Annotated in this window: 51 protein-coding genes; 20 read left to right on the top strand and 31 right to left on the bottom strand. The window is 62.4% G+C overall.

What is annotated here, in order from left to right; translation table 11 throughout:
- Window positions 1–63: 63 nt before the first annotated feature.
- The 3 genes from G4923_RS00120 to G4923_RS00130 form a co-directional block, all read right to left on the bottom strand.
- Window positions 64–1,179 carry an LPS O-antigen chain length determinant protein WzzB gene (locus G4923_RS00120; protein ID WP_163134828.1) on the bottom strand — a complete coding sequence of 372 codons (1,116 nt, stop codon included), beginning with the start codon at window positions 1,177–1,179 and terminating at the stop codon, window positions 64–66.
- Window positions 1,180–1,674: 495 nt separating this feature from the next.
- Window positions 1,675–3,786 carry a putative bifunctional diguanylate cyclase/phosphodiesterase gene (locus tag G4923_RS00125; protein WP_338120422.1) on the bottom strand — a complete coding sequence of 704 codons (2,112 nt, stop codon included), beginning with the start codon at window positions 3,784–3,786 and terminating at the stop codon, window positions 1,675–1,677.
- A gap of 384 nt (window positions 3,787–4,170) precedes the next feature.
- Complete coding sequence (locus G4923_RS00130; protein WP_240455229.1) at window positions 4,171–4,848, bottom strand: HNH endonuclease; 678 nt, start codon at window positions 4,846–4,848, stop codon at window positions 4,171–4,173.
- A 266-nt stretch (window positions 4,849–5,114) separates the two neighbouring features.
- On the opposite strand from G4923_RS00130, the gene G4923_RS00135 reads away from it, so the two are divergent.
- Window positions 5,115–5,582, top strand: a complete 468-nt coding sequence (locus G4923_RS00135; protein WP_163135003.1) for a hypothetical protein — start codon at window positions 5,115–5,117, stop codon at window positions 5,580–5,582.
- Between the two features lie 115 nt (window positions 5,583–5,697).
- Window positions 5,698–6,066, top strand: a complete 369-nt coding sequence (locus tag G4923_RS00140; protein ID WP_163134830.1) for a VOC family protein — start codon at window positions 5,698–5,700, stop codon at window positions 6,064–6,066.
- 13 nt (window positions 6,067–6,079) lie between these two features.
- On the opposite strand, the gene G4923_RS00145 is transcribed toward G4923_RS00140, so the two are convergent.
- Complete coding sequence (locus tag G4923_RS00145; RefSeq protein WP_163134832.1) at window positions 6,080–6,295, bottom strand: DUF3955 domain-containing protein; 216 nt, start codon at window positions 6,293–6,295, stop codon at window positions 6,080–6,082.
- 185 nt (window positions 6,296–6,480) lie between these two features.
- Window positions 6,481–7,824, bottom strand: a complete 1,344-nt coding sequence (gene gdhA, locus G4923_RS00150) for an NADP-specific glutamate dehydrogenase (RefSeq protein WP_163134834.1) — start codon at window positions 7,822–7,824, stop codon at window positions 6,481–6,483.
- A 649-nt stretch (window positions 7,825–8,473) separates the two neighbouring features.
- Between gdhA and rluF the strand changes: the two genes are divergently transcribed.
- Window positions 8,474–9,484: a 23S rRNA pseudouridine(2604) synthase RluF gene (gene rluF, locus G4923_RS00155; RefSeq protein ID WP_163134836.1), complete on the top strand. Its 1,011-nt coding sequence runs from the start codon at window positions 8,474–8,476 to the stop codon at window positions 9,482–9,484.
- 43 nt (window positions 9,485–9,527) lie between these two features.
- Here the strand turns inward: rluF and G4923_RS00160 are convergent, their stop codons facing one another.
- A complete protein-coding gene (locus G4923_RS00160) occupies window positions 9,528–10,793 on the bottom strand; it encodes a cyanate transporter (RefSeq protein WP_163134838.1) in 1,266 nt (421 codons plus the stop codon).
- Entirely contained in the window at window positions 10,786–11,289 is a 504-nt protein-coding gene (locus G4923_RS00165) for a nucleoside deaminase (protein ID WP_163134840.1), read from the bottom strand. Before G4923_RS00165 ends, G4923_RS00160 begins: the two co-directional genes overlap by 8 nt.
- 123 nt (window positions 11,290–11,412) lie before the next feature.
- On the opposite strand from G4923_RS00165, the gene G4923_RS00170 reads away from it, so the two are divergent.
- The gene (locus G4923_RS00170) at window positions 11,413–12,255 is read left to right on the top strand and encodes a LysR family transcriptional regulator (protein WP_163135005.1); all 843 of its coding nucleotides are present in this window, start codon (window positions 11,413–11,415) and stop codon (window positions 12,253–12,255) included.
- A 21-nt stretch (window positions 12,256–12,276) separates the two neighbouring features.
- Here the strand turns inward: G4923_RS00170 and G4923_RS00175 are convergent, their stop codons facing one another.
- The 4 genes from G4923_RS00175 to G4923_RS00190 form a co-directional block, all read right to left on the bottom strand.
- Window positions 12,277–12,744: a GyrI-like domain-containing protein gene (locus G4923_RS00175; protein WP_163134842.1), complete on the bottom strand. Its 468-nt coding sequence runs from the start codon at window positions 12,742–12,744 to the stop codon at window positions 12,277–12,279.
- Between the two features lie 49 nt (window positions 12,745–12,793).
- Complete coding sequence (rsmS, locus tag G4923_RS00180) at window positions 12,794–12,949, bottom strand: pleiotropic regulatory protein RsmS (protein WP_163134850.1); 156 nt, start codon at window positions 12,947–12,949, stop codon at window positions 12,794–12,796.
- An 86-nt stretch (window positions 12,950–13,035) separates the two neighbouring features.
- Window positions 13,036–13,506, bottom strand: a complete 471-nt coding sequence (locus G4923_RS00185) for an acyl-CoA thioesterase (RefSeq protein ID WP_163134852.1) — start codon at window positions 13,504–13,506, stop codon at window positions 13,036–13,038.
- A gap of 14 nt (window positions 13,507–13,520) precedes the next feature.
- Complete coding sequence (locus G4923_RS00190) at window positions 13,521–13,823, bottom strand: hypothetical protein (RefSeq protein WP_240455230.1); 303 nt, start codon at window positions 13,821–13,823, stop codon at window positions 13,521–13,523.
- A gap of 217 nt (window positions 13,824–14,040) precedes the next feature.
- Here G4923_RS00190 and G4923_RS00195 point away from each other — a divergent pair, with 217 nt between their 5' ends.
- Window positions 14,041–14,694 carry a tellurite resistance TerB family protein gene (locus G4923_RS00195; protein WP_163134854.1) on the top strand — a complete coding sequence of 218 codons (654 nt, stop codon included), beginning with the start codon at window positions 14,041–14,043 and terminating at the stop codon, window positions 14,692–14,694.
- Window positions 14,695–14,753: 59 nt separating this feature from the next.
- Here G4923_RS00195 and G4923_RS00200 read toward each other — a convergent pair whose 3' ends face one another.
- The gene (locus tag G4923_RS00200) at window positions 14,754–16,172 is read right to left on the bottom strand and encodes an aminotransferase-like domain-containing protein (RefSeq protein ID WP_163134855.1); all 1,419 of its coding nucleotides are present in this window, start codon (window positions 16,170–16,172) and stop codon (window positions 14,754–14,756) included.
- A gap of 120 nt (window positions 16,173–16,292) precedes the next feature.
- On the opposite strand from G4923_RS00200, the gene G4923_RS00205 reads away from it, so the two are divergent.
- The 3 genes from G4923_RS00205 to cydX are packed head-to-tail and all read left to right on the top strand — an operon-like array spanning window position 16,293 to window position 19,129.
- Window positions 16,293–17,864 (top strand): cytochrome ubiquinol oxidase subunit I, encoded by a 1,572-nt coding sequence (locus tag G4923_RS00205; RefSeq protein ID WP_163134856.1) that lies wholly within the window; start codon window positions 16,293–16,295, stop codon window positions 17,862–17,864.
- Complete coding sequence (cydB, locus tag G4923_RS00210; protein ID WP_163134857.1) at window positions 17,864–18,991, top strand: cytochrome d ubiquinol oxidase subunit II; 1,128 nt, start codon at window positions 17,864–17,866, stop codon at window positions 18,989–18,991. Before G4923_RS00205 ends, cydB begins: the two co-directional genes overlap by 1 nt.
- Before the next feature lie 24 nt (window positions 18,992–19,015).
- Complete coding sequence (gene cydX / locus G4923_RS00215) at window positions 19,016–19,129, top strand: cytochrome bd-I oxidase subunit CydX (protein ID WP_025326454.1); 114 nt, start codon at window positions 19,016–19,018, stop codon at window positions 19,127–19,129.
- A gap of 66 nt (window positions 19,130–19,195) precedes the next feature.
- Here cydX and G4923_RS00220 read toward each other — a convergent pair whose 3' ends face one another.
- The 6 genes from G4923_RS00220 to G4923_RS00245 all read right to left on the bottom strand — a co-directional run bounded on the left by G4923_RS00220 (window position 19,196) and on the right by G4923_RS00245 (window position 23,201).
- The gene (locus G4923_RS00220; protein WP_163134858.1) at window positions 19,196–20,368 is read right to left on the bottom strand and encodes an MFS transporter; all 1,173 of its coding nucleotides are present in this window, start codon (window positions 20,366–20,368) and stop codon (window positions 19,196–19,198) included.
- A gap of 491 nt (window positions 20,369–20,859) precedes the next feature.
- Entirely contained in the window at window positions 20,860–21,663 is an 804-nt protein-coding gene (gene dkgB / locus G4923_RS00225) for a 2,5-didehydrogluconate reductase DkgB (RefSeq protein ID WP_163134859.1), read from the bottom strand.
- Between the two features lie 89 nt (window positions 21,664–21,752).
- The gene (locus G4923_RS00230; protein WP_163134864.1) at window positions 21,753–22,043 is read right to left on the bottom strand and encodes a putative quinol monooxygenase; all 291 of its coding nucleotides are present in this window, start codon (window positions 22,041–22,043) and stop codon (window positions 21,753–21,755) included.
- A gap of 117 nt (window positions 22,044–22,160) precedes the next feature.
- Entirely contained in the window at window positions 22,161–22,361 is a 201-nt protein-coding gene (locus tag G4923_RS00235) for a DUF1737 domain-containing protein (RefSeq protein WP_111912600.1), read from the bottom strand.
- A gap of 70 nt (window positions 22,362–22,431) precedes the next feature.
- On the bottom strand, window positions 22,432–22,788 hold the full coding sequence (locus tag G4923_RS00240; protein WP_163134866.1) for a VOC family protein: 357 nt from the start codon (window positions 22,786–22,788) through the stop codon (window positions 22,432–22,434).
- 38 nt (window positions 22,789–22,826) lie between these two features.
- Window positions 22,827–23,201: a DUF6404 family protein gene (locus G4923_RS00245; protein ID WP_163134868.1), complete on the bottom strand. Its 375-nt coding sequence runs from the start codon at window positions 23,199–23,201 to the stop codon at window positions 22,827–22,829.
- Window positions 23,202–23,391: 190 nt separating this feature from the next.
- Between G4923_RS00245 and G4923_RS00250 the strand changes: the two genes are divergently transcribed.
- Window positions 23,392–24,294 (top strand): LysR family transcriptional regulator, encoded by a 903-nt coding sequence (locus tag G4923_RS00250; protein ID WP_163134869.1) that lies wholly within the window; start codon window positions 23,392–23,394, stop codon window positions 24,292–24,294.
- A gap of 182 nt (window positions 24,295–24,476) precedes the next feature.
- Here G4923_RS00250 and glpK read toward each other — a convergent pair whose 3' ends face one another.
- Together glpK and G4923_RS00260 are read right to left on the bottom strand one after the other, a co-directional pair.
- Entirely contained in the window at window positions 24,477–25,979 is a 1,503-nt protein-coding gene (glpK, locus tag G4923_RS00255; RefSeq protein WP_163134871.1) for a glycerol kinase GlpK, read from the bottom strand.
- 29 nt (window positions 25,980–26,008) lie between these two features.
- A complete protein-coding gene (locus G4923_RS00260; protein WP_005327692.1) occupies window positions 26,009–26,857 on the bottom strand; it encodes an MIP/aquaporin family protein in 849 nt (282 codons plus the stop codon).
- Window positions 26,858–27,345: 488 nt separating this feature from the next.
- Here G4923_RS00260 and glpT point away from each other — a divergent pair, with 488 nt between their 5' ends.
- The 6 genes from glpT (at window position 27,346) to tyrA (ending at window position 35,352) form a co-directional block, all read left to right on the top strand.
- Complete coding sequence (gene glpT / locus G4923_RS00265) at window positions 27,346–28,704, top strand: glycerol-3-phosphate transporter (RefSeq protein ID WP_111912610.1); 1,359 nt, start codon at window positions 27,346–27,348, stop codon at window positions 28,702–28,704.
- A 100-nt stretch (window positions 28,705–28,804) separates the two neighbouring features.
- A complete protein-coding gene (locus tag G4923_RS00270) occupies window positions 28,805–29,563 on the top strand; it encodes a DeoR/GlpR family transcriptional regulator (protein WP_005328190.1) in 759 nt (252 codons plus the stop codon).
- A gap of 458 nt (window positions 29,564–30,021) precedes the next feature.
- Entirely contained in the window at window positions 30,022–31,509 is a 1,488-nt protein-coding gene (gene glpD, locus G4923_RS00275) for a glycerol-3-phosphate dehydrogenase (protein ID WP_163134873.1), read from the top strand.
- 100 nt (window positions 31,510–31,609) lie between these two features.
- The gene (gene glpQ, locus G4923_RS00280; protein WP_163134875.1) at window positions 31,610–32,689 is read left to right on the top strand and encodes a glycerophosphodiester phosphodiesterase; all 1,080 of its coding nucleotides are present in this window, start codon (window positions 31,610–31,612) and stop codon (window positions 32,687–32,689) included.
- Between the two features lie 331 nt (window positions 32,690–33,020).
- Entirely contained in the window at window positions 33,021–34,094 is a 1,074-nt protein-coding gene (locus G4923_RS00285; protein WP_111912616.1) for a 3-deoxy-7-phosphoheptulonate synthase, read from the top strand.
- A gap of 118 nt (window positions 34,095–34,212) precedes the next feature.
- Window positions 34,213–35,352: a bifunctional chorismate mutase/prephenate dehydrogenase gene (gene tyrA / locus G4923_RS00290; RefSeq protein WP_163134877.1), complete on the top strand. Its 1,140-nt coding sequence runs from the start codon at window positions 34,213–34,215 to the stop codon at window positions 35,350–35,352.
- 67 nt (window positions 35,353–35,419) lie between these two features.
- Here the strand turns inward: tyrA and hdfR are convergent, their stop codons facing one another.
- The 10 genes from hdfR to G4923_RS00340 form a co-directional block, all read right to left on the bottom strand.
- Window positions 35,420–36,295 (bottom strand): HTH-type transcriptional regulator HdfR, encoded by an 876-nt coding sequence (gene hdfR / locus G4923_RS00295; protein WP_025326467.1) that lies wholly within the window; start codon window positions 36,293–36,295, stop codon window positions 35,420–35,422.
- Window positions 36,295–36,654, bottom strand: a complete 360-nt coding sequence (locus G4923_RS00300) for a MaoP family protein (RefSeq protein WP_162520133.1) — start codon at window positions 36,652–36,654, stop codon at window positions 36,295–36,297. Before G4923_RS00300 ends, hdfR begins: the two co-directional genes overlap by 1 nt.
- Before the next feature lie 291 nt (window positions 36,655–36,945).
- Window positions 36,946–37,428, bottom strand: a complete 483-nt coding sequence (gene eco / locus G4923_RS00305) for a serine protease inhibitor ecotin (RefSeq protein ID WP_005328180.1) — start codon at window positions 37,426–37,428, stop codon at window positions 36,946–36,948.
- Window positions 37,429–37,615: 187 nt separating this feature from the next.
- Complete coding sequence (locus tag G4923_RS00310; RefSeq protein WP_163134879.1) at window positions 37,616–38,173, bottom strand: Lcl C-terminal domain-containing protein; 558 nt, start codon at window positions 38,171–38,173, stop codon at window positions 37,616–37,618.
- Entirely contained in the window at window positions 38,170–39,507 is a 1,338-nt protein-coding gene (locus tag G4923_RS00315; RefSeq protein WP_163135009.1) for an Lcl domain-containing protein, read from the bottom strand. Before G4923_RS00315 ends, G4923_RS00310 begins: the two co-directional genes overlap by 4 nt.
- 62 nt (window positions 39,508–39,569) lie before the next feature.
- Entirely contained in the window at window positions 39,570–41,984 is a 2,415-nt protein-coding gene (locus G4923_RS00320; RefSeq protein ID WP_163134881.1) for a proprotein convertase P-domain-containing protein, read from the bottom strand.
- A gap of 35 nt (window positions 41,985–42,019) precedes the next feature.
- Entirely contained in the window at window positions 42,020–44,059 is a 2,040-nt protein-coding gene (locus G4923_RS00325; RefSeq protein ID WP_163134883.1) for a prolyl oligopeptidase family serine peptidase, read from the bottom strand.
- A complete protein-coding gene (locus G4923_RS00330) occupies window positions 44,059–46,209 on the bottom strand; it encodes a TonB-dependent hemoglobin/transferrin/lactoferrin family receptor (protein ID WP_163134885.1) in 2,151 nt (716 codons plus the stop codon). Before G4923_RS00330 ends, G4923_RS00325 begins: the two co-directional genes overlap by 1 nt.
- Before the next feature lie 261 nt (window positions 46,210–46,470).
- Window positions 46,471–48,318, bottom strand: a complete 1,848-nt coding sequence (locus G4923_RS00335; RefSeq protein WP_163134886.1) for a DUF3413 domain-containing protein — start codon at window positions 48,316–48,318, stop codon at window positions 46,471–46,473.
- A gap of 43 nt (window positions 48,319–48,361) precedes the next feature.
- Window positions 48,362–48,589, bottom strand: coding sequence for a YejL family protein (locus tag G4923_RS00340; RefSeq protein ID WP_011705556.1), 228 nt, complete (start codon window positions 48,587–48,589; stop codon window positions 48,362–48,364).
- A 73-nt stretch (window positions 48,590–48,662) separates the two neighbouring features.
- Between G4923_RS00340 and yejK the strand changes: the two genes are divergently transcribed.
- From yejK to G4923_RS00365, 5 genes are all read left to right on the top strand, one after another.
- The gene (gene yejK, locus G4923_RS00345; protein ID WP_162627363.1) at window positions 48,663–49,712 is read left to right on the top strand and encodes a nucleoid-associated protein YejK; all 1,050 of its coding nucleotides are present in this window, start codon (window positions 48,663–48,665) and stop codon (window positions 49,710–49,712) included.
- 396 nt (window positions 49,713–50,108) lie between these two features.
- Window positions 50,109–51,290 carry a maltose/maltodextrin ABC transporter substrate-binding protein MalE gene (malE, locus tag G4923_RS00350; RefSeq protein ID WP_106887277.1) on the top strand — a complete coding sequence of 394 codons (1,182 nt, stop codon included), beginning with the start codon at window positions 50,109–50,111 and terminating at the stop codon, window positions 51,288–51,290.
- Between the two features lie 71 nt (window positions 51,291–51,361).
- The gene (malF, locus tag G4923_RS00355) at window positions 51,362–53,014 is read left to right on the top strand and encodes a maltose ABC transporter permease MalF (protein ID WP_106887276.1); all 1,653 of its coding nucleotides are present in this window, start codon (window positions 51,362–51,364) and stop codon (window positions 53,012–53,014) included.
- A 12-nt stretch (window positions 53,015–53,026) separates the two neighbouring features.
- Window positions 53,027–53,917 carry a maltose ABC transporter permease MalG gene (gene malG, locus G4923_RS00360; protein WP_025326477.1) on the top strand — a complete coding sequence of 297 codons (891 nt, stop codon included), beginning with the start codon at window positions 53,027–53,029 and terminating at the stop codon, window positions 53,915–53,917.
- Between the two features lie 69 nt (window positions 53,918–53,986).
- Window positions 53,987–55,123 (top strand): ABC transporter ATP-binding protein, encoded by a 1,137-nt coding sequence (locus tag G4923_RS00365; protein WP_163134887.1) that lies wholly within the window; start codon window positions 53,987–53,989, stop codon window positions 55,121–55,123.
- Window positions 55,124–55,237: 114 nt separating this feature from the next.
- Here the strand turns inward: G4923_RS00365 and ppk2 are convergent, their stop codons facing one another.
- Window positions 55,238–56,047 carry a polyphosphate kinase 2 gene (gene ppk2, locus G4923_RS00370; RefSeq protein WP_139750749.1) on the bottom strand — a complete coding sequence of 270 codons (810 nt, stop codon included), beginning with the start codon at window positions 56,045–56,047 and terminating at the stop codon, window positions 55,238–55,240.
- Between the last annotated feature and the right edge of the window lie 93 nt (window positions 56,048–56,140).

Below are 56,140 nucleotides of genomic sequence, written 5' to 3' on the forward strand. Positions count from 1 at the left end.
CTATTTCAGGACTAGACACTCTCTGGCAAGGAGCACAATGACCTGTTTACAAGAGGATGAAAGTCACCCCAGATTAGCCAGGGTTGGCCGGTGAGCATCCTCGTCTTTGCTTCTGCCCTGTCTGAAGGCGTGCTGGAGCAGCACCAGGGCCATCCCCAACATCCCGCCCAGCAGGGTGGCCAAGACAAGGATCAACGGACGTTTTGGCTTGTCTCTCGTCAATGGCTGGCCAGGGGTATCCAGATAAGAGAATGGACGAAAGGCCAGGGTATCAATGCGGATGCCTTCTAATCTGGCAAGCTGCACCTTCAGCTCCATTATCTCCGGCATATATTCTTCTGGTTTGAGTGACTTGAGGATGGCCAGTTTTTTAGCCAGCCCGTCTTTTCCGAGCATGATGGGGAAGCGATCACCGTAGCTGAAATTTTCCAATGGTTTATTCACCCCGGCCGCATTGGCGATACTCATGCTGTATTCAATGTTCTCAATCTCTCTGGCCAGCTCGCGCCTTGCATCTTCCATTTTCATCTTTATTCTGAGCAGGAGAGCACTGTGCTGGCTTTTTCTATTATTTTCCAGGGCATCGCACAGATCGCTATTTTGTAATGAAATGATGTAATTCATATATCCCGTCAAAAGTGAGACTACCTCCTCTTTTTTAAAGAAAGAAAAAGAGAGGCGTATGCCTGGCTGTTCCCCCTTCTTGTCTGCAGGCTCGAGCAGCATCCACTCTGACCATGTCCTCAATAATCTCTGTTGCGCCAGAGGGTCAAGGTCCTGTTCCACTACGTATTGTTTAAATTGGGAGCTGCCGTGCAGATAGCTGCTGATATTGTCGTAAGACTTGAATTCCAGTAAGAAATCATTGTAGAGGGCGTTATTGCTCTTGGGGCCGGCCAATCCTTGAATGTCGAGGGCGGTTCTTAGGCGATCGAGCTCCAGCGTGTCTCGCTGTTTGGGTTTATATATGATGGCGTGAGCCGTCCACTGTTCGGGAGCGACCATGGCATACAATAATCCCATGCTGCCACAGATCAATGCGCTAATAAGGATGCAGATCTTTTTCTGCCACAACAATGCGAAGAGTGTATAGAGATCTATTTCATCGTCGGCCCTTGTTATCTGCAAGGGATAACCCGCTCTATGGGGGTTATTGTCGTTCGTCGCCAAATGGCTCATAGATTGTCACCGATATATGTCATGTAGCATTTGGCGCTCATTCCCACAGGCCCAATGACGGAGGCAAGGTAGCAGCACGGACGAGAACCCGGTGGCCCTTGGTTGATTTGCCATCGGCTTTTCGAACATGGCGTGTCTTGGTCGGTTATGTGGCTGTCTGCCTTGGATGCCCATGGTGGTGGCACTGGCTGAACCCGGCTGCTTAATATCAGGATGATCAAGGTGGTCATCTGTTGTGGCACAGTCCCGTTGATGGGGGAGGGGAATTGTCCTTGCCACCCTGCCTGCGCCAGATCAGGCAATCTGTTCCAGTCGTACCATGGGATATCCGTGAGCAAGAAGGGGGCTGCACTGCCGTACGCGGTGCCAAGTGATTAGAGCACCGGCTGTCTGTACGTGAACTGTACTGAGCCGCAGATCCCTCCGCGGATCGGCTGGCATGGAGAGCGGTGAGGGGATGGGAAAATATGACGCCGTGGGAGCCCTCTGCCCCCGTCAGGCCGGTTCAGGCGGGAGGCCGTACGACTCCGGCGTAGAGAGTGGCGCCTCGCAGTGGGCCAGCAGTTGCTCCCCCGGCATGGGGCGCCCCAGCAGATAGCCCTGCAGGGTGTCGCAGCCGAGCTGGGTCAGCAGGGTGCGCTGCTCCGGGGTCTCCACCCCTTCGGCCACTATGCGCATCCCCAGGGCCTGGCCCAGGGCTATGATGGCGCCGATGATGGTGGCATCGTCCCCCTCGTGCGCCAGGGTGGCGACGAAGCCCCTGTCTATCTTGAGCTCGTTGGCGGGGAAGCGCTTGAGGTAGAGCAGGCTGGAGTAGCCGGTGCCGAAGTCATCGATGGAGATACCAAGCCCGAGCTTTGCCAGGCGATTGAGGATGGCCAGGCTCTCCTCGGCGTTCTCCATGGCGGTGGATTCGGTGATCTCCAGGGTGAGGTGGCGGGCTTCCAGCCGGTGGCGGGCGAGGGCGGCCTCCACCTCTTCCAGCAAGCCGGGGCTGGCCAGTTGTATGGTGGAGAGGTTCACCGCCACGCTCCAGTCGTGATGACCCGCCTCCCGCCAGCGGCTCATCTGACGGCAGGCCTCATCCAGTACCCAGTTGCCGATGGGGATGATGAGCCGGGTCTTCTCCGCCAGGGGCAGGAAGCTCGCCGGGGAGATGGCGCCATGGTGCGGGTGCTGCCAGCGCAGCAGCGCCTCGGCGCCGACCACCTCGCCGTTGTGGGCGCCGTATTTGGGCTGATAGTGCAGGGCCAGCTGCCCCCGCTCCAGGGCATGGCGCAGCTCCTTTTGCAGCAAGAACTGCTGGTGGGCGTTGGCATTCATGGCGTTGTCGAAGTAGTAGTAGTCGTTGCGCCCCCGCTGCTTGGCGTAGTACATGGCGGCATCGGCATTGAGGGTCAGCTCGTGCAGGCTGGTGCCATCCTGGGGGTAGACGGCGATGCCGATGCTGGCGGTGATGTGCAGGCTGTGATGCTCCCAGGGATAGGGCTGGGCCAGGGTGGCCAGCAGCCGCTCGGCGAAGGCCGTGGTCTGGGTGATGTCCCCCGGCGCCAGGGCCAGCACGAACTCGTCGCCGCCAAAGCGCGAGGCAGTGTCGCTGGCGCCGAGCAGCCCGGTGATCCTGGTCGCCACCTCGGCCAGCAGCAGATCCCCGGTGTGGTGACCGTGGGCATCGTTGATGATCTTGAAGCCGTCGAGATCGAGAAACAGCAAGGAGAAGCAGCGCTGATTGTGCTGGCACTCCTGGATGCGCTGCTCCAGCCGGTCGGCAAACAGCAGCCGGTTCGGCAGCCGGGTCAGGCTGTCATGGAGCGCCAGCTTGAGCAGCTCGTCGTGGGCCAGGTGCAAGGAGGTCGAGAGGCGGGCGGCGTGGGCATCCAGCAGGGAGAGGACCAGGGCGATGGCGAACACCGCCAGGGTCACTATGATGATGACGGTCGCGAGCCACTGGGTATTGAGGCCGGTGTAGAGGGCGCCGCACAGGCTCCCTTCAGGGAACTGGGCCGCCGCCATGCCGGTGTAGTGCATGCCGATGATGGCGGCCCCCATGACCAGGGAGGCGAGCGCCTTGCGAAAGAAGGCGCGGGGTGTGCTGTTGCGCAGGCGAAACGCAATCCAGAGCGCGGCGCCGGAGGCGAGCACGGCAATCAGGATGGAGAGGACGAAGAGCCCGCTGTGGTAGTGAATACCGGGCTCTATCTTCATGGCCGCCATGCCGATGTAGTGCATGGCGGCGATGCCTGCCCCCATCAGCAGGGCGCCCCCCGCGATCTGGCGCCAGGGTAGCTCGGGGCGGCTCACCAGCCAGAGCGCAAAGGCCGAGGAGCCGATGGCCGCCACCAGGGAGAGGCCGGTGAGGGTCAGATCGTAGCCCAGCGCTATGGGCAGGTTGAAGGCGAGCATACCGATAAAATGCATGGACCAGATGCCGAATCCCATGGCGAAGGCGCCCCCCGCGAGCCAGAGGGCGGCGGCCCGTCCCCGGCTCTGGCTCACCCGGCTCGTCATATTCAGCGCAGTGTAAGAGGCGAGCACCGCCACCAGGATGGAGAAAAACACCAGATCCTGGCTGTAATAACTGTCGAGCATGGGGTGGGTCGCGGTCACTGTCACTCACTCTGGGATGGATAACGGCCTGAGCCATGGCCGGGCTGGGGAGGAAAATCGGGCTGGAGATTGTACACCAGAGGTGCCCCAAACCGGCCAGCTATACGCACCAAAATGGGCCCAGGATCAGAGTAAAAACACTGAATTTACCCCTTGATGGCAATGCCCTCCCGCCCCTTGTCCAAGGGCGGGTTCCAAATTTTCCCGCTTGAAAATGAGGGTTATAGACAGGAGGGGATCACTGCCACAGCCCTTATGCCTTGGGGAGCCGCAGCGTTTTTGTAGCCCGCCGAGGGGAGGGGGGGTAAAGGGAGCGAGCAGGTATCCAAAGCAGACAGCTCGCCATGGGCGAGCTGTCTGTGGGGATAAAGGTGTCAGACTCCCTTACTCTCTGAGGAGTCTTGGGAGCTTTTGGTAAAGTGCATCTCGGTGCGCCTCTTTGTTGGCACCATAGTGCAGCTCGCGGTGGCAGTTGGGGCAGAGGGCGACAGTGTTGCCGACGGTATCCGAGCCACCTTCTGCCAAGGTGCGCAGGTGATGAACCTCGAGAAAGGGTTCCCCGGTCGCCGTGATAAAGGGAGCTTGCTCATCACAACACTCACATTTAGCGGCTGCGGTCACTAGTACCCAGGCTTTGACCTGCGGATCCCTCACATAACTCATAGTGCTGGCATAGCGCTGGGCTGGCTCCTGCGTCCCAAGAGGAAGAGGGAGCACGGGCTTTGTCTTATATTGGATGACCTGATGCTCGAACTCGGCCTGCCCGGTATAGGGTTGGCCATCAAGCTCGCAGATCAGGCGCTCTATGATAGGCGCATGCTGCGGGCCAACATGCTTGGCGGGTTTTAATCCAGAGACCCAAGCCCTGCCCATCAAGACGCAGACGTAAGAGATATTTTGCATCCGATATTCAAATGATTTCTCGGACCGTGCGAAGCGTGTCGCCAGCTCAGCGTAATAGTGCTTTTTGACAAAGGGGATGCCATTCAACGCCTTGCTGTGCATATCCAGATAGGCGGCTACCGTTGCCCTTAACTCTTCTTCCGTCCATGTCTTGCGCAAAGCCGACTCCTCGCGTCCGATACGCCTCCCTATGCCACTTCAGGCATAAGGATGGTTTCATCCGAGTTACATTTGATGGTGCGCATCTTAATCCAATCGGCACCATCCTTCAGCCGAAAAGTCGAAAAACGAGTTTCTTATCAATGGATTTATGTAGATAAATCAGTAGGCTGGTTTTTACACCGCCTGATGGGGGTCATTGGGGCCCAATAATGAGGTGTGGGTGTTGATTGAGTTCCACCAAAGCCAACCACAGGGAGGTGGTGATGGATCCGGTTTCTTACCTTTTTTCGGCTTATCTCAACTTGGTGCAGCAGCAGGTGACGGACATCTATGGCACCGAGGTCAAGGCACTGGTGGTGCAGTATGAGGGGGAGCAAGTCCCCTTCTCTTATCAGCTCTGGCAGATCAAACAGAACAGCGTCTGCCGTCCCTATGAGCAGGATGTGCGGCGCTTTAGTCAGTGTACGGTCAAGGCAAGGGCACTGTTTGGCAAGCTGTGCGATGAGTTATCGCGCCAGGATGACAGTAGCTGGCAGCTCCCTAAGTACCGCACCATGTACTGCTCGGCCGCCATCGGCTATCGCCCCATGATTGCGGAGATCGCCGATGCCAAGCAGAGCCCGGCGAAGCTCGCGGAGCGGGCCTGCAATCAGGCCATTCTGGCGGCCATGGAGAGCGAAGACGAAGCCCTGCTTGCCCAGCGCGACAAGACCTGTGCCGCCATGCGATAAGGCGTATTCCCCTGATAAAAGAAATGCTTAGGGATAATGGATGTGCGCCAAGGCACAGTCTTTACCAAGGGGACTGGCTATGATGGGGCGGCGATCATCACCACAGGGAGAGACCATGATCAGCCATATCGACCACCTGGTATTGACGGTCAGCGACATAGAGCGGACGGTAGCGTTTTACAGCCGTGCCTTCAAGATGGAGCCCATCACCTTCGGGGCCGGGCGCCGGGCCCTGCGCTTTGGCAACCAGAAGATCAATCTGCAACTGCTGGGGGAGGAGCCGCGCAACCGGGCACAGGTAGGTTCGGGGGATCTCTGCCTCATCACCCGCTGGCCCCTGGATCAGGTGATGGCCCAGCTCGAGAGCCAGGGGGTTGAGATAGTGGAGGGGCCCGTGATGAAGAGCGGCGCCTGCGGCCCCATCGAATCTGTCTATTGCCTGGATCCGGATCAGAACCTCATCGAGATCAGCCGCTATCGCTGAGTCCCCTGACGCATCAGGGCCGGTTTTCTTCCCCTTTGGCGAGGGCCCTGCGCAGTAGCGGGAGCAAGCTGAGCACCATGCCGGTGAAGAGCAGCAGATAGCCCAGGGGCAGCAGGGCAAAGGGCTCGTGCAACAATCCCTGTGCATCCACTGTGGTGCCAAGCAGGTTGAAGGCCACAAAGCAGCCGAGCCCGGCCAGGATCAGCAGGGCGCCTATGGTCGTTGTCATCTCGTTGTCCTCGTTCGCGTATGGAAGAGGGGTGAGGGTGTCATGGCTGGGTGAAGCGAGCGTGAAGTGACGCCGGGCACACTACCTGCGATTGCCCTGATGAAAACCACCTCGATGCAGATAACACAACAGGGCAGCCATGGGCTGCCCTGTTGCTTTGGGGGACGTTTCGGGGAGCTGCGTGACTAGCAGACCCCTTGCGCCAGCATGGCGTCGGCCACCTTGACGAAGCCGGCGATATTGGCGCCGCTTTCGTAGTTCACATGGTCGTCATCCTGGCCATAACGAACACAGGTGGCGTGGATGCTGGTCATGATCCCCTTGAGGCGGGCATCCACCTCTTCCCGGGTCCAGGAGAGGCGTTGGGCATTCTGGCTCATCTCCAGGCCCGAGGTGGCGACCCCACCGGCGTTGGCGGCCTTGCCCGGGGCAAACAGCACCCGCGCCTCGTGGAATACCTTGATGGCGGCGGCGCTGGAGGGCATGTTGGCCCCCTCGGCCACCAGTTGCACCCCCTGCTTCACCAGCAGCCTGGCGTCCTCTTCCCCCAGCTCGTTCTGGGTGGCGCAGGGCAGGGCGACGTCCGCTTGCAGGTGCCAGGGGGTGCGACCGGTGAAGAACTCCAGCCCCAGCTCATGGGCGTAATCCGCCACCCGCTTGCGCTGCTCGTTTTTAAGTTCCATCAGGCGGGCCAGCTTCTCGGGGGTGAAGCCGTCCGGATCGTAGACGGTGCCACCGGAGTCGGAGGCGCTGATGACACAGGCGCCCAGCGCCATCGCCTTCTCGATGGCGTATTGGGCGACGTTGCCCGAGCCCGACACCGAGACCCGCATGCCGGCCAGGGACTGGCCACGGTGGGCCAGCATGGCCTCTACGAAGTAGAGCAGGCCGTAACCTGTGGCTTCCGGGCGGATCAGGCTGCCGCCAAAGGAGAGCCCCTTGCCGGTGAAGACGCACTCGGCGCTGTTGGTGAGCTTCTTCATCATGCCCGCCATGTAGCTCACCTCGCGCCCGCCCACGCCGATGTCACCGGCCGGCACGTCGGTATTGGCACCCAGGTGGCGATAGAGCTCCAGCATCAGCGCCTGGCAGAAGCGCATCACTTCCCCCTCGCTCTTGCCCTTGGGATCGAAATCGCTGCCCCCCTTGCCGCCCCCCATGGGCAGGGTGGTGAGGGCGTTCTTGAAGGTCTGCTCGAAGGCGAGGAACTTGAGCACCGAGAGATCCACCGAGGGGTGGAAGCGCATACCCCCCTTGAAGGGACCTATGGCGCTGTTGTGCTGGATGCGGTAGCCGCGGTTGACCCGCACCTGACCCTGGTCATCCACCCAGCTCACCCGAAACTGGATGAGGCGCTCGGGCTCCACCAGCCGTTCCAGCAGGCCGTGTTGCAGGTAGCGGGGGTGGCGTTCCACATAGGGCCAGATGGAGGCGACCACCTCGCTCACGGCCTGGATGAACTCGGGTTGGTGAGGGTTGCGGCTGGCCACCTGGGCCAGGAATGCCTCCTGAGAGAGGGAATGACTCATCTGTAACTCCTGTAATAAAGGGAAATTGGCCTCTTGCCAGAGAAGGGTCGGCGCCGCCCCCCGCTTTATATTCGACGTTGAAAGTGAATACGGATAAAAATTTGTTTCGTGGCGGAAATTGCCGACAATGATGGCGATGACGCCGCTACATGGCCGAAAAGAACGTGATAATTCGCGCTGACGAAAATCTTTTTATGCATTTTTGGTCAATAAATAGCAAGTTTTAGTTCATCCCTCTCTATGGGTATCCTTCGACGCTCTCTGCGGCCCTTGGCCTGTCGCCTCAGGCGAGGCGAGGCTGAGCGGGGCAGAGGAGAGGAGGGCGAGAGCATGGGCAAGATGAAGGGGCGAATGGGCAAGGGGAAGCTGGCCTGCGAGGCGGCATCCGCCGGGCGGCGCGCCCTCTTCGGGGCGGATTGCAGGATCCGGCGCACGGGGCAAGGCAAGGGATGGCGCAATATGCTACTGTAGCGGCGTTTTTTTGATGGGTTTTTTAATGAAAGTGCGGCGCTGCCCTTTTGAAGAGACTGATTGCAGGTGCTTTTTGTAGATTCTTTTTGTAGATGGAACCGTATGCAGACTAACCCGACCATGACCCGGCTGACTCAGCCGACACTTCTTCTGAACTCCACGATCTGGCAGGTGACCCATGCTGGCCGATGAATCCATGCGCCTGAACAAATACATCAGCGAGAGCGGCATCTGCTCCCGTCGCGAGGCCGACCGCTTCATCGAGCAGGGCCATGTCTACATCAACGGCAAGCGGGCCGGGATCGGCGATCAGGTGTTTGCCGGGGATCTGGTCAAGGTCAACGGTCAGGTGATAGAGGCGCGCGAAGCGGACAGCCTGGTCTTCATCGTGCTGAACAAGCCGGTGGGCATAGTCTCCACCACAGAGGCGGGAGAGAAGGACAACATAGTCGACTTCGTCAACCACAGCACCCGCATCTTCCCCATAGGGCGCCTCGACAAGGACTCCCAGGGGCTCATCTTCCTCACCAACCACGGGGATCTGGTGAACAAGATACTGCGGGCGGGCAACGATCACGAGAAAGAGTATCTGGTGACCGTCGACAAGCCGGTGACCGATGAGTTTATCCGGGGCATGGGGGCCGGGGTGCCCATCCTCGGCGCCGTCACCAAGAAGTGCAAGGTGAAGCGAGAGGCTCCCTTCGTGTTCCGCATCACGCTAGTGCAGGGGCTGAACCGCCAGATCCGCCGCATGTGCGAGCACTTCGGCTTCGAGGTGACCAAGCTCGAGCGTATCCGCATCATGAACGTCAGCCTCAAGGGGCTGCCGGTGGGGGAGTGGCGCGATCTCACCGACGACGAGCTGATCGAGCTGTTCAAGCTGATTGAAGACTCCTCCTCCGAGGTGAAACCGGCCAAGGGGGATAAACCCAAGAGCCCGGCGGCGCAAAGCGCCAAACCGGCCCAGGGCAAGAAGCCGCGCCGGGACGACGATCACGAGATTGGCGGCCGCCCCAATGTGCCGGGTCCGGAGGCCTTCGAGAAGAAGAGCCCCGCCGGCAAGGGGACTGTTGGCAAAGGGGGCGCAGGCAAAGCCGCCGCAGCCAAAGGTACCCCCAACAAGGGCGGCAAGCCGGCCCCGGGCAAGCCGCGATCCAGCCAGGCCGGGCGGCAGAAGAAGGGGCGCTAGTGCGCCCCTCATCGCCCTCTGATGTGCTCCCGATACACCGGCCCTAGGCCGGTGTATCGCTTTGTGCGGTCTGGGCCCTTTGGGTGAGGGGGGCGGGCTGCCCCATTGCCCTGGCTCCCATCACCCGAGCCCCCATCACGCGAGCGTAGTGGCGCGGGTTCAGGCGCAGCACCAGCAGGCTCATCAGCATCAGACCGCCGAGCTGCCACTGCCAGGCGCTGGCGAAGTCACCGCTCAAGTGGTGCAGGCGGGCCGCCACCCAGGGACCTGTGGCCGCCAGGACGAAGCCAAATCCCTGCATCAGGGCGCTCAGGCTACCGGCGCGTCTGGGGTCTGGCAGGTGATCCAGCGCAATCACCATGATGAGGGAGAAGCTGCCGCCAAGGCCGGCGCCGCACAGCAGGCACCAGAGGATGGGGGCGGCTTCTGGGGCGAGCCAGAGGCCGCCAAAGCCCGCGACCTGCATCACTATGGCCAACCCCATCCAGGGGCGCCTGTCCTCCTTGCGCGCCGCCAGCAGCGGCAGACCCAGGCCGCTGGCGGTCTGGGCCAGGGCCAGCCAGGCCACCAGCTCGCCCCCCTGCTGGGGGCTCCATCCCAGCGCCAGATAGGCGGGGGCCAGCCAGGCCACGACTATGCCGTAGCCGCTGTTGATGATGCCAAAGCAGGCGATCAGCAGCCAGGCGCGGGGCAGCGCGATCAGCCGCTGCTCCCCTGAAGGAGGGGAGTGCGGTGCGGCGGCGGGCAGGCGCACCCGCCAGCCGAGCCAGAGCAGGGCCAGCAGCACCGGCAGGCTCCAGAGGGCCAGCGCCCGGGACCAGTCGAGGTGCAGGGCGACCCTGGGGGTGAGCACGGCGCCGAGCGCCCCGCCCCCCATCATGCAGGCCGAGAAGATCCCCATCACCAGCGGCACCTTGCCCGCAAAGGCCCCCTTGATGAGGCCGGGCAATGTCCCCTGCACCAGAGCCGACCCCAGCCCGCACAGGGCGGCGCTGGCGATGAGCAGGGCGCCGCTGGACAGATCGAGGCGCAGGGCGCTGCCCAGCATCAGCAGCAACAGGGCCGCCCCGAGCAAGGGGCGCGGCCCGGCCTTGTCGAGCAGGGCCGGGGTGAGCAGGACGCCGACCCCGATCAGCAGCAGCGGCAGCAGGGTGACCCAGGCCAGCCTGTCCATGCCGAGGCCCAGCTGGGCGTCTATCTGCCCCGCCAGGGGGCCTATGGCGGTGAGGAAGGGGCGCAGGTTGATGCCAATCAGCACCACCAGCACCAGCAGGGCGCCGCTGCCGGAGGGGAGATGGCGCTTAACCATGGGACTGGGGGCCGTAGAGGGCGGCGGCCGGTATGGAGCTTGGCAACTTGATGAGGGGCAGGGGCGGCGGGCTGAGGGGCAGTCGCAGCACCGCGTAGGCCGCGCTGCTGTCAAAGCCGAAGGGGGCGGCGTCTTCGTTGTCGAAGGCGTAGTAGACGGCGCTGATGCCGTTCATCACCAGGGCGCACAGGCACATGGGGCAGGGGTGGCCGCTGGCATAGACGATGGCGCCCGCGAGCGGGCCCTTGCGGCTCCCCTCCCGCAGCGCCTCCAGCTCGGCGTGACGGCTGGGATCCCCCGCCTCCAGCATACGATTGACGGCGCTCGCCACCAGCTGGTTGTCTCGCACCAAGAGGGCTGCGAAGGGGCGGCCCCCCTGCTGGCGGTGGGTCAGGGCCAGCTGCAGGGTCTGCTCCAGCCATGCCTGATGGCTGGGGGCCGAGACGGCACTGAGGGAGTTCACCGGGCGGGCACCGGACTGGGGAGGCTGTGACATGGGATCATCCTGGCAAAAGAGGGGGTGACGGCAGCCTAACGGGCCCGCAAGTCATTTGGAAATTAAATGATAAAATGACTTTCAGTGATTTTATAAATGGAGAATCCCCCCATGGAGCGACCCTTGCTGGATCCCCACCTGCTGCAGAGCTTTGTCGCCATCGTCGAAACCGGCAGTTTCACCCGTGCCGGCGAGCGGATGCACCTGACCCAGTCCACCATCAGCCAGCAGATGCGCCGCCTCGAGCAGCAGCTCGGTTGTCCGCTGCTCGACAGATCCGGCCGCCAGGTGGTGACCACGGCCCAGGGGGAAACACTGCTGGGGCTGGCGCGCCGCATCCTGGGGCTGCTGGCCCGGGTGGGGGAGCGGGTGAGCGAGGCCAGTCACCCCCTGCGCCTCGGGGTGCCCGAGGATTTCGCCGCCGGCGCCATGACGGCGGTGCTGGCGGCTTTCGCCCGGCAATACCCCGAGGTGAGGCTGGAGGTGCAAAGCGGTCTTAGCCACGTCCTGTGGCAGGCCTTCGAAGGGGGGGAGCTGGATCTGGCGCTGATCAAGCAGGGGCGGGGGCAGGGGGAGCCCATCGCCCGCTGGCGCGAGCCGCTGGCCTGGGTCGACAGCCGCGACTGGCCTGCCTGCGAGCGGGAGCCTGTTCCCCTGGTGGTGTTTCCGAGCGAAGGCCTCTATCGGCGCCAGATCACCGAGGCCCTGGATGCCAGGGGGATCCCCTGGCGCATCGCCTACGTGAGTGCCAGCCTCGCCAGCCTGCAGGGGGCGGTGAGCGCGGGCATAGGGGTGAGCCTGCTGCCCGCCCGATTGCAGCAGCCCGATCAGGTGGCGCTGGTGGACTGGCCGGCGGTGCGCTCGGTGGAGCTGGCCCTGCACCTGGGGGCGGGGGACAGTGAGTCCCTCAGCCGGCTGTGCGAGGCCCTGATCGCGCTCTGTGACGAGGTGATGGGGCCCAGGTAGGAACAAGCCAGGCCCAGGGCCTCAGGCCAGGGATTGCCTCGGCACCACGGCGAGCCAGACTTCCACCTCGCCGCTGCCGCTATCCGGGTCAAAGGCGTCGCCGTAGCGCTCAAAATCCGGCTGGTGGGCCGACTCGTAGTCTGAGTGCGCCAGCCACGCCAGCGCCTGCTGCCAGGTTTGGGGCAGGGCATCGACATGGCCCAGATGGCGAAAGACCGCATAGGTCTGGGGAGTGATCCGCATCCGGCCCAGGGTCTTGGGCAAGACCTCCAGCGCCGCGACTTCCACCGCGCACATATATTCGCAGGTCGTGGCGTCGGCGGCGCAGATGACGCCGTAGGCGTGCTCCCCCAGCTGACCCGGCAGGGGGCCAAGGGCGCTGAAGTCGCGCCACTGGCCACCGAAGTCGCCGCGCTGGAAGCTGTGATGGCGGCGCAGGCCGCCAAGCAGCATGGCCTTGCCGGTTTCAAAGCGAACGGGGTCTGACATGGCGCCTCCTGGGTTGGAAGGGTGAAGGGACAGAGTCTAGGTGAGCGCGTCAGTGCGCCCGGCCTTCCTCGAGCTTGCGCTCATAGTCACGGCGGACGATGGCGAGCGCCGCCAGGGCGAGCTCCGGGGCAATCTGGTTGGTTTCCAGCAGTTCTATCAGATCTACCGCGAGTTTGACCTCGGGGGGGGCATTTTCCAGTGACATCTTGATTTCTCATGGGGCAAAGTGGGCGCCATTATAGCGCCCCGGGCGGTGAAGACACGCCCCGGGTGCCCGGGGCTTGAAGGGCTTCACATGTGCTGACGCATCTCCTTGTCGAGCTCTTCGCGCAGGGCCATCAGTTTCTTGGCGTACTGCTGCAAGCTCAGATCCTGCTCGCTCACCGGCTGCCATTGGGGCACAGGGCTCGGCTTGCCGTGCTCGTCCATGGCCACGAAGATGATGATGCAGTGGGTGGTCTTGTGGCGCGCAGGGTCAGTGGGGTGGCGGCTGTAGACATCCACCGCCAGGTGCATGCTGGTAGTGCCTGTGTGGATCACCTTGGCGTGCACCTCCACCAGCTGGCCTATCTGGATGGGGCGCAAAAAGCGAATGCCCCCCACATAGACGGTGACGGCATAGCCGCCACACCAGCCGGCGGCGCAGGCGTAGCCGGCCTGATCGATCCACTTCATCACCATGCCGCCATGGACCTTGCCACCGAAGTTGACGTCGGCGGGTTCGGCGAGAAATTGCAGGGTCAGCTCGTGGGGTGGGGTCATATCGTCTCCTCGGTTCATTGCCGGTCACTCTTGCGGTAGGCCTCGGCCTGCTGGCAGGGAGGCAGGGATGACACATAGGGGCGTTCATTGCCGGTGCGCTGGCCGAGGCTGGCGTACTCCTGCTGGCAGCGGGTCGTCTTGCCCCCGGCCCTGACGCAGGCATCGATGCGCTGCTGCCTATCTTGTATCGTCTGTTGTTGCCGGGCGTTGGCACAGGCTCTGTCCAGCCCGGCCTGATGGGTGTCCCGAGCCTGTTCTATGGCGAGCAGGCCGCCCGAGAGGGTGCCACCGAGCAGCAGTATGACCAGCTTCATCATGGGTTGTCTCCTTGCGAAGGGCGCCTCGCCATGCCCAGGGCTATGCCCCCGAAATGGCCAGTGATGACAATAACAATCGCAGCGACCAGGACTCATCCAACCAGATGATCCCGGCCACGAGCAGGGTCAGCTGCGACAGACGGGGCAGGGACATCCATTCACCTTGAGTTCAGCGGCGGCGGCCCAGCATGGCAGCTCATGCAAATGAGGAGGCCCCATGAAACAGATGCTGGAGCAATTGATGGGAGCTGGCAAGGGCTGGCTCAACGATGGCGGTGACACGCGCAAGGCCCAGATGAAGGGTATGGCCCAGGGGGGGCTGGCCGCCGGGGCCATGGCGCTGCTGCTTGGCAACAAGAAGATGCGCAAGTACGGCACCAAGGTGGCGGCGGTGGGCGGGGCGGCCGCCCTCGGCGGGCTGGCCTACAAGCTCTATCAGGACTGGCAGCAGAACCAGAGTGCGCCAGCGGCCGGCAGGCCCCATCCCCTCAACGAGCTGGCGGGCGCCGAACTGGATGCCCGCGCCAGCTTGCTGGTGCGCGCCATGGTGGCGGCGGCCCGGGCCGACGGCCACATCGACGGCAACGAGCGTCAGAAGATCCAGCAGTACCTGACCGAGCAGGGCCAACCCGATGCCGCTCGCTGGATTGACGCCGAGCTGGCCCGCCCGCTGGACCCGCAAGCCCTGGCCCGGGAAGTGACCGACATGGAGCAGGCCACCGAGGTCTATCTCGCCTCCCTGCTCGCCGTCGAGGTGGATCACTTCATGGAGCGCGGCTATCTCGATGAGCTGGCCCGTGCTCTCAAGCTCGATGACAACCTGAAAGCCAGCATAGAGCGCCAGGTGGCCCAGCTGGGCGCGCCGGGTTGAGCCCAGGCAGCCATAAGATTGTCCACAAGGCCCCGTCATGGGGCCTTGTTGTTGGTGGTCTATTGATGGGGCGCGAGCTGCTGGTGGACCAGGGCCGCCAGCCGGGTGAGGGCAGCCTCCAGCGCCGGGCTCCAGGGATGGGCGCTGTTGAGGCGCAGGCAGTGGTTGTGCTGGCCCTGGCTCGAGAACAAAGCCCCGGGGGCCAGTGAGAAGCCGCTGGCCAGCGCCTGGGCATAGAGTGCCCGGCTGTCGAGGCGCTCGTCGAATGTCAGCCAGAGGAAGTAGCCGCCATTCGGGGTCGAGATGCGCACCTCGTCCTGGAAGAGGCGCAGCAGGGCCGCCCGCATCTGCTGCTGGCGCTGGGCCAGGGTGTGGCGCAGGCGGCGAAAGTGGGCATCCACCCCGCCCTGGCGCAGCATGTCGGCAAGCGCCAGCTGGCTCGGCACATTGGTGGAGAGGGTCGACATCAGTTGCAGCCGCTGGATGCGCTCGGCATGGGGTCCCGCCACCACCCAGCCGACCCGAAAGCCCGGCGCCAGGCACTTGGTCCAGGAGCCGCACAGCAGGCTGTCGCCCCGAGCGTCCCAGCGCTTGATAGGGCTGGGGCGCTCGCGGCCAAAGTAGAGCTCGGCGTAGACGTCGTCCTCCACCAGAGGCACCTCATGGGCGTTTAGCAGCGCCATCAGCCCCTGCTTGTGGCCATCCGGCATGGTGTGGCCCAGGGGGTGCTGGACGTTGCCCATCAGCCAGCACGCCTTGATGGGGCGCTGGGCGAGCGCCTCGGCCAGCAGGGCGAGATCGATGCCGACCCCGGAGATCACCGGGATCTCCACCACGTTGAGCTTGAGCCGCTCCATGGCCTGCAGGGCGCCGTAGAAGGTGGGGGATTCCACCACCACCCAGTCCCCCGGCTCGGTCAGCACCTGCAGGCTCAGGGAGAGCGCCTCCATGGCGCCCGTGGTGATGATGATCTCTTGGGGGTCGACCGCCAGGCCGTCGCCGGCGTAACGCTGGGCGATGGCGCGGCGCAGCGCCTCGTTGCCGGGGGGCAGGTCGGCCACCGTGCTGAAGGGGTCGAGGCGGCGCATGCAGCTGGCCAGCGCCCGGCCGAGCTGGGGATGGGGGAAGAGTGCGGGGTCCGCCACCGCCATGCCGAGCGGCACCAGCTCGCGGGACTTGCTGGCCTGCAGCACCTCGAACACCAGATCGTTGATGTCCACCGAGCCGGTATAGTGCGCCTGCTGGGGGGCGCTGGCCCGCAGCGGGGAGGTGGCGGCCTTGACGTAGTAGCCGGACTGGGGCCTGGCCAGGATCAGGCCGCGGCTCTCCAGCAGCTGATAGGCCTGCAGCACCGTCATGGGGCTGAGTGTGTGGGTCTTGCAGCTCTGGCGGATGGAGGGGATGCGCTCCCCCGGCTGCCAGAGGCCGCTCTCTATCTGCTGTTGCAGCAAGGCTGCCAGCTGGCCGTAACGGGACATGGTGTACCCTAACTGTTATAGGTGTATTTCACTATAACTGCATCTGTTATAGGTGTCATAGGGCGTGTTGTACTTAACGGGCGAAAACCTGTCTGTTAAATGCAACATAGAGAGTCATGCATGATAAGCCTGGATGATGTGGTCAGCCTGTCCCGAATACAGTTCGGCGCGACGGCGATGTTCCACTTTCTGTTTGTGCCCCTCACCCTGGGGTTGTCCTGGATCCTGGTGATCGCCGAGTCGGCCTACGTGATGACCGGCAAGGTGATCTACCAGGACATCACCCGCTTCTGGGGCAAGTTGTTCGGCATCAACTTCGTCATGGGGGTCACCACGGGGATCACCCTGGAGTTCCAGTTCGGTACCAACTGGGCCTACTACTCCCACTACGTCGGCGACATCTTCGGCACCCCGCTGGCGGTGGAGGGGCTGATGGCCTTCTTCCTCGAGTCCACCCTGGTGGGGCTCTTCTTCTTCGGCTGGGACAAGCTCTCCCGCGGCCAGCACCTGCTGGTGACCGCGCTGGTGGCGCTCGGCTCCAACCTCTCCGCGCTCTGGATCCTCATCGCCAACGGCTGGATGCAGAACCCGGTCGGCGCCGAGTTCAATCCCATGACGATGCGCATGGAGCTGACCGACGTGGCCGCCGTGCTGTTCAACCCGGTGGCCCAGGTCAAGTTCGTGCACACGGTGGCGGCGGGTTATGTGGCGGCCTCCCTGTTCGTGATGGGGGTGAGCAGCTGGTATCTGCTGCGCCGCATGGAGGTGCGCTTCGCCCTGCGCTCCTTCGCCATCGCCTCCGGCTTCGGGCTGGCCGCCATCCTCTCTGTCATCGTGCTGGGGGACGAGTCGGGCTACCGCTCCGGGGAGGTGCAGAAGGTCAAGCTCGCCGCCATCGAGGCGGAGTGGGAGACCGAGCCCGCGCCGGCCGCCTTCACCCTGTTCGGCCTGCCGGATCAGGGTGCCGAGACCACCCATGCGGCCCTCAAAATTCCCTACCTGATGGGCATCATCGCCACCCGCTCCCTGGATGAGCAGGTGACAGGCCTTAAAGATCTCAAGGCCGAGCACGAGGTGCGCATTCGCAGCGGCATGCTGGCCCACGAGGCCCTGGAAGCCCTGCGAGCGGATGGTAGCAATGCCGAGGCTCGTGCCACCTTCGAGCGCCACCGCGCCGATCTCGGTTACGGCCTGCTGCTGACCCCCTACGCCAAGGAGATTGGCAAGGCGGACGAAGGGGCCATAGCCAAGGCCGTCGCCGACTCCATCCCCCAGGTGGCGCCGCTGTTCTGGAGCTTCCGGCTGATGGTGGGCATAGGGGGGGGGTTGCTGCTGCTCTTTGGCGCCGCCTTCCTGCAGCTGTGCCGGGGCAGGCTGGTGCAATCGCTCCGCCTGCTCAAGGCGCTGTTCTGGTCTATTCCGCTGCCCTGGATTGCCATCGAGGCGGGCTGGTTCGTGGCCGAATTTGGCCGCCAGCCCTGGACCATCAGCGACGTGCTGCCGGTGTCGGCCTCGGTCTCCTTGCTGCAACCTGGGCAACTCTGGTTCAGCCTGATCGCCATCTTCCTCATCTACAGCACGCTGCTGGTGGTGGAGCTGTTCTTGTTGCGTCACGTGATCCGCAAAGGGCCCGCCAGCCTGCAGACGGGTCGTTATCAAGGTGAAGTGTTGAAAAACGGGAGTCTTGTCTGATGGATTACGAAACCCTGAAACTCGTCTGGTGGGGGCTGGTGCTCTTCCTGCTCGTCGGCTTCGTGGTGATGGACGGCTTCGATCTCGGGGTCGGTCTGCTGCTCCCCGTGGTGGGCAAGAGCGACGAGGAGCGGCGGGTGCTGCTCAACAGCGTGGGGCCCGTGTGGGAGGGTAACCAGGTGTGGCTCATCGCCGGGGCCGGCACCCTGTTCGCCGCCTGGCCCCTGGTCTATGCCGCCGCCTTCTCGGCGCTCTATGTGCCCTTCATGTTCCTGCTGTTCGGCCTCTTCCTGCGCCCGGTCGGCTTTGACTATCGCAGCAAGCTGCCGGACCCGCTCTGGCGCCGCTGGTGGGACAGGGCCCTGGTGATGGGGGCCCTGCTGCCGACCCTGGTGTTTGGCGCGACCCTGGGCTTCCTGTTGCAAGGCTTGCCGTTTCGCTTCGACTCGGCCCTTCGCATCCACTATGGCGCCTTCGATTTCAACTGGCCGCTGCTGTTGACCTGCATGGGGACGGCGCTGGCCCTGCTGATGCTGCACGGTGCCAGCTTCCTGCAGTGCAAGACCCAAGGGGTGATAGCCGAGCGCTGCGCCCGCCAGAGCCTCTGGCTCGGCCCCCTGGCGAGCGCTCTGTTTGCCCTCGGTGGCCTCTGGCTCAGTCAGATGCGTGGTTACCGGATAGCCGAGATTGGGGATCTCAACAGCGCCCTGACGCCCCTGATGAAGCAGGTGACGACGGTGCCGGATGGCTGGCTTGGCAACTTCGTGGCGCACCCGGTGCTCTGGGCTGTGCCTGCCCTCGGCCTCCTGCTGCCGCTCTTGAGCACGCTGGCAAGCCACCATGGCCGGGCGCGGCTGGCGATCCTTGCCAGCGGTGGTGCCTGCGCCGCCATGATGCTGACCGTGGCCATAGCGCTCTTCCCCTTCGTGCTGCCCTCGTCCCTGGATCCGTCCAGCAGCCTGACCCTGTGGGACGGCACCTCCAGCGAGGGCACCCTGCTCATCATGCTGGGAATCGTCGCCGTGCTGATGCCCATCAACCTGGGCTACACCCTCTGGGTCTACTGGGTGGCGCGGGGCAAGATGAGTACCGAGCAGGTGCGCCAGCAGGGCCACAGCCTCTACTAACACGGGAATTGAGGAGTCTTCGATATGTGGTATTTCACCTGGATTCTGGGGTTGGGGTTTGCGCTGCTGTGCGGTCTGGTTAATCTGCTCTGGCTGGAGGCGCGCTGGGCGGCGGACGAGGATCTCAAGGAGCCTTGATCCCGCCCCTGAAAACGAGAAAGGCCGACACCAGGTGTCGGCCTTTTTGTTTTTTTGCGCGGCGGATTAGATTGCCAGCGCCAGCCTGGCCTCGCGCTTCTCGCTTGCATGGGTGAGGCCATAGGCCAGCAGCACGATCAGCGCGCCAATCCAGGGGGTGTGCATCAACCCCAGGTGCTCCACCACGAAACCGCCAACGACAGAGCCCAGGGCGATGCCGACGTTAAAGGCGGCGATGTTGAGGCCGGAGGCCACGTCCACGGCGTTCGGGGTATGGCGCTCGGCCTGTTTCACCACCAGCACCTGCAGGCCCGGCACGTTGCCAAACGCAAAGGCGCCCCACACCAGCACTGTCAGCACCGCCAGCACCGGATGGGGTGCGGTGAAGGTGAGCATCAGCAGGATGAGTGCCAGGCCGCCAAACATCAGCTTCAGCGCGGGCAGCGGGCCCATCTTGTCCGCCAGCTTGCCGCCCCAGATGTTGCCGACCGCCACCGAGACTCCGTACACCAGCAGGATCAGGCTCACCGCATTGGCACCGAAACCGCTCACCTGCTGCAAGATGGGGGCGAGGAAGGTAAAGGCGGTGAAGGCGCCGCCGTAGCCCAGGGCTGTCTTGGCATAGACCATCAGCAGGGGCTTGTGGGTCAGCACGGCGAGCTGCTCGCGGATGGTCGACGCTGTCCCCTTGGGCAGGTTGCTTGGGATCAGCAGCAGGCTGCCGACCATGGCGATGACCCCGAGTGCGCTCACCACCAGGAAGGTCTCGCGCCAGCCGAACTGCTGACCAATCCAGGTGCCGAGCGGCACGCCTGTCACCAGGGCGACGGTCAGGCCGCTGAACATGATGGCGATGGCGCTCGCTGCCTTCTCTTTGGCCACCAGACCCGTGGCTATGGTCGAGCCCACCGAGAAGAAGACCCCGTGGGCCAGGCCGGTGAGGATGCGGGCGACGATCAGGCTCTCGTAGCCGGGGGCCTGCCAGGCCAGCAGGTTGCCGGCGGTGAAGAGCGCCATCAGGCCCACCAGCAGCCACTTGCGCGGCAGCTTGCCGGTGAGCGCCGTCAGCACCGGCGCGCCTATGGCGACGCCCAGGGCGTAGAGGCTGACCAAGAGGCCCGCCGAGGGGAGCGAGACATTGAGCTGCTCGGCTATGGTGGGAATGAGCCCCACTATTACAAATTCGGTGGTGCCGATCGCGAAGGCACTCAGGGTGAGGGCAAATAACGCCAGTGGCATACAAACTCCTTGGATAGTGGCTCCCGACGGGAGAATGGCGCCAGTATGCCGATGAGCTTTGTTGGCAAAAATGACGGCAACGTCAAATTACTTTTGCCAAATCAGCAGCAATGGAGCCGTGGAATGGGGTAGTGGGAGTGCTCGAGGCTGCGGAGGCAAAGCGCGTAGAAGCAAGGCGTACAGACCGCGCTGGGAACAAAGAGAGAAGGGGCAAGGGAAGGGGGCTGCTGCGCGGGCGGCGGTGGCGCGCGGTATTGGAGACAAAAAAAGCGGGAGGCACTGGGCCTCCCGCTGGTGTTCAAGAATGTCATTAGAGCGTTATTTGCTCCCTTCTCCCCTGGCGGGAGAAGGGTTGGGGATGAGGGGGGGGAGCTTGCCCCTCACCCTCACCCTCTCCCGCAGGGAGAGGGGATAGCTCGTGGTTGCAATTGGCTAGTGAGGGTTGCCGGTATCCGCCGCCGCAGCGATAGATACAATGCTTCCTCTCCCGTTTAATCCCAATTCGGGGCAAAGTCCGGGTTGGCGCAGCGCTCCCCTCGCTCCAGGGTGGCAATCTGTGCCATCTCCTCGGGGCTGAGTTGCACCTTGAGGGCGGCCAGGTTGGCGGCGAGATTCTCCCGCTTGGTGGAGCTCGGGATCACCGTCATGCCCTGGGCCAGCAGCCAGGCCAGGGACACCTGGGCCGCCGAGACGCCGTGGCGCTTGCCTATCTCCATCAGCAGCGGCTCGGTGAGCACCTTGCCATAGGCCAGCGGCATATAGGCGGTGATGGCGATGCCGTTATCCTGGCAGAACTCCACCACCTTGCGGTTTTGCAGCAGGGGATGGATCTCCACCTGCTGGTGGGCGATGGCGCCCGGCCCCAGGATAGCGATGGCTTCTTTAAGCTGGGCGACCGTGAAGTTGGAGACCCCGATCTCCCGGGTCAGGCCTTGTGCCTTGGCCTCGGCCAGTTGCTCCAGATAGACCGCCATCGGCACCTCATCTTTGGGGGAGGGCCAGTGAATAAGCGCCAGATCCAGATAGTCGGTGCCCAGTTTCTCCAGGCTCAGCTCCAGGCTCGGGATCACCTTGCCCGGGCCGAACTCACTGATCCACACCTTGGTGGTCAGGTAGATATCCTGGCGGGGGACGCCACTTTCGCTCATCAGCTGGCCCACTTCGGCCTCGTTATCATAGATCTGGGCGGTATCTATGTGGCGATAGCCGAGATCCAGACCCTGCAGCAGGGAGTCGCGCAGGGGCTGATCTTTCAGGCGAAAGGTACCAAGACCCAGGTTGGGCATCTTCATCATCATATTCCTCAAGTTATTGTTTCTACGCTCAATATTTTTTCGGCCCATCCTCGTATCCAGGGCGGGCAGGGGACAGGCCGTAGCTGGATTCAGGCTAGCTGATAGCGGCGAACACTGGTGCTGGTAAACCAGCCCCGGGTGTTGGCCACGAAGGCGAGAAAATGGGGCTGCTGCTGGTGGGCCCTGAGCGCCGCATAGCTCTCCCACTCCTCGTGGATCATCCAGCCCTGGGGACTCTCCATGCTCTGGTGCAGCCGGTAGCCGAGGCACCCAGGCTCTTGCTGGCTGGCGTTGAGGAGCGGCGCCAGGGCGGCCCGACACTCGGCGGCGAATTCAGGCTTGGCCTCAAGTTCGGCAATCACAATCAGGGGGGATGGCATCTGAACCTCCTTGCAATATCGGGGGCCAGTATGCCCGCCGCAGACTGGGGGATACAGGGCAGCAGTCGCAAAACACTATTGAGGAAAGAACAGCAATGGGGAGGGGGAACCCACACATTAGTATTTCGTTAGATCTATGGGCATTGCGAATTCTTCGCCAGCGACTTCTTTAGTTAAGGCTTGTCCTGCGATGCAAGTATTTCCATTGAAGGTCAGTGTCGGGCCATGGTGAAGCTCCCAGCCCTTGTTCATTAATTCAGAGATCCGCATGCAAAAATCTTTATCATCAGGGCCAGTAATAAATCGATAGAGCTTCATGGGTAATGCCTTGATTTAAAATTAAAAGTCAAAATATTTCTCTGAAATAACAAGTCTGCTGCGCTGAGGGTTATCCCTCTGACCAGACCGCAAACTCGTTGCCGCTGGGTTCGACAAAGTGGAAGCGGCGGCCACCGGGGAAGTCGAACAGGGGGCGCACTAGGGTGCCGCCATGCTGGATCACCTTGGCCTGGGTTGCCTCTATGTCGGCACTGTAGAACACCAGCAGGGCGCCGCCCTGTGCGCTTTGGTTGCTGAGATCCGCGCGGTAGAAGCCGCCATCCAGCCCTTCCCCTTCGAAGGCGCAGTAGTCGGGGCCGTAGTCGGCGAACTGCCAGCCAAAGGTGGCCTCGAAGAAGGCCTTGGTGGCGGCGAGATCCCTGGCTGCAAACTCCACATAGTTCAGTTTTTCATGGGCCTTGGTCATAAGGGTCTCCTTGTCGATGTCGGTGGTTATGTCGGTTGTCAGCATTTTTTCGTGCGGATCGTGGGGTGCGGCAAGGCGTCCCAGGGCGTCAGCTTGAGCTGCTTGCGGCGCACCCAAACGATGATTCCCATCAGCAGACCGAAGCCTATGCCGAACAGCAGGCTCTGGCGCAGGGCGAAAGCCGGACTCACCTCATCTTGCCAGCCGAGGTACCACATCAACATCCCCCAGATGGCACCTGTCGGCAGACCAAAGGCAAGCAGGTTGACCAGAAAGCGTTCATGGTGGGGTGGTCTGAGTCGCAGGCCCAGTCTGCGCAGCAGTCTGAGCAAGGGGGGATTGTAGTTGGCGTGCCACACGCCTTTGCTTTCAAGCTCCTGGTGGGCTGCCGCCAACCGCTCTTCGAAGTTCATGATGTTCATCCTTGCGATGGCTTGGCGCCATACGATGCCAATTTTCGGCATTGTAACCACAAGGCCGGGAGCAAAACAGGCGGTTGCTCACGTTATGCGGACGGCAAGATCCGTCTCTGGTGACGCCTGCCTTGCCAACCCAGGGCCATTGCGCCTATAAAACCCCATGACTCTTGCCAGGACAACAACAATGAAGACCCATTCCGATGAACTGACCCTGTTCGTGGCCGTGGTGGAGGCGGGCAGCTTTCGCCAGGCGGCGGAGAACCTCGGCATGGACAATTCTGTGGTGAGCCGCGGCATCAAGCGCCTCGAGGAGAAGCTCGCCACGGTGCTGCTCAACCGCACCACCCGGCGGGTCAGCCTGACCGAGGAGGGGCGCTGGTTCTATCAGCGGGCGGTGAAGGTGCTGACCGAGATGAGCGAGGCGGAGAGCCATCTGCTGATGCGCCGGGAACAACCCGAAGGGATACTGCGGGTCGACGCCGCCACCCCCTTCATCCTGCACCGGCTGGTGCCCATCATCGGGGAGTTCCGCCGCCGCTACCCCGGCATAGAGCTGCAACTGCACAGCTCCGAGGGCTTCATTAACCTGATGGAGCGGCGGGTGGACATGGCCATTCGCATCGGCGAGCTGACGGACTCCTCCCTGCGCGCTCTGCCGCTCGGGCGATCCAAGCTGCGGCTGCTCGCGTCCCCCGACTATCTGAAGGCGCGCGGCACCCCGCGCCAGCCAGCTGACTTGCTGGCGGGCCACGAGCTGCTCGGCTTTTTGCACCCCGATCACCTCAACCACTGGCCCCTGCTCAGCACTGAGCAGGGGGACAGGTTCGCCATCACCCCGACCCTGAGGGCCAGCAGCGGCGAGACCCTGCGCCAGCTGGCGCTCAGAGGTCAAGGGATCGTCTGCCTGTCGGACTTCATGACCGGGGAGGACAGGGCGAGCGGGGCCCTGGTGGAGGTGCTGGCCCGCAGCAACAGCGGCGCCTCGCGCCCCATTCATGCGGTCTTCTACTCCGATGCCCAGCGGGATATCCGGCTGCGGGTCTGGCTCGACTTCCTCAAAGAGCAGCTCGGCGCCGAGGCGTTGTAGAGGGCATGTCGACAGTGCCAACCCCCTCCCCCTCCACGAGGGGGGGTCATTTTCTCCCACCCCTTGGCAAGGGGAGGGCTGGGGTCAGGTGCGGTCAGAACACCCGCGCTCGCCAATAAAAAGAGGCCGACATCGCTGTCGGCCTCGTTCGTTTTCATCTCAAGGATGCATCGGCTGCCCGATTAATCCTCTTCGGCCCAGCGGCGTGAGCGTTCGACCGCCTTCTGCCAGCCGCTGTAACGCTTGGCGCGATCGGCTTTGTCCATCTGGGGGATGAACTCCCTGTCCACGCTGAACTTGTCTTCCAGCTCTTCGGAACTCTTCCAGAAGCCGACGGCGAGGCCTGCCAGGAAGGCGGCGCCCATGGCGGTGGTCTCGATGCGGGTCGGACGCACCACAGGGGTGTGCATCATGTCGGCCTGGAACTGCATCAGGAAGTCGTTGGCGACGGCGCCACCGTCTACCTTGAGCGCGGCCAGCTTGATGCCGGAGTCCTGCTGCATGGCATCCAGCACGTCGCGGCTCTGGTAGGCGATGGATTCCAGCGCGGCGCGGATGATGTGGTTGCGGTTGGCGCCACGGGTCAGGCCGACCATGGTGCCGCGAGCATAGGGATCCCAGTAGGGGGCGCCCAGGCCCACGAAGGCCGGCACCAGGTAGACGCCGTTGGTATCGCCCACCTTGCTCGCGAAGTAGTCGGTGTCGCGGGCATCGTGGATGATCTTCAGCTCGTCACGCAGCCACTGGATGGTGGCGCCGCCCATGAATACGGCACCCTCGAGGGCATAATTCACTTCCCCTTTCGGGCCGATGGCGACCGTGGTCAGCAGGCCGTTGTTGGAGCGAACAGGCTCTGTGCCGGTGTTCATCAGCAGGAAGCAGCCGGTACCATAGGTGTTCTTGGCCATCCCCTTCTCGAAGCAGAGCTGGCCGAACAGGGCAGACTGCTGGTCACCGGCGATGCCGGCGATGGGGATGCGGGAGCCGCCGCCACGGGTGGTGTAGCCATACACCTCGGAGGAGGGTTTGACCTCCGGCAGCATGGAGGCGGGGATGCCCAGCTCGTCCAGCATCCGCTCGTCCCACTTCAGATCGCGGATGTTGTAGAGCATGGTGCGGGAGGCGTTGGTCGGGTCGGTGACGTGCACTTCGCCGTTGGTCATCTTCCACACCAGCCAGGTGTCTATGGTGCCGAACAGCAGCTCGCCGTTCATCGCCTTCTCGCGGGCCCCTTCCACGTTGTCCAGGATCCACTTCACCTTGGTGCCGGAGAAGTAGGCATCCAGCACCAGGCCGGTGTTTTCCCGCACGTACTCTTCCAGGCCGCGGGCCTTGAGCTCTTCACAGATGGCCGCGGTGCGGCGGCACTGCCAGACGATGGCGTTGTAGATGGGCTTGCCGGTGGCCTTTTCCCACACAACGGTGGTTTCACGCTGGTTGGTGATGCCGATGGCGGCGATCTGCTCGCTGTGCAGGCCGCTCTTGGCCAGCACCTCGGTGAAGACGGAGGACTGGGTCGCCCAGATCTCCATGGGGTCGTGCTCGACCCAGCCCGCCTTGGGGTAGTGCTGGGTGAATTCGCGCTGTGAGGTCGCGACTATGTTGGCGTCCTGATCGAACACTATGGCACGGGAGGAGGTGGTACCTTGATCCAGCGCGACGACAAATTTCTTTTCAGCAGACATGATGTTCTCCACGTTTGGGGGGACCGCTCTTAGGCGGCGGCCTCTTCTTTATTGGACAGCTTGGCGGCTTCTTCGGTCACGACACGGTTGCCCGGGACGCAGGGAGCCAGCACTTTCACATACAGAGCGGTACCCAGCTGGGCGCCGACGATGGGGCCGAGGATGGGAACCCAGAAGTAGGGGTTGTCGCGGCCGCCGGTCAGGGCCACATCGCCCCAGCCTGCAAAGAAGGCGAACAGTTTGGGACCAAAGTCACGGGCCGGGTTCATGGCAAAGCCGGTCAAGGGGCCGAGGGAGGCGCCGATCACCGCGATCAGTATGCCGATCAGCAGGGCGGCGGCGAAGCCTTTGGGGGCGCCGTTGTTGTTGTCCCCCAGCGCCATGATGCCCAGCATCAGGACGGCGGTGATCACCAGCTCGACCGCGAATGCCTGCATGTTGGAGAGCAGGGCATTGGGGTAGGTGGAGAAGATGCCGGCGGTGCCGAGGCTCTCTACGCTGCCGCGCACCACGTTGTGGGTCAGTTCCCACTGGGTGAAGAGGTTGCCATAGAGGAAGTAGACAAGGGCGGCGGAGGCGAAGGCACCCGCTATCTGGGCGATGATGAAGGGCACTACCTTGCGCTTGTCGAAGCCGCAGAAGGTCATCAGCGCCAGGGTCACCGCCGGGTTCAGGTGGGCGCCAGAGATGCCGCCGGTCACATAGATGGCGATGGCGACCCCCAGGCCCCAGGTAATGGAGATTTCCCATTGCCCGAAGTTGGCGCCAGCCAGCACCAGGGCGGCCACGCAACCGACGCCGAAGAAGATCAGCAGGCCGGTGCCGATAAACTCGGCGAGGCACTCGCCGAGCAGGGTATTGGGTCTTTGTATGCTCATAGTTGTTATTCCTTATATCCACCCAGAGTAGGTTTGATGTTCCGTTTCGTTATCTTGCATTCCCATTTTTTGCGTCCGAAAACGTTTCTTCTTGTTATTTGAGCTGACGCAAACGTTATGCTCGTTTGCGCTCGTTCTTGGACGAGAGAGAAAATAAACCTTCTGTGCCAATTCACCAGACCCCCGCCACCGGAAATGTGGACAAGATCCCATTCATTGCTAAGAAAATGTGACGAAAAGCAACTGTTAGCGGTGCTATTACTCCTTAGTGGGTAGCTGCATTCCTTGCCCTGCAAGGGCTGGCGGCCGATGAGCGATCACTCATTGAATGACATTATTTGTAATAAAACTGCAATAATTTAGCCTTCATCACAGATTGAATGTTCACAAATGAGCACAATAGGCTCGCTTGCGAATAAGGACTCATCTGGTCGCAGGCATGATCGGGGCACCCTCAACCGCCCATAACAACAATAAGGAAGCAGAACATGCTTAGTCTCTTCAGGCCTGCACCCCACATAGAGCGGCTACCGGCCGACAAGGTGGATCCCTTCTACAAACGCATGCGCTGGCAGGTGTTTTTCGGGATCTTCTTCGGTTATGCCGGCTACTACCTGGTGCGCAAGAACTTCAGTCTGGCGATGCCCTACCTCATCGAGCAGGGCTTCTCCCGCGGTGATCTGGGCCTGGCCCTGTCCGGCGTCTCCATTGCCTACGGTCTCTCCAAATTCCTGATGGGGAACGTGTCGGATCGCTCCAATGCGCGCTACTTCCTCTCCGCCGGCCTGCTGCTCTCGGCCGGCATCATGTTCATGATGGGGACAGTGCACTGGGCTACCTCCAGCATCGCCATCATGTTCGTGCTGCTGTTCCTCAACGGCTGGGTTCAGGGCATGGGCTGGCCGCCCTGTGGTCGCACCATGGTGCACTGGTGGTCACAGAAGGAGCGGGGCGAAGTGGTCGCGGTCTGGAACGTGGCCCACAACGTGGGCGGCGGCATGATAGGTCCGCTGTTCATCCTAGGGATGGGTTGGTTCAATGACTGGCGCAGTGCCTTCTATGTACCGGCTGCTGCTGCCGCCGCCATTGCGGTAATCGCCTTCTTCGTGATGCGTGATACCCCGCAATCCGTTGGTCTGCCCCCCATCGAGGAGTACAAGGACGACTACCCGAAGGATTACAACGAGAGTCACGAGCAGGAGTTTTCCGCCAAGGAGATCTTCGTCAAGTACGTGCTGCACAACAAGCTCTTGTGGTACATCGCCATTGCCAACGCCTTCGTCTACCTCATTCGTTACGGTGTGCTGGACTGGGCGCCGACCTACCTGAAAGAAGCCAAAGACTTCAGCGTGGATCACTCCTCCTGGGCCTATTTCCTGTACGAGTGGGCCGGTATTCCGGGCACCCTGCTGTGCGGCTGGATCTCTGACAAGATGTTCCAGGGCCGCCGCGCCCCGGCCGGCATACTGTTCATGGTGCTGGTGACCCTGGCTGTGCTGGTCTACTGGCTCAACCCGGCGGGCAACCCCACCGTCGACATGCTGGCACTGGTCGCCATCGGCTTCCTGATCTATGGCCCCGTCATGCTGATCGGTCTCTATGCCCTGGAGCTGGCGCCGAAGAAGGCGGCCGGTACAGCGGCGGGCTTCACCGGTCTGTTCGGTTATCTGGGTGGCGCCGTGGCGGCCAACGCCATGCTGGGCTACACAGTCGACCACTTCGGCTGGGACGGCGGCTTCATGGTGCTGACCGCATCTTGCGTGCTCTCCATAGTGCTGCTGGCAATGACCCTCAAGCATGAGAACATCGCCGTCGCTGCCAAGAAGGCCGCTGCCGACAAGGCATAAAACGTGATCCTGCCCTTATCAGTCGGAAAAGGGATAGGGTACACTGCCAAAGGCCCCGCAATGCCGGGGCCTTTTTTCGTCTCTCAAGCGGAGTGCAAGCGTGAAGCAAACCCAACGACATCTGGAGATCCTGGACGTCCTGACAAGGCAGGGCTTTGTCTCGACCGACGATCTGGTGACCCATTTTGACGTCAGCCCCCAGACCATTCGCCGGGATTTGAACGATCTCGCCGAGCAGAACAAGATAAGGCGCCATCACGGCGGGGCCTCCCTGCATTCGAGTACCGTCAATACCGCCTACAGCGCCCGCAAGGTGATGCAGCTCAAGGAGAAGGAGCGTATCGCTCGCGAGGTGGCCGCCAACATTCCGGACGGCTCGTCGCTCTTCATCGACATCGGCACCACCACAGAAGCCATAGCCCGCGCCCTGCTGGATCACCGGGAGCTGCGCGTGGTCACCAACAACCTCAACGTCGCCAGCATTCTCACCGCCAAGGATGACTTCACCGTCATCATCGCAGGTGGCGAGATCCGCAACCGGGATGGCGGCATAGTGGGGGAGGCGACCCGTGACTTCATCGGCCAGTTCCGCATGGACTATGGCGTCATCGGCATCTCCGGCATCGACAACGACGGCTCATTGCTCGATTTCGACTACCACGAGGTGAAGATAGCCCAGGCCATCATAGCCCACTCCCGCCAGGTGTTTCTGGCCGCCGACCACACCAAGTTCGGCCGCAATGCCATGGTCAACCTCGGCAATCTCAACCAGATCCACGCCCTGTTCACGGATCAGGAGCCGCCGGAGAAGTTGATGCGACTGATGTCCCAGCATCAGATAGCCTGCCACATCTGCTGAGTCCCCCCACGCCGTATTAGCATCAGGCCGCCACCGGGCGGCCGCTTTCTTGTTGCCCTCTATTCACGTCTTGTCCCATGGCGGACGCCTTGCTCCTGCTGCCTTCCCCCTTTTGTCCCTGTGCTCTGCTGGTCGCTGCGCGGCTTGAGCTAAAAACAACGACTCTCTCCTCGTCCTGCGTGGTGTGTCTCTGTGCTGCTGGCCCTTTCAGAGTTGGGCCCTGTCGGCCTCGGGCTGCCGCGCCCGCATCCGCTGCGGCAGATTCGCCCTGGCAGCAGGGGCCATGGCAAGGCTCGGGGCGGCATCTTGTCACCGACCGGCAGCATTTTTAGCATTGTCAGAACAATCGCGATCACATTTCCCTCATAAAATGTTCGTTTATCATTTTTTCATGTTCTAATATGAGCGAAATCAAACATTGCCGGCATGGCGAACACAAAATAAGAAAGTAGGTGAACATGAGCGAACATTATGATCTGGTCGTCGTCGGCGGCGGCATCAACGGGGTCGGCATTGCGGCGGATGCGGCGGGGCGGGGGCTGAAGGTGGCGCTGTTCGAGGCGCAGGATCTCGCCTCGGCCACCTCGTCCAACTCCAGCAAGCTGATCCACGGCGGCTTGCGCTATCTCGAACATTACGAATTCAGGCTGGTGAAAGAGGCGCTGGCGGAGCGGGAAGTGCTGCTCGGCATGGCGCCGCACATCGCCCGTCCCATGCGCTTCCGTCTGCCGCACCGCCCGCACCTGCGCCCGGCCTGGATGATCCGTGCCGGCCTCTTCCTCTATGACAACCTGGCCAAGCGCGACAAGCTCAAGGGCAGCTGCGGCCTGCGCTTCCTGCCGCAAGATGGCCTCAAGAGCGGCATCAACAAGGGCTTCGAGTACTCGGACGCCTGGGTCGACGACGCCCGCCTGGTGGTGCTCAACGCCATGATGGCCCGGGACAAGGGCGCCGATGTGCAGACCCGCACCCGCTGCGTCAAGGCGGTGCGCGGATCCAAACACTGGACCCTGACTCTGGAGCGGGAAGGGGGCGAGCAGTTCAATGTCACCTGCCGTGGTCTGGTCAATGCGGCCGGTCCCTGGGTCAAGACCTTCTATGACGAGAGCCTGCACGAGAAATCCCCGCGCGGCATTCGCCTCATCAAGGGCAGCCACATCATAGTGCCGCGCATCCATGAGCGCGAAGAGGCCTACATCCTGCAAAACGAGGACAACCGCATCGTCTTCGTCATCCCCTACCAGCAGGACTACTCCCTCATCGGCACCACAGATGTGGAGCACCATGGCAGCCCGCGGGAGGCGAGGATCAGCGAGGCCGAGATCAATTACCTGTGCAAGGTGGTCAACGCCCACTTCACCCGCCAGATTGCGCCCTCCGAGGTCATCTGGACCTATGCCGGGGTGCGGCCGCTCTGCGATGACGAGTCCGACTCTCCCCAGGCGGTGACCCGCGACTACACCCTGGAGCTCTCCGGTGAATCCGACGGGGCGCCGCTCCTGTCCGTGTTTGGCGGCAAGCTCACCACCTATCGCAAGCTGGCCCAGGCCGCCTGCAACAAGCTCAAGCCCTGGTTCAGCCAGATGGGGGATGACTGGACCGCCAGCAGCCGTCTGCCCGGTGGCGAGTTCGACTGCTCCACCACAGAGCTGGCCCGCGCCTACCTGCTCGAATTCGACTGGCTGGATGAGCGCAGCGCCCGCCGCATCGCTGAGGCCTATGGCAGTCATGCACGTCTCTGGTTGCATGAGGAGCGGGGCCAGCACTTTGGTGCCGGGCTGTACGAGTCGGAAGTGCGCTATCTGATCAGCCGTGAGTGGGCCCATTCGATGGAAGACATACTGTGGCGCCGCAGCAAGCTGGGGCTGCGCCTCTGTGATGCCGAGCAGCAGCAACTGCACGCCTGGCTGGAGCAACACCATCACGCCTTGCCCAAGGCAAGCTGATGACAAGGCGGGCGGCGCTGGCCGCCCGCCGTTTAACTGCAATAAACCTCTGCTATAACAACTACCTACATCCAATAAACAATAACAAAGAGCCGTTTTTATGAAACAACCTCACCTCTCCCTGGTGGCCCTTGGCCTCGGGGTTGCCCTCGCATTGCCCGCCCTGGCCGCCGATGACGGCAAGATAGTGATCGCCCACCGTGGCGCCTCCGGCTATCTGCCCGAGCACACTCTGGAATCCAAGGCGCTGGCCTATGGCATGGGGGCCGACTATCTGGAGCAGGATCTGGTGATGACCAGGGATGACCAGCTGGTTGTGATGCACGATCACTTCCTCGACGGCATCACGGACGTGGCGACGCGCTTCCCCGGCCGCGCCCGTGCGGACGGTCGCTACTACGTGGTGGACTTCACCCTGGCCGAGGTGCGCTCCCTGCGCATGACGGAGCCCTTCCAGCTGGTGGAGGGCAAGCAGGTGCCCGTCTATCCGGCCCGCTTCCCGCTCTGGAAGTCCGATTTCAAGATCCACACCTTCCAGGAAGAGATAGAGATGATCCAGGGGCTCAACAAGAGCACCGGCAACAACATCGGCATCTACCCGGAGATCAAGGCCCCCTGGCTGTTCCGCCACGAGGGCAAGGACATTTCGAAAGCCGTGCTTACCGTGCTCAAGGAGTACGGCTACACCGGCAAGGACGACAAAGTCTATCTGCAGAGCTTCGATGTGGATGAGCTCAAGCGCATCAACGGCGAGCTGATGCCGGCGCTGGGCATGGACCTGAAGCTGGTGCAGCTGATGGCCGAGACCGACTGGAACGAGACCATGGTCTACGACACCAAGGGCAAGGCGACCCCCTACAGCTATGACTGGATGTTCAAGCCGGGGGCTATGAAGACCATAGCCGCTTACGCCGACGGCATAGGCCCCTGGAAGCCGATGATAGTCACCGAGCCGGGCACGCTCGGCAAGCCGGTGTTCACCACCATGGTCAAGGAGGCCCACGCCGCCGGTCTCAAGGTGCATCCTTATACCTTCCGCCAGGATCAGGGGCAGATCCCGGCCTATGCCAAAGACTTCACCGACCTGCTCAACATCTTCCTCTATCAGGCGGATGTGGACGGGGTGTTCAGCGACTTCCCGGACAAGGCGGTGGAGGTCATCAAGGCCCACGGCAAATAATAAAAGAAGAGCAACACGGGAACGCAAGCGGGGCCAGGTGCCCCGCTTTTTTATGGCGGCAGGCCAGCCCCGGGAGTGATGAGATATAGGGTGTAATTATTTGTTTACGATTTTCGTGGTGCAGGGGAGCTTTTTCACGCTACTTTCTGGCTGTTTTGGTCACGGGAGTGGTCATTAATCCATCTGTTGATGCAGTAAACCGCTAGTTTCACTTGATTGTTTGTTTTTCCTTGGTAAGGTGAGGGCGGTTGCGTAACAAAGCGCTGACTTGTGTAAACAAATAAATACACCTTGGCGCAATTGGCTTAAATACAGTAGAGAGAATGAGAAAATGCAAAGAGACCCCCTGAACAACATCCATATCCAGTCCGAACAAGTGATGATCACGCCTGCCCAGCTCAAGGAGAAGTTACCCATCTCCGACAAGGCGCTGGCATTCGTGCAAGGGGCCCGCAATACCATAGCCGACATCATCCACCGTCGGGATCACCGCCTGCTGGTGATCTGTGGACCCTGCTCCATTCACGACATGGACGCCGCCAAAGAGTACGCAACCAGACTCAAAGCGCTGCATGATGCCTACCAGGACTCTCTCTACATTGTCATGCGGGTCTACTTTGAGAAGCCACGCACCACTGTCGGCTGGAAGGGCTTTATCAACGACCCGAATCTCGACGGCACCTTCGACGTTGAGTTGGGGCTGCACCGCGCCCGCGAGCTGCTCTGCTGGCTGGCGGAGCTGGAATTGCCGCTCGCGACCGAGGCGCTCGACCCCATCAGCCCCCAATACCTGGCTGAGCTCTTCTCCTGGTCGGCCATCGGCGCCCGTACTACAGAATCCCAGACCCACAGGGAGATGGCGTCCGGCCTCTCCATGCCGGTCGGCTTCAAGAACGGTACCGACGGCAACCTGGGGACCGCCATCAACGCACTGCAGGCGGCCTCCAGCCCCCACGCCTTCATGGGGATCAACCAGCAGGGTCAGGTCGCGCTGCTGCAGACCCAGGGCAACCCGGATGGCCACGTGATCCTGCGCGGTGGCAAGCACCCGAACTACGATTCGGTCAATGTGTCGCTGGCGGAAGAGGCGCTGGAAAAGGCGGGCCTGCTGCCCGGTCTGGTGGTGGATTGCAGCCACGGCAACTCCAGCAAGGATCACCGTTTGCAGCCCAAGGTGGCGGACAACGTCATCCACCAGATCCAGGAGGGCAACCGCTCCGTCATAGGGGTGATGCTCGAATCCAACCTGTTCGAGGGCAACCAGTCCAGCGAGCAGCCCAAGGAGCAGATGCGCTACGGCGTCTCCATCACCGATGCCTGCATCGACTGGGAGACCACGGCAACCCTGCTGGCCCGCTGCCACAGCCAGCTGGCGGCGCCGCTCAAGAGCAGAACCGCGCTGTAAGTCGTGGTATCTTGTCGTAACTGATTGAACCATAGAGGTATCACTGCCCACGCAGTGATACCTTGTTGCCTCTTGAATCACAGGGCGCCGCCGCCTGCGGCGCCGGCAGGGACTGGATATGGCTGAAGAGTTGAATGCCCTCAGGGACAAGATAGATGTGGTGGACAAGCAGCTGATCGATCTGCTGGCCGCCCGTCTGGCCCTGGTGGGGGAAGTGGGTGAAGTGAAGAGCCGCCACGGCCTGCCCATCTATGCGCCGGACAGGGAGGCGAGCATGCTGGCACGCCGCCGCGCCGAGGCCGAACTGCTGGGGGTGCCCGGCGATCTCATCGAAGATGTGTTGCGCCGGGTGATGCGCGAGTCCTACATCCTCGAATCGGCCAGCGAAAAAGAGAACCACTTCAAGTGCATGAAGCCGGATCTTGGCAAGGTGGTCATCATCGGCGGCCAGGGCCAGCTTGGCCGCTTGTTCGGCCAGATGTTCGGCCTCTCCGGCTACCGGGTCGAGACCCTGGAGCAGGGTGACTGGCCGCGCTCTGACGAGATCCTGGCCGATGCGGGTCTGGTGATGGTGGCGGTGCCCATCGACATCACCTGCCAGATCATCGACCGGCTCGGCAAGCTGCCAGCGGATTGCCTGCTGGTGGACGTTACCAGCGTGAAGGCGGCGCCGCTCGAGCATATGCTGGCGGTGCACAAAGGCCCGGTATTGGGGCTGCACCCCATGTTCGGCCCGGATGTGGCGAGCCTCGCCAAGCAGGTGATCGTCTGCTGCCAGGGCCGTGACCCTGCCGCCAGCCAGTGGCTGCTGGACCAGATGACCATCTGGGGCGCACGGCTGCAGCAGGTGGAAGCCAAGGCCCACGACGAGGCCATGACCCTCATCCAGGCGCTGCGCCACTTCGCCACCTTTGCCTACGGCTGGCACCTCTCCCGGGAGCAGGCCAACATCGACCGTCTGCTGGCGTTGAGTTCCCCCATCTACCGGCTGGAGCTCGCCATGGTAGGGCGGCTGTTTGCCCAGGATCCCCACCTCTATGCCGACATCATATTGTCATCACCGCAGAACCTGGCGATGATCCGCCGCTACTACCAAAACTTCGGCGAGGCGCTGGGGTTGCTGGAGCGGGGGGACAGAGCCGGCTTCATCGAGGCCTTCTCGCAAGTATCCAGCTTCTTCGGCGAACATGCCGACGAGTTCCTGCGCGAGAGCCGCACCCTGCTGGCCCAGGCCAATGATCGTCGTCACCACGGCTGATGGCACGCATCCATAACAAAGGGGCCGCTTGGCCCCTTTTTTTCATGCTGATCAGGCTGAAGCCCGGCTACTCGGCGGATGGCAGCCGCAGATCGGCGCCATCCCAACCCAGCGGCAGGGTGAGCAGCTGATCGATCAGCTCCCGGCGATCGGATTTCTCCAGATAGGCGAGGTAGAGCGGGCGGCTCAGCGCCTGCCCCCCTTCCACCAGGTGAAGTTGTCCCTGCTCCAGGAAGGGGCTCACCATGCGCCGCGGCAGATAGGCGGCGCCCCCATTGGCCAGCACGAACTGCAGCGCCATGCTGGCTGAGCTCGAATGCAGCACAGGGGTCTTCTGCAGGCTCTGCAACCGGCTCGATGGCGGCTCGAAACTGGTGCCCCAGTCGAGGTGAATATGGGGCATCTGCATCAGGCTGTCGGCATTGGCGGCCGGCTCCCGGCTCACCAGCTCGAATACCAGCTCGCCTATGGGGTGCAGGGCTATCTCGTCTATCTTGGTCGGCTCCGAGAGCAGGGCGAGATCGAGGGAGCGCTCCAGCAACTGGCGGCACAGGTGCTCGCGGGAGGCGGTCTCGAGCCGCACCGCGAGGCCGGGGGCCAGCGCATAGACATGGTTGAGCCAGTCGTTGAAGTCGAGCTCCCAGAACACCGCGGGCGCGCCTATGGCGAGCTGCTGACTGAAACCGGGGGAGAGGGCCACGTCCTGCTTGGCGCGGCCTAGCGTGTGCAAGATGGCGTCTGCATAGGGCAGCAGACGCTCACCGGAGGCGGTCAGACGGATGTTGTTGCGATGGCGGGCAAACAGGCTGACCCCGAGTTGTTGCTCGAGCTGGCGGATCCGAAAGCTCACCGCCGATTGGGTCAGGTAGAGATTCTCGGCAGCCCGGCCAAAGTGCCGGGTCTTGCTGACCTCGATGAAGGTCCGAAGCAGCTCGGTATCCATTAATCGAGGGACTCGTCGCTGCCACCACCGCCGCCACCTTCAAAGCTGCCGCCCGTGTCCTCATTGGCGCCACCCGCGACTGTGCACAGACGGTGCACCCGCTTGGGACCAATCACCTTCAGGTACTTGAACCATACCTTGGCGTGGGGGTTGCTGCCGGCTGCGCCAGACTTGACCTGCTCGATGAAGGCAGTTTCTACGTCATCGCGTGGGGCCAGGTTGCCCTGATAGAGAGCCAGCATCACAGTGCCATATTTTTCCAGACTGTCCGCTTCGGCCACGGTGAATTCGCCACTGCGACGCAGGCCACGGGGAAAATGTTTGAAGTCGTTGAAACGCTTGTCTGATTCGAAGCTCATAGTGCTCTTGTTCTGGTTAGTTTGACCTTTGCGGGCAAGTATCATCAGGCCGTCGCAGAGTGCAAAATCAATTTTCTTACTATGTTAATAAATATCTTTTATCGAACAGCCTTTGTCTCATCCCGAGGGTGAATTTTGCGGTCAGCTGCACAAAAAGCCTGAAAAATAGTGGAGTTATGTCAGGTTTTGTACAGTTGCACCCGCTCTCTGCGGGGTGGAAACAATAAAATAAAGGCGCCATGCGGCGCCTTTATTGTGTTCATGAATTGGCTGAACCTGAGCGTTGGACACTCATTCAATCATGGCTGGCTGGGCCAGGTTGTCGGCACGCCACAGACGGTAGCGCACTTCATACTCCTGCGGCACATAGATGACGAACGGCAGCTTGGAGTTGTAGTTCACGAAGAAGCCCTGACCATAGATCTGGACGAAGCTCTCTTTCTTCTGGCCATCCGGGCAGGCCATCAGGGTGCTGACGGGACCCGAGACCTGGCCCAGAGTCAGGTAGTTGTAGCCCCAGCCCTTGACGCTGTGCTGTTCCAGGTTGCCGGCGAAGCGTGGCAGGTTGCAGTCCACCAGCATCTTCTTGCCCACTTGCAGCTCGACCATCATGTCGGCTTCGTTTTCGACTTCCGGCAGGCGGATCACGACACGTTCCTGGTTCACTTCGGCGGCAGGGAACATGCTGATATCAAATTTTTTCGGTTCGGCGGCGAAGGCATGGCCGCCCAGTAACAAGGCGCCCAGCAGGCTAAAACGCAATACGGTTTTCATCTGTACCTCATGGGATTGGTTCAACGCCGCTAGACTAACCGCTCTGCCCGTTTCACGCCAGCGCTCCGGCGCGCAAAACCTGCCTGAACCGGCACAGGGTGACGTAATTTGATGCTTTTTTGACGCCTTCCACCACAAAGGGGCCATTCGGGAGTAAACCGGGCAGGGGAGTCCCCGCCCGGACGGCTCACCTTACCAGCAGCACCTGCTTTGCCCAGGAACCTGGGGCCCGCATGCCGATGGCGCCACTGGTGATGTCCAGATAGGCGACGCCCTTGCTGGCGGGTACCGGGGTCGAGGACCAGAGGTAGACATAGCCGTCGTTCACCTCCTTGCCGTCCCCGGCCATGGCGCGGGGGAAGAGGGTCTCGTTCAATGCCGGCTTGTAGCAGGCGGACTCCAGTATGCTGGTGAGCTCCTTGATGGTGGGCAGGCGCCAATCGGTGTGACCACCGAAACCGTGGAGGGCATGGCTCGGCTCGGTGCGGATCCGCTCTGCGGTCAGCAGGGCCTGCTGCCAGTAGAGCCGGGTCGGCTCGCCGCTGCAGCTTCCATTCTGCCAGCTTTGGCCGAGCTGGCAGCGCATCCAGGTGAGGCCTGAGGCTCTGTCGGTGACTGTGCCGTTGCCGCGATCCAGGAAGCGGGAGCTTGGACTGGTGCGCGGCATGGTGTCGTCGCAGATGGCGATGGCCAGTGCCAGCGGGCTGCACAGGGTGAGCAGCAGGGTCAGAAGATACTTGTTCATCGGGTTACCTCGGCCACAAGGCGCAGTTGTATAGCATTGATTTCATTTTCGTTCTGGACGCCATAGGGGTAATCGGTGCCCGCATCCTCCCCCAGAAACTGGGGGCTGATGACGGCGATGGGGACGCTCTCGAGGCGCCGGGACGGGGTCAGGGTCTGGGTCCAGTAGCTGCCATCGAAGTCGCCGCTCGAGGGACCGACGTCGGGGAAGTAGCGCACATCCAGGCTGACCAGCTGGCCATCCTGGCGGGCGAGGGAGCCGTAGTGCTGCAGGCTGCCGAGCTCCTGGGCCGTGGGCAGGCGCCAGTGTCCTATGCCGCACAGCCGCTGTGCATTGAGCCACTGGCGATACTGCTCGGTGGAGCAGATGGCCTCCCCCTGGGGGCAGGCGTAGTCCAGCTCCGCCTGACTGGGGTGATAGTTGCCAAATTCCCAGGCGAAGACCTTGTGCAGATCCCGCGGACTGTCGGCATCATCGAGCTTCTTCTCCCAGATGAGGCCGGTGTTGAGATCCTCCACGCACTCCCACTCGTCGGCATTGTCCGCCAGGGGCTGCCCCTTGCCGTCTAGCTTGCGATAGCGCAGGGACGCCTGGCCCAGGCTCGCCTCCTGGCCCGGGTGATCCGCAGGCTCCTGGGTCAGCAGGTAATCCACCCCGTCCGTGTAGGTGGTGACGCCGCCGGCGGTCACCAGGGCCCGGGGTTGTTGTTGCTGCAGCACGGCGGCGAGCCTTGCCTGCTGGCTCAGGAGCTCGGGGCTGGCGGCAAAGTGCTGGGCGAGCTCGGGCAGCAGGGTGACCAGCCCCTGCCAGATCTGGCGCTTGCGATCGCTGGCGGCGTCATCGCGTGCCGCCAGGGCGAGCGCTTCCAGTGCCCTGTTGAACTCTTCCAGTTGCGCCAGGGCCGCGAGTCCCTGACCCGGTTGCAGGGGCGCCAGGGCGAGCAGCAGCTCGGCCAGGGCCTGGGCCGGCGGGATCCCGTCTGCGACCCGGGTCTGCAATAGTGTGCTCAAGGGGGTGGGGGTGAGGCGCTGATCGTCCAGGCGCGCCGCCGGGTGGGTCAGGGTCAGGGCGCCCGGATCCCGGGGGATGAACAGCAAGGGGCTGGTGAGCAGGCCGGGGGCGCTGGCGCTCAGCTGACGGGCGCCAGCCTCGCCACTGACCACGGGCTCGCCGGGCTCGCAACTGTCGTTCTGGTTCAGGTTGACGCACAGGGTGCCCGCCGCTGGCAGCTTGACCGTCAGACGGTAGTCGGGGGGCGTCAGGGGCGCCTCATCGGACTCGCCACCACCACAGGCGCTGAGCAGGGGGGCCAGCAGGCAGGCCAGCGGGGTCATTCTCATCTTCATTTCTTGTCCTTGGAGGGGCCTTGGCCCCTCTTTGCTTTTATAGGGATGGATCAGGTGCGACGGCTGAGGCGGCGCCAGAGGGCCAGCGGCAGCAGCCAGAGCAGGTTGACAGTGCCGCCCCCGCTGCTGTCCGCGGTGTTGAAGTGGATGATGCCGTCATCCGGCGGGGCGACGGGCTCACCACACTGGGCGCCGATGCGTTGGCTGATGCTCCAGCCGTTGATGCGCCCCTGATTGCCCGGCTTGCTGTCCACCACTTCCAGGGTCCAGCGACCGGCCAGCGGCTCTCCCACCAGGGGAGTGAAGGGTTGCAGGGGCAGCAGCTCGGTGGGGAAGACCCCTTTGATCCGTGGCAACGGGCTGTACCCCTTGTCCCAGATCTGGATGCGGGTGCCTGAGGGGGAGTTGAGCCAGATCTCCAGCTCATCGAGGGCCTGGTGCTGCAAGTCCAGGTTCAGTTGCAGGCGATCGCTCACCCGGGCGTCGCTTTTTTCCAGCACCAGGCTGGTTTCGCTGATGCCGCGCACCTCCTCGCTCTGGGCATCCTTGAGGGCCAGCGGCTGGCCGTTGGCCCGGCTGATGACGGGGGTGCCTATGGGCAGGGTCAGCGATTGCTGCCACTGACGCTCGGTCGGACTGGTGCCGCTCATGGCGAGGCTTATCGGCAGGCTTGCCTCGTCGCCACAGGCCAGCGGGCTGGTTGCCAGCAGCCGCAGGGTGGCGATGGTGCTGGCGCCAGCCGCCAGGTTGGTCGCTGACCAAGCCAGGGGATCGGCCTGCAAGCCGGCGGGCAGGGACAGGGTCAGGGCGTTGAGGGTCACCGGGGCGCTGCCGGGGTTGCTCAGGTTCAGCTGCACCGACTGGCGCTGATCCAGCACAAGGGCGCTGCCCTCGGCCAGGGCTATGTTGACGGGCGCCTGCAACAGGCCGTGCTGGCGGAAGGCCTGCTCCAGCAGCCGGGCATAGGCGCGCGCCGGGTAGAGCCGGGCTGCCGTGTCCACCGTGATGCGGGCCAGCTGTGGCATGCGGATGGCCGGGCCTAAGCCGAAGTGGGATTCGATGATGACGCGGTCGAACTCGTCCCTCGCCCCTTCCCCGTGCTCGGCCACCGACGCCAGCAGGGCCTGGAACAGCGGTGTGCCCCACAGCTGATCCCCGTTGCTGCCGTTGATGGTGCGGTGGGCCGGGTAGTTGTAGTCCGGGTGGTAGCGGGCCCGAGCATCGTCCAGCTGGCGCGGGGTGCGGTCGGTGAAGCGGGCATCCCAGTTGAACACAATGGCGGGCTCGAACTGGCGGCCCGCCTCGCTGCGCTGGCGATGGCTGGCGGCCAGGAAGTCGCCGAAGCCCTCGCCGATGGCGCCCCAGTCACCCTCTTCCCCGAGATCCGGCACTATGTGGTGCTGCACTCCGTGGCCGAACTCGTGCCAGATGACCATGGGATCCTCGGCATCGGGGACGCCGCTGCGACCCAGCTCCAGCCTGCGCTCGAACGGATCGTAGAGGGAGTTGTCCTGATAGCCTGCGTCCGTGTCGATGTCGAGGGCGCCGGGGATGAGGTCGGTGAAGCCGAGCGCCTTGAGGTGGCGCTGGGCCAGGTCCAGGTGGTAGTAGGCGTTGATGTCGGCAAAGCCCGGATCGTCCCGGGTCAGGCGAAAGGCCTGCTGGTTGTCTGCCCCGTAGGGGGCAGTAGTGGGCTCGATGGCATCCACCACTCGAGCATGGGGGCCGCTCAGCACATAGTCAGTGCCCAGCAGGGTGACCGGCAGTTCCACCTTGTCCTGATAGGCGGCATCCGCCAGCACCAGGGCCTCGTGCCAGACCAGGCTGGCGTCTTGCAACTGGGTGCGGGGATCGGGATCGAACACCCGCGCCAGGACCCGCTGATCCCCCGCCTCTGGGGTGCGCACCGCCTGGGTGCTCGCCTGATCCCCCCAGCGGCCAAGTTCGCGATCCCCGTCGCAACTGGCAAACAGCTGGACTCGACTGGCCTTGGCATTGCCCGCCTTGTGCTCGCTCACCCGCTGGCGCAGGGCCGGCACCAGGGTGTCGCCGTCGCGCCAGTACCAGGCTTCGACCTGTCCCAGCGGCGCTATCTGGCTGCCGTCGGCGCGCAACTGGTCCAGCAGGGGATCCAGGCTGGTGTTGGCATCGCAGCCGGGCGCTGCGCTCTGCAGGGGGCGCAGATTGTGATAGAGGCGCCAGGGTCTGCCGGCGCTGTCTATGCTGACGGCGGCCTGGGTGGTGGCCACCGGCAGACCGTTGACCAGCATGCGGAAGCTATGGTGGTGGCCGAGCAGGCTGGCCCTGTCGTAATCGGGGGCGAGGAGCACACCGAGGCGCTGCTCGAACCAGCGCTTCGGCGTCGTGGTCAGGGGTTCTTCATCGACAAACTGCAGCTCGGCCGCCAGCAGGGGTTGGGCGAGCAGGGTCGCCGCCAGCCAGAGGGCCAGGGAGGAGGGTTTCATGGGTGACTCCAAAACAGAAAAGGTGAATGGGGGCATCAGTGACGGACCCCCGCCAGGGAGAGCAGGAAGGCATACTCCCGGGCCGCGCGCAGCTCGGCCGTGCGGGGATTGGCCAGGTGGCCCCCCTCGAGTTCGGTGTGCAGCAGATAGGGTCCGGCCCCTGTGCTGTGGGCCCGCAGGCGGGCCAGCCACTTGAGGGGCTCCCAGTAGGGCACCTGGCTGTCGTGCAGCCCGGCCGTCACATAGAGGGGCGGGTAGGGGGCCGCGTGCAGGTTGTCGTAGGGGCTCAGGCGACGCATGGCCGCATAGTCGGCCGGGATGGCCGGATTGCCCCACTCCTCGTACTCCTGGCGGGTGAGGGGCAGCTCGGGATCCTGCATGGTGCCGAGCAGGTCGACGAAGGGCACCTGCAGCACGGCCCCGGCGAAGCGGGTCGGCGCCTGATTGAGGGCCACCGCTACCAAGAGACCGCCGGCGCTGCCGCCCATGGCGAACAGCCGGGCGGGATCGATGGCGGGATCCCGGGCCAGGCTCTCTGCCACCGCCAGGAAGTCGTCCACGCTGTGTTGCTTCTGCTGGCCGCGACCCTCCTTGTACCACATCTCTCCCAGCAGACCGCCGCCGCGCACATGGGCGATGGCGTAGACGAAGCCGCGATCCAGCAGGCTCAGCACCTGGGGCTGGTAGTAGGGGCGCATGGGAGTGCCGTAGGCACCATAGCCGTAGAGCAGCAGCGCCTTGGGCGCCTGAATGTCCTTGCGCCACACCAGGGAGACAGGCACCCGGACGCCATCCCGGCCGACCACCCAGCGCCGCTCGCTTTGGTAGGGAGAGGAGGAGGCTGGCTGCTCCTGGCGCCAGGTGCCGGAGGCCAGATCCAGCCAGCGCTGGTGCGGCGCCTCGGCCATGCCCTGGCGGCGGATCAGGATCTGCTGGCTGGCGGGGTCGTGGGCACCCTGGATCCAGGCCGTGCCGGCCCCTTCGGTGAGCGCCAGGCTGTGGGTCAGCTTGCCGCCTGCATCCAGCACATCGAGCCAGTCGTCCCCGGCCTTGCGGTATTGCAGCACAGTGTGGTGGGCAAACAGGCGCCACTTCTCGAGTTCCCGGCCCTCGCCTGACCAGAGGGGTTGCCAGGGCCCGCTCGCTACCTGAGCCAGGCTGGGCGCCTGATAGAGACCCATAGCCCCGTCCCGGTTGCTCTTGACATGCACCCTGTCCCCTTGGGTATCCAGGTAGTACTCGAGCCCGCTCTCACGGGGCTTGAGCAGGGTAGGACCGCCCTCATCCAGCAGGTATTGCTCCGAGCTGTCGTGGTTGTTGCTCTGCAAGATGAGGTGACGCTTGTCCGTGGTGCGATAGAGGCTGAGCAGCCAGGCGGGATCGGCCTCCTGGTGCAGCAGCGCCTCCTTGCCTGCCTGCCAGGCCCACAGCTGCCAGGGGCGCAGGGTGTGGCGCTCGTTGGCGACCGTATAGAGGGCCTTGCCATCTAGGCTCCAGAGCAGATCGCTGGCGCGGTGTGGAAAAGAGGCGAGCGTCTCGCCGCTCGCCAGATCCAGCAAGGTGATGCGGTAGTCCCTGTCCCCTCGGTGGTCTTCGGCCAGGGCAAGCAGGCGGCCATCTGGGTGCAGGGCCCAGGCGGCAATCTCGTAATAACCCTGGTCGGGTTGACGGGGGGCCAGCCGCTGGCGGGGGGCGGAGCCTGCGTCGCTGCGCTGCCACAGGCTGCCGTCCGCCGCCATGCGCCACTGGCTGCCGGCCTCGGTCAGCCACTCCTCTGGCAGGGGTTCGCCCCGCTCTCTGGTCTGCCACTCGGCTTGCAGCGTCTTCGCAAGCGGCTGCTGGCCGGCGAGCTGCTGTTCGGTCCAGCGGTTCTGCTCGCGCAGCAGCGTTAGCAGCTCGGAGGCGCGGCGACTGTCGTCACGCCAGCCGCCATAGGGATCGAGGCGGGCTATCTCCCCCTTCATTAGCAGTGGGCGCTCGGGGATAAGGGGCGCGGCCTCCTGGGTTGCCTCAGGAAGCGGGGCGGCAGGGGCCGGGGTGGCCAGCAGGCTGGCCAGTAGAAGCAGGCTGTGCATCAGATCCCCACGAAGGTGTAGCGCAGGCTGGCACTGAAGGTGCGGCCGCTCTGGGTGAAGAGTCCGGCGTCGGTACCGGCTTCCAGCCCGGCCACATCCTGATAGCGGGTGTAGCGGGTGTCGAACAGGTTATCGAGCTTGAGGTTGACCTTGAGGGCATCGGTGATCAGCCAGTCCGCCGTCATGGCGAGGCTGAACCAGCCCGCGCTGGTGAGGCAGGCATCCTGGCGCTTGGTCAGGCTGTTGCCGCAGCTGGGCACTCTGTCCATGGCGGCGGCGTAGTCCGCCTGCACCCCCAGGCTCCAGTCATGGGTCTGGTAGCTCAGGCGGGTGTTGCCCTCGAGAGGCGTCAAGGTGCGCAGCGCCTCGCCCTGGCTGTCTTCCCCATCGACCCAGCCGAGCTTGGTGGCCAGCTCCCACTCCTGGGTCAGCCAGTAGCTGGCGGCGATTTCCGCGCCCCAGGTCTCGGCCTTGGCCACGTTGCGGTACTGGCGAAGTATGACGCCGTCACTCAGGCGCAGCCCCACCTCGCGCCAGTCGATGAAGTTGTAGTAACGGTTGTAGAAGAGGGCCGGCTTGATGCTCCAGCTCTCCCCCTCGCCACTCAAACCCCACTCGAAGCTGTGGCTGGTCTCCTCCTTCAGATCCGTGTTGGCGATGATCTGGAACGGCGGCAGGGCGAAGTAGTGGGGAATGTTGCCGTACACCTTGTCGTAGGAGGGGGCCCGAAAGCCGTTGGCATAGCTGAGCCAGCTGCGCCACTGCTCGTTGACGCGGTAGCTGGTGGCCAGGCTCGGGGAGAGATGCCAGCTGTGGTTTTCGCCCTGATTGCCATCTTGCGGGCGCAGCCACTGGTGATCCATGCGCAAGGTGGGGGTGAATTGCCACCGGCCCAGGGTGGCCACGTCGCCGAGCCAGACCCCGGCCCGGTCGGTGCGGGCACTGCTGAAGGGCTCGGACTGGCTGGGCTGGGGCACGCCCGCCTCCAGGCTCAGCTTCTCCACCGGCCGCTCGTGGCGGGTACGCTCCAGCTCGACGCCGTAGCTCAGCTTGTGGGCAAGGTCGCCGGTGACGAAATCCCGGCGCACGTCCAGCTCGCTGCCGACGCGGTCTTCGGTGAAGGTTGAGAGCTCTCGCTCGCTGCGGTAGCGGGGATAGCCGCTCAGCAGGTCGTTTTGCAGCAGGCTGCGCTTGTTGGCGCTGTTCTTGGAGTGGTTGCCATAGAGGCTCCAGGTGAACTGATCCGCCAGCAGGCTGCCGAGATCGCTCGCCTCCCAGCCAATTTTGCCCCCCTGGGTGCGCTGGCTGCCTTGCTCATTGTATTGGCGCACCTGCCACTTGCCATCGGGCTGGGGCACTTCGCGCGGTCCCTGATCCCGCTGCGCATTGTCCTCGAAGTAGTCGAGCTCCAGGCGCAGCAGGTGGTGATCGTTCAACGGGAAGCGGGAGCTGGTGGAGGCGCTGAGGCCGTCCAGATCCGCCGGGATGCGGCTCTCGTCATAGTTGGCGGTCTCGTGCCCCTGCCAGCCGGAGACCCGCAGCAGGTGCTCGCTATCCAGCACCCGGGCGGCGCCGGTGGCGCTCAGCTTCTGCTTGTCGCTGCCGCCGTCCTGCAACACCTTGCTGCCGAGATAGGCATCCTGCCCCTGCAGGTAGTCCTCCGGCTGCTTGGTGGAGATGACTATGGTGCCGCCGATGGCGTCGGAGCCATGGAGGGAGGAGCCGGCACCCTTGGCGACCTCGATCTGCTTGACGTCATCGAGATCGAAGCTGAAACGGCCCACCTTGTCGTTGAGGTCATCGGCGCCGAAGCCGTCGCTGACCCGCACCCCATCCTTGATGATGAGCACCCGGTTGCCGCCCATGCCGCGGATGATGATGTTTTGCGGCCGACCGGCGGAGCCGGTCACCGAGACCCCGGGCTCGTTCTTGAACACATCGGTGAGCTCGGTGGCGACCTGGCGATCCAGCTCTTCTTCCGTGATGACTGTGATGGAGCCGGAGACATCGGACAGCTTCTGCTCGATGCGCTGCCCCTTGACCACTATGGTCTCGTGGGCCCTGGGTTCGGGATCTGTCCCGGCGGGATCGCTGGCGGCCAGGGCTGTACCGGACAGCAGCATGGGCCAGTAGTGAAGCAGTGTTTTCATTGTTGATAATGATTTTTATTTAAGCCTGGAGGGCGCGGATTATTGCAGATGAATCCCTCCGTATCAACGATTGATAATCATTATCATCTTTGTTTTATGGTCTTGATCGGACTGAGGTTTTTTGAGAGAAGAGTCAGTAGTTGCAGAGCATACGTTTGCGAATGGCACTGGCCGGTGGAGGGGATAAGGTGCGTCCCTCCTGGATCTCGAGACAATAAAAAGCCCGCCGAGAAGGCGGGCTGATTGGATCCATCAGAGCACCTAGGGGGTGCGATAGAAGCGGTTGAGTTCGTTCATCACCTGGATCATGGCGCCCATGTCCGGGGTGCCGTGCTTGATGGGGCGATAGGTGTTGCGATCCAGCAGTTCGAAGTCACCCTGCTTGTTGAACTGGGTGATGGTGTTGTCCTGATAGATGGCAAAGTCATTCTGATCGCCGGCCAGCAGCCAGTTGCGCGGGCTGGTGTCAAACAGGCTGCGCCCCGTGCTGTAGTCGCGAGGGGGGTTGCGTACCCCCAACATGCCCTTCATCAGGGTCGGCACCAGGTCCAGGTGGCTGCTTGCCTGCTCCTGTGGCTGGCTCTCGACGCCGGGCCAGGCGAGCACCAAAGGAACCTGCACCTGATAGGGGGAGTAGTTGCTGCCATAGCCCCAGCTGTTGCTCTGGGTTTCGTTGAACTCCTGGCCGTGATTGGAGGTGATGACGACTATGGTCTGCTCGCTCAGTCCCTGCAGCTGCAGCTGGGAGAGCATCTGCTCCAGCAATTGATCGGTGTAGAACACCGAGTTCTTGTAGCGATTCTCCAGCTTTTGCAGGTTCTCGGGTCTATAGGCGGTGGCCGGGTTGAACCGGGTCAGCTCGGGCTGGAAGGGGCCCTTGAGGCTGGCGGGCACCTGATAATCGCCCGGGCTCGAGAGATAGACCAGAGAGAACCAGGGCCTGTCTGCTGTGCGCGTGCCAAGCCACTGTTGCCAGTCGCCGATGAGGCGAGTGTCATCACTCTGGCGGGAGACAAACACCTGCTTGCGCAGGCCGGCGAGCAGGCTCTGCTGATATTGCTTGGCGTCTTCCAGGGCACCGAACAGGCCGAACTGGTAGTCCTGGCGCAGCATCTCGTCGAACAGCACCGGCGGGCGCTTGTCGGCACGGATGTCGCCATAGTAGTGGCCGGGCAGCCCGTAGAAGAGGCCGAACATCCCCATGGCGTCATCGTTGCCGCCACTCATGTGGCGTCTGTAGTTGAGGTGCTGATCCGCATAGCGCTGCAGATTGGGCATGTTGATGTTGTTGAGCATGTCGGCCCGCAGGGAGTCGACCACCACCACCAGCAGGTTCTTGTGCTCGCTCGGCGCGCTCACGCTGAGGGGGCGCAGGGGATAGAGCAGGCGATGCTCGGCGCTGCCCTGGTTCTCGGCCTTCTTCTCATACTGCTCGAGATCGAGCCAGCCATGCTTGGCCAGGAAGCTTCGGGCTGTCATGGGATAGGAGAGCGGGAAGTTGGCGCGCTGCATTGTGATGGGCTGATACAGGGTCGCATCGGCCCAGCTGTTGACCAGGTGAGTCAGCATGAAGCAGACCAGCAGGGCCAGCCCCACCTGATTGCCGTACTGGCGACGCTTGCGCTTGTTGATCTTGCGCCACACATAGGCCGACAGCAGCAATTGCAGCAGGAAGATGGTGGGCACGGCGACGAAGATGATGCTCCAGATAGAGCCCTCTTCGGTCTGGGCCTGATCCAGCAGCAGTTGCCACACCTGACCATTCAAGTGGAACTTGAATAGCTGGAAGACCTGGGTATCGATGAGCAGCAGCACCTGCGCCAGGGTGGCGATGATGGCCGAAATGAAGCGCAGGGGCTTCTCCCTGGGCAGCACGAAGCTCAGGGGGAAGACGGTCAGCAGATAGGTGACGAAGCTCAGGAACGAGAAATGACCTATCCAGCTGATGATGAGATAGGTGACCCCGAGCGTGGTCGATGGCCAGCTGATGGAACCCAGATAGCGGGTCGCGATCAGCATGGCCAGGATGATGTTGAAGAAGGAGAACCAATGCCCCCAGGTGATCAGGCGAGAGACGTTATCACGATAGGGGTTGCCGGTTTCGACCATAATGATCCATCTGCTTGAAAAACATCAAAGAATGCGAAGAAACTCAGTGAGCATCGTGGCGATGATCCACCGAGGCGGTGAGCGCCTGGATGTACTTCTCGGTGATCGCCTGACGCTGGGCCGGGGCCATACCGTTGATGATGTTGGTGGTCAGGTTGCCAAGCACCATGAGACTGAGATCCACCGGCGCCTTGTGTTTCTCCAGGGCGGTGATCAGGTCGTTCATCAGGGCGTCAAACTGCTCGTTATTGTACTTTGATACGATGGGCATAATCTTGGGTTCATCTCGGTTCAAAGCGCCTTATAATACTTCACCCTTTCGGCTAACACTATGGCTTTGTGACATGAGTCTCGATATCGACAAGATCATTCTTCACTCCCTGCGCGCCGGCAATGACGGTCAGCCGCACGCCGATACCCGCAGTCAGACTCTGCCTGCCGACGAGGCGGTGCAAGGGCTGATGGCTGAACTGCATCGCATCTACAACGGCAAGGGTGGCAAGGGCTTCGGTTTCTTTGCCGACCCGGAAGCCGCCGTCGCCGAGCTGGCAGAAGGTGAAGAGGCTCCCAAGCAGCCGTCTCCGGCCTTTCGCATCGCCCTCGAACAGCTGCTTGGCGAGCAGACCGAATTCGTCCCCTTCTCTATCACCCTGACCCAGATGCTGGTCAAGCAGCTGGTGGAGCACGCCCTGGACGAGCAGGGCGTGCTGCTGATTGCCAAATACAACTATGTCGGGGTCGATTACCTGATGATTGCCCTGCTGGAGGGCAAGGAGAGCGTCACCGTCAGCGAGGCGCTGGACCTGCGTCACATCCATTATCTGGATATCGGCAAACTCAACCTGGTGGCCCGCATCGATCTGACCGAGTGGAAAACCCAGCCTGATTCTCGCCGTTATATCACCTTCAGCAAGGGGCGGGTTGGCCGCAAGCTGGGGGACTTTTTCATGGACTTGCTGGGTGCCCGCGAGGGCATGGATGCCAAGGTACAAAATAAAGGCTTGCTGCAGGCGGTGGACGATTACTGCGACAGCCGCCAGCTCGAACCCGCCGAGCGCAATGATTACAAGAAGCAGGTCTTCAAATATTGCACCGAGCAGGCGAGCGCCGGTGAAGAGATCGAAATCAAGGAGCTCTCGGCGGAATTGCCTGGCGATGGCGATCTCGATTTTTACAGCTTCATCGGTCAGGAATACGAGCTGGAAGATCGCTTCCCGGCCGATCGCTCCACCCTGCGCGGCCTGACCAAGTTTGTCGGCTCGGGTGGCGGCCTGACCCTGAGCTTCGAGCAGAAATTGCTGAACAGCCGGGTCTTCTACGATCCCCAGACCGACACCCTGACCATACGTGGCGTGCCGCCCAACCTCAAGGATCAGCTGCTGCGTCAGTCATAATGTGATCCAGTCACCATTTCTGGCAAAAAGGCACCGGAGTTCGCTCCGGTGCCTTTTTATTTAAGGGGGAGATGAACCTGGAATCCGGCTTGGTACTTTTGTTAACACATTAAACAAAATAATGGAGTTGAAAGGGTTTTCAATGGGGTGAAACCCCTTTCAATGGTGTAAATTTATTTCTTTTTGGTAATTAGTTTTCCATGTAAGGCCAAAAATATGGCGATAAATCCCGATAAGTCGCTGAAATAAGAAAATGTTTTCATAACTTTCTGGAAGAAAATACGTAATTGCATTTCAAAAATGCGAGGCGTGTCATGTGAGGCGTTGCAGGCTTGGGATAATATTCATCTCGCACACAATGCTCTTACAGCGCGGAACTAATACAAGGAAAGGCTCATGAAAAAGAAATTGCTGTCATCCCTGATCGGTCTGGCTACCCTGGGTGTGGCTTGCTCAGCCACTGCTGCGATTGACGAAGGTCAGCTGACCATCTGGATCAACGGTGACAAGGGCTACAACGGCCTGGCCGAAGTAGGCAAGAAGTTTGAAGCCGAGACCGGCATCAAGGTGACCGTTGCGCACCCGGACCAGGTAGAAGTGAAGTTCCAGCAAGCCGCCGCCACCGGCAACGGCCCGGACATCTTCTTCTGGGCTCACGACCGCTATGGTGAGTGGGTCAAGGCCGGTCTGCTGGTGCCAGTGACGCCGAACGCCGCCACCAAGGCCAAGTTCGAGCAGTTCGCCTGGGATGCCATGGCAGTCGATGGCAAGACCTATGGCTACCCGGTCGCGGTCGAAGCCGTCAGCCTGATTTACAACAAGGATCTGTTGCCCAACCCGCCCAAGACCTTCGAAGAGATCGCCAAGATCGACGAAGAGCTGAAGAAGAGTGGCAAGCGCGCCATCATGTGGGCCTATGACACCCCCTACTTCAGCTACCCCCTGGTGGCTGCCAACGGTGGTTATGCCTTCAAGAAGACCGCTACCGGTTATGACGTGAAAGACACCGGCGTGAACAACGCAGGCGCCAAGGCCGGTGTGGGCTACATCTCCGAGATGATCAAATCCGGTCACCTGGAAAAAGGCATCGACTACGGTGTCATGGATGCCAAGTTCAACAAGGGCGAAGTGGCCATGATGATCAACGGTCCCTGGGCCTGGAGCAACCTGGACAAGAGCGGCATCAAGTACGGCGTAGCGCCGCTGCCGACCCTGAACGGCAAGCCGGCCAAAGCCTTCGTTGGCGTACTGGGTGCCACCATCAACGCCGCCAGCCCGAACAAGGATCTGGCCATCGAGTTCCTGGAAAACTACCTGCTGACCGACGCCGGTCTGGCACCGGTGAACGCCGACAAGCCGCTGGGCGCCGTGGCACTGAAGTCCTTCCAGAAGACGCTGGAATCCGATGCCAACATCAAGGCCACCATGCAGAACGCCCAGAATGGCGAGCCGATGCCGTCCGTGCCTGAGATGAGCCGTTTCTGGTCTTCCTTCGAAACAGCCCTCAAGAACGTCACCTCTGGCCGTCAGAGCGTTGACGAGGCCCTGGATACCGCTGCCAAGCGCATCGTCCAGTAAGCTAGCACCAGGGAGGCCTTCGGGCCTCCCACTCTCTCCAATCTCTCTTGGCGCAATAAAGGTTAATTGGCATGGAAGTTGTACCTTCTATCGAATCCTATGCCGGTCCGAAGAAAGACAAGTACGTCTGGCTGAAGTGGACCATGGCGGCACTGATTGCAGTGCTTAATGGTTATGCGGCTGTGATGATGTATGCCAGCGGCGAGTGGGTGTTTGCCCTGCTCGATCTGGTGGTCGTTTCTGTCGGTCTCTATGTCTTCATGAACAAGAAGACCTATGCCCACCGCTATATCTTCCCCGGTGTGGCAGGCATGGTTGTTTTTATCATCTTCCCTCTTGCCTACACGATCGGCATCGCCTTCACCAACTACTCGGGTGCCAACCTGCTCTCTCTCGAGCAGGCACGGGATTTCCATCTGAAAAAAATCTATAAGGTGACTGGCGGTGAATTCGATTTCACCCTCCTGGGTGGTGAGAACAATCAGTTTCAGCTGCTGCTGCAACAGGACGACCAATCCTTTATCAGTCAACCCCTTACCCTGCTGAACAACAAGGCGCGTACCCTGGCCGTCCGTGAAGGACGGGTCCGTGACGAGCCACAGGTTGTTCAGCTGCAACCCCTGAACGGGGAAGCGCTCGACCAGGCGGCACCCATACGTGCCATCGTCGATCACCGCACTCACCTGAGCGCCCTGGATCTGGTGCTGCCGGATGGCAACATCCACCTGACCCTGAGCAGCCTGCGCAAGTTTGCGGCGCAAAAGCCGCTCTATACCCAGCTGGTTGACGGGGCCGTGCTCAAGTCCGGTGTCGTTATCAAGGACGGCAACCTGCTGCGGGACAACCAGAACGGCGAGCTGATGCTGCCCAACGGCGATACCGGCTTCTATCAGTACATAGATGCTGACGGTCACTTCGTCGGCAAGGGCATGGCCCCTGGCTTCGTGGTGAGCGTGGGCTGGAAGAACTTCGTCCGCATCATGACAGACCCGGGTATCCAGGGTCCCTTCATGCAGATCTTCGTCTGGACCGTGATCTTCTCCGCCTGCTCAGTGGCCTTCACTCTGGCCATCGGCATGGTGATGGCCTGTCTGGTGCAGTGGGAGCAGCTCAGGGGGCGCGGTTTCTACCGGGTCATGCTGATCCTGCCCTATGCGATACCGGCGTTCATCTCCATCCTGGTGTTCAAGGGCTTGTTCAACCAGAACTTCGGCGAGATCAACCTGTTCCTGGAAGCGGCGTTCGGCATCAAGCCGGACTGGTACACCACCCCCTTCCTGGCCAAGGTGATGATCCTCATCGTCAACACCTGGCTCGGCTACCCCTACATGATGATCCTCTGCATGGGCCTGCTCAAGGCCATCCCGGAAGATCTCTATGAGGCGTCTGCCATGGACGGTGCGGGTCCGGTACAGAACTTCTTCAAGATCACAGTGCCGCTCCTGATGAAGCCGCTGACTCCGCTGTTGATTGCATCCTTTGCCTTCAACTTCAACAACTTCGTGCTTATCCAGTTGTTGACCAACGGGGCGCCGGACATCATAGGGGCCAGTACCCCGGCCGGGACCACGGATCTGCTGGTGAACTACACCTACCGGATCGCGTTCCAGGGCTCGGGTGGTCAGGACTACGGTCTGGCCAGTGCCATCGCCACCGCCATCTTCCTGATCGTCGGCGCGCTTGCACTGCTCAACCTGAAATTGTCCAAAGCGGACAAGCTGTAAGGAGGCTTCTCAATGGCTATCGTACAACCCAAATCAGTGAAATACCGGGTGTGGGCAACCCACCTGGTCATGTGGGGCTTCCTGGCGCTGATCATCTTCCCGGTGATCATGGTTATCGCCATCTCGTTCCGTAACGGCAACTTCTCGGTGGGGGAGATAATCCCCTCCAACCCGACCCTGGATCACTGGAAGCTGGCGCTTGGCATGTCCATCACCAACGCCGATGGCAGCATAACGCCACCGCCGTTCCCTGTGCTGACCTGGCTGTGGAACTCCATCAAGATCGCGGGCATCACGGCCCTGATGATAGTGGTGCTCTCCACCACCTGTGCCTATGCGTTTGCCCGCCTGCGGTTCCGTGGCAAGCAGACCATATTGCAGGGGATGCTGATCTTCCAGATGTTCCCGGCGGTGCTGGCGCTGGTGGCCATCTATGCGTTGTTCAACAAGATTGGCGACTACATCCCCTGGCTGGGTCTGAACACCCACGGCGGTCTGATCCTGGCCTACATGGGCGGCATAGCGCTGCATGTCTGGACCATCAAGGGCTACTTCGAGACCATAGACTCTTCCCTGGAAGAGGCGGCGGCCATCGATGGTGCGACCCCCTGGCAGGCATTCAGGTTGATCCTGCTGCCCCTGTCGGTGCCCATACTGGCGGTGGTCTTCATTCTGGCCTTTATCGGCTCCATCACCGAGGTGCCCGTGGCCTCCATCCTGCTGCAGGATGTGAACAACCTGACCCTGGCGGTCGGTGCCCAGCAATACCTCTATCCGCAGAACTATCTGTGGGGTGACTTTGCCGCTGCCGCCGTGCTGTCCGGTCTGCCCATCACTGTCGTCTTCCTCATGGCGCAGCGCTGGCTGGTGGGTGGCCTCACTGCGGGCGGTGTGAAAGGTTAAGGTTTTAATGGCCGGGGGAGTGCTCCCCCGACTATCACGATTTGCACAGATTTCAGAGCGGAGCTCGTCATGGCTGAAGTAGTACTCAACAACGTTCGCAAAAACTACGATCCGGCTGTCCACAAGGACACGCTGCGCAACATCAACCTGGCCATCAAGGAAGGGGAGTTCATCGTCTTCGTCGGTCCGTCCGGTTGTGGCAAGTCCACCCTGCTGCGGATGATCGCAGGGCTGGAGGACATCACCAGCGGTGAGCTGACCATAGGCGGTCGTTACATGAACGACGTGCCGCCGGTGGAGCGCAACGTGGGCATGGTGTTCCAGTCCTACGCCCTCTACCCCCACATGAACATCTACGAGAACATGGCCTTCGGCCTCAAGCTCAAGAAGATGGACAAGGAGAACATCCACAAGCGGGTGATGCGTGCCGCCGAGATCCTGGGTCTCGAACCCCTGCTGGACAGAAAGCCCAAGGCCCTCTCCGGCGGTCAGCGCCAGCGGGTGGCCATAGGTCGCTCCATAGTGCAGCAGCCGCAGGTGTTCCTGTTCGATGAACCCTTGTCGAACCTGGATGCCGCCCTGCGGGTCAAGATGCGCATCGAGATCGCCAAGCTGCACAAGGAGCTCAACTCCACCATCATCTACGTGACCCACGATCAGGTGGAGGCCATGACCCTGGCCAACCGCATCGTGGTGCTGAGCCCGCTCAAGGGCGAGGCGACCACCAACCTGGAGCAGTTCGGCACGCCGCTCGAGCTCTACCACAACCCGGACAACAAGTTCGTGGCGGGCTTCATCGGCTCACCCAAGATGAACTTCCTGGCGGGGGAGCTGCTGGAGATAGGCGAGCAGGAGTGCGTGGTCAAGCTGACTTCCGGCGACACAGTGCGTGCCCGGGTCGATGCCCGCAGCGGCTCTGTCGGTGACAAGGTGGAACTGGGCATTCGTCCCGAGCACCTGGTGCCGCTGGATCACGCCCACGCCGACAGCAAGGTGAGCGGCATAGTCCAGGTGGCAGAGCACCTGGGGGCCGAGTCCTTCGTCTACATGGACGTGGATGGCCACGACTTCACCGTCAAGGCCAGCTCAGATGTGGACGTGGCCACGGGTCAGGAGTACAGCGTCGGCATTCCGGCCGAGGCCTGCTACCTGTTCGATGTCAAGGAGCAGGCGTTCCCCCGTACCGCCAGATATATCCGCACCTGATGGTGTTGCAGTGCAGGTTTCCATAGTATTCAATGCCTTTTTGCCGGTCGAATGACCGGCTTTTTATTGCCTGCCGTGTGGGAAACCGGGCGGGCGGGGTGACGGGGTGAAGGCTTAGAGCTCTGCGGTGATGTCGGGTACGAAGGTCTGGCTGGCCAGGGGCGGGCGCTCATAGCCCTCGGTCTTGATGGGGGGCAGCTTGATGGGCTCGTAGTGGATAGCCTCGTAGGGCACCTTGCCGAGCAGGTGGGCGATGCAGTTGAGGCGGGCACGGCGCTTGTCGTCGGCATCGACCACGAACCAGGGGCTGTCCTCGGTATCCGTGTAGGTGAACATGTCATCCTTGGCGCGGGAGTACTCCACCCAGCGGGAACGGGACTGCAAGTCCATGGGGCTGAATTTCCAGCGCTTGATGGGGGTGTTGATGCGCTCCTTGAAGCGCTTCTCCTGCTCTTCGTCACTGACCGAGAACCAGTACTTGATGAGGGTGATGCCCGAGCGGGTCAGCATCCGCTCGAACTCGGGGCAGGCACGCAGAAACTCGCGGTATTCGGCGTCGGTGCAAAAGCCCATCACCCGCTCCACCCCGGCCCTGTTGTACCAGGAGCGATCGAACAGCACCATCTCCCCCGCCGAGGGCAGGTGGGCGGCATAGCGCTGGAAGTACCACTGGGTGCGCTCCCTGTCCGAGGGGGCGGGCAGGGCGGTGACCCGGCAGACCCGGGGGTTGAGGGGCTCGGTGATCGCCTTGATGACGCCCCCCTTGCCGGCGGCATCGCGCCCCTCGAACAGCACCACCACCTTTAGCCCCTCCTGCTTGACCCACTCCTGCAGCTTGACCAGCTCCTCCTGCAGGTGGGTGAGATGGTGTTCATAGGTCTTCTTGTCCAGGCGCGGGCGTTTCTTGCTCTTTTCCTTCGGCATGATCTTCTCCTGTTTGAGTCCTTTCTGTGCGTCACCCCAGCTTGCACCAGGGAGGCGCCACTGCCAAGGTCGGCGTGTTACACTGCCGCCCCA

This window comes from Aeromonas rivipollensis (genome assembly GCF_010974825.1).
In the GTDB taxonomy this organism is placed as follows: domain Bacteria; phylum Pseudomonadota; class Gammaproteobacteria; order Enterobacterales; family Aeromonadaceae; genus Aeromonas; species Aeromonas rivipollensis.

Bases quoted from the DNA above. Each gene is read 5' to 3' on its own strand.
- gdhA (WP_163134834.1), bottom strand. From the start codon at position 7,824: ATGAGTCATTCCCTCTCTCAGGAGGCATTCCTGGCCCAGGTGGCCAGC.
- G4923_RS00245 (WP_163134868.1), bottom strand. From the start codon at position 23,201: ATGAACTTCGAAGAGCGGTTGGCGGCAGCCCACCAGGAGCTTGAAAGC.
- G4923_RS00235 (WP_111912600.1), bottom strand. From the start codon at position 22,361: ATGAAGCTCTATCGATTTATTACTGGCCCTGATGATAAAGATTTTTGC.
- G4923_RS00200 (WP_163134855.1), bottom strand. From the start codon at position 16,172: ATGTCCCGTTACGGCCAGCTGGCAGCCTTGCTGCAACAGCAGATAGAG.
- G4923_RS00175 (WP_163134842.1), bottom strand. From the start codon at position 12,744: ATGTCAGACCCCGTTCGCTTTGAAACCGGCAAGGCCATGCTGCTTGGC.
- G4923_RS00190 (WP_240455230.1), bottom strand. From the start codon at position 13,823: ATGATGAAGCTGGTCATACTGCTGCTCGGTGGCACCCTCTCGGGCGGC.
- G4923_RS00310 (WP_163134879.1), bottom strand. From the start codon at position 38,173: ATGAACAAGTATCTTCTGACCCTGCTGCTCACCCTGTGCAGCCCGCTG.
- G4923_RS00340 (WP_011705556.1), bottom strand. From the start codon at position 48,589: ATGCCCATCGTATCAAAGTACAATAACGAGCAGTTTGACGCCCTGATG.
- glpD (WP_163134873.1), top strand. From the start codon at position 30,022: ATGAGCGAACATTATGATCTGGTCGTCGTCGGCGGCGGCATCAACGGG.
- malE (WP_106887277.1), top strand. From the start codon at position 50,109: ATGAAAAAGAAATTGCTGTCATCCCTGATCGGTCTGGCTACCCTGGGT.
- G4923_RS00250 (WP_163134869.1), top strand. From the start codon at position 23,392: ATGAAGACCCATTCCGATGAACTGACCCTGTTCGTGGCCGTGGTGGAG.
- dkgB (WP_163134859.1), bottom strand. From the start codon at position 21,663: ATGATGAAGATGCCCAACCTGGGTCTTGGTACCTTTCGCCTGAAAGAT.
- hdfR (WP_025326467.1), bottom strand. From the start codon at position 36,295: ATGGATACCGAGCTGCTTCGGACCTTCATCGAGGTCAGCAAGACCCGG.
- tyrA (WP_163134877.1), top strand. From the start codon at position 34,213: ATGGCTGAAGAGTTGAATGCCCTCAGGGACAAGATAGATGTGGTGGAC.
- rluF (WP_163134836.1), top strand. From the start codon at position 8,474: ATGCTGGCCGATGAATCCATGCGCCTGAACAAATACATCAGCGAGAGC.
- G4923_RS00365 (WP_163134887.1), top strand. From the start codon at position 53,987: ATGGCTGAAGTAGTACTCAACAACGTTCGCAAAAACTACGATCCGGCT.
- G4923_RS00330 (WP_163134885.1), bottom strand. From the start codon at position 46,209: ATGAAAACACTGCTTCACTACTGGCCCATGCTGCTGTCCGGTACAGCC.
- G4923_RS00300 (WP_162520133.1), bottom strand. From the start codon at position 36,654: ATGAGCTTCGAATCAGACAAGCGTTTCAACGACTTCAAACATTTTCCC.
- malG (WP_025326477.1), top strand. From the start codon at position 53,027: ATGGCTATCGTACAACCCAAATCAGTGAAATACCGGGTGTGGGCAACC.
- G4923_RS00135 (WP_163135003.1), top strand. From the start codon at position 5,115: ATGGATCCGGTTTCTTACCTTTTTTCGGCTTATCTCAACTTGGTGCAG.
- yejK (WP_162627363.1), top strand. From the start codon at position 48,663: ATGAGTCTCGATATCGACAAGATCATTCTTCACTCCCTGCGCGCCGGC.
- G4923_RS00240 (WP_163134866.1), bottom strand. From the start codon at position 22,788: ATGACCAAGGCCCATGAAAAACTGAACTATGTGGAGTTTGCAGCCAGG.
- G4923_RS00315 (WP_163135009.1), bottom strand. From the start codon at position 39,507: ATGACCCCGCTGGCCTGCCTGCTGGCCCCCCTGCTCAGCGCCTGTGGT.
- cydB (WP_163134857.1), top strand. From the start codon at position 17,864: ATGGATTACGAAACCCTGAAACTCGTCTGGTGGGGGCTGGTGCTCTTC.
- G4923_RS00260 (WP_005327692.1), bottom strand. From the start codon at position 26,857: ATGAGCATACAAAGACCCAATACCCTGCTCGGCGAGTGCCTCGCCGAG.
- rsmS (WP_163134850.1), bottom strand. From the start codon at position 12,949: ATGTCACTGGAAAATGCCCCCCCCGAGGTCAAACTCGCGGTAGATCTG.
- G4923_RS00220 (WP_163134858.1), bottom strand. From the start codon at position 20,368: ATGCCACTGGCGTTATTTGCCCTCACCCTGAGTGCCTTCGCGATCGGC.
- glpT (WP_111912610.1), top strand. From the start codon at position 27,346: ATGCTTAGTCTCTTCAGGCCTGCACCCCACATAGAGCGGCTACCGGCC.
- eco (WP_005328180.1), bottom strand. From the start codon at position 37,428: ATGAAAACCGTATTGCGTTTTAGCCTGCTGGGCGCCTTGTTACTGGGC.
- glpK (WP_163134871.1), bottom strand. From the start codon at position 25,979: ATGTCTGCTGAAAAGAAATTTGTCGTCGCGCTGGATCAAGGTACCACC.
- G4923_RS00230 (WP_163134864.1), bottom strand. From the start codon at position 22,043: ATGCCATCCCCCCTGATTGTGATTGCCGAACTTGAGGCCAAGCCTGAA.
- G4923_RS00160 (WP_163134838.1), bottom strand. From the start codon at position 10,793: ATGGTTAAGCGCCATCTCCCCTCCGGCAGCGGCGCCCTGCTGGTGCTG.
- cydX (WP_025326454.1), top strand. From the start codon at position 19,016: ATGTGGTATTTCACCTGGATTCTGGGGTTGGGGTTTGCGCTGCTGTGC.
- ppk2 (WP_139750749.1), bottom strand. From the start codon at position 56,047: ATGCCGAAGGAAAAGAGCAAGAAACGCCCGCGCCTGGACAAGAAGACC.
- G4923_RS00185 (WP_163134852.1), bottom strand. From the start codon at position 13,506: ATGACCCCACCCCACGAGCTGACCCTGCAATTTCTCGCCGAACCCGCC.
- G4923_RS00285 (WP_111912616.1), top strand. From the start codon at position 33,021: ATGCAAAGAGACCCCCTGAACAACATCCATATCCAGTCCGAACAAGTG.
- G4923_RS00325 (WP_163134883.1), bottom strand. From the start codon at position 44,059: ATGCACAGCCTGCTTCTACTGGCCAGCCTGCTGGCCACCCCGGCCCCT.
- malF (WP_106887276.1), top strand. From the start codon at position 51,362: ATGGAAGTTGTACCTTCTATCGAATCCTATGCCGGTCCGAAGAAAGAC.
- G4923_RS00140 (WP_163134830.1), top strand. From the start codon at position 5,698: ATGATCAGCCATATCGACCACCTGGTATTGACGGTCAGCGACATAGAG.
- glpQ (WP_163134875.1), top strand. From the start codon at position 31,610: ATGAAACAACCTCACCTCTCCCTGGTGGCCCTTGGCCTCGGGGTTGCC.
- G4923_RS00335 (WP_163134886.1), bottom strand. From the start codon at position 48,318: ATGGTCGAAACCGGCAACCCCTATCGTGATAACGTCTCTCGCCTGATC.
- G4923_RS00165 (WP_163134840.1), bottom strand. From the start codon at position 11,289: ATGTCACAGCCTCCCCAGTCCGGTGCCCGCCCGGTGAACTCCCTCAGT.
- G4923_RS00205 (WP_163134856.1), top strand. From the start codon at position 16,293: ATGATAAGCCTGGATGATGTGGTCAGCCTGTCCCGAATACAGTTCGGC.
- G4923_RS00145 (WP_163134832.1), bottom strand. From the start codon at position 6,295: ATGACAACGACCATAGGCGCCCTGCTGATCCTGGCCGGGCTCGGCTGC.
- G4923_RS00320 (WP_163134881.1), bottom strand. From the start codon at position 41,984: ATGAAACCCTCCTCCCTGGCCCTCTGGCTGGCGGCGACCCTGCTCGCC.
- G4923_RS00120 (WP_163134828.1), bottom strand. From the start codon at position 1,179: ATGAGCCATTTGGCGACGAACGACAATAACCCCCATAGAGCGGGTTAT.
- G4923_RS00195 (WP_163134854.1), top strand. From the start codon at position 14,041: ATGAAACAGATGCTGGAGCAATTGATGGGAGCTGGCAAGGGCTGGCTC.